This window comes from Minwuia sp. (assembly GCF_048263705.1).
Lineage (GTDB): Bacteria > Pseudomonadota > Alphaproteobacteria > Minwuiales > Minwuiaceae > Minwuia.
In genome coordinates this window covers 1-57,671 of record NZ_JBLXDV010000019.1, presented here as the reverse complement: position 1 = coordinate 57,671, position 57,671 = coordinate 1, and the positions used below count along the sequence as shown (strand labels likewise).

44 protein-coding genes and 1 tRNA gene (1 of these 45 running past the window's edge) are annotated in these 57,671 nt (G+C 63.1%); 25 read left to right on the top strand and 20 right to left on the bottom strand.

What is annotated here, in order from left to right; genetic code table 11:
- Nucleotides 1-2,026 carry the 3' portion of an AMP-binding protein gene (locus ACN0X7_RS19455; protein ID WP_417520139.1) on the top strand. The gene continues 557 nt to the left of window position 1, outside the view, so the window shows 2,026 of its 2,583 coding nt (coding positions 558-2,583); its start codon lies beyond the left edge, outside the window; the stop codon is at nucleotides 2,024-2,026.
- Nucleotides 2,027-2,029: 3 nt separating this feature from the next.
- Here the strand turns inward: ACN0X7_RS19455 and gshB are convergent, their stop codons facing one another.
- The 5 genes from gshB to rsmI form a co-directional block, all read right to left on the bottom strand.
- Nucleotides 2,030-2,971 (bottom strand): glutathione synthase, encoded by a 942-nt coding sequence (gene gshB / locus ACN0X7_RS19450; protein WP_417520138.1) that lies wholly within the window; start codon nucleotides 2,969-2,971, stop codon nucleotides 2,030-2,032.
- A gap of 78 nt (nucleotides 2,972-3,049) precedes the next feature.
- Nucleotides 3,050-3,847, bottom strand: a complete 798-nt coding sequence (locus tag ACN0X7_RS19445; protein ID WP_417520137.1) for a SirB1 family protein — start codon at nucleotides 3,845-3,847, stop codon at nucleotides 3,050-3,052.
- 10 nt (nucleotides 3,848-3,857) lie between these two features.
- The gene (locus ACN0X7_RS19440) at nucleotides 3,858-4,469 is read right to left on the bottom strand and encodes a BON domain-containing protein (RefSeq protein WP_417520136.1); all 612 of its coding nucleotides are present in this window, start codon (nucleotides 4,467-4,469) and stop codon (nucleotides 3,858-3,860) included.
- A gap of 70 nt (nucleotides 4,470-4,539) precedes the next feature.
- Entirely contained in the window at nucleotides 4,540-4,914 is a 375-nt protein-coding gene (locus ACN0X7_RS19435) for a YraN family protein (protein WP_417520135.1), read from the bottom strand.
- Complete coding sequence (gene rsmI / locus ACN0X7_RS19430) at nucleotides 4,901-5,719, bottom strand: 16S rRNA (cytidine(1402)-2'-O)-methyltransferase (protein ID WP_417520134.1); 819 nt, start codon at nucleotides 5,717-5,719, stop codon at nucleotides 4,901-4,903. The genes ACN0X7_RS19435 and rsmI overlap by 14 nt, the downstream gene beginning before the upstream one ends.
- Nucleotides 5,720-5,796: 77 nt before the next feature.
- Here rsmI and ACN0X7_RS19425 point away from each other — a divergent pair, with 77 nt between their 5' ends.
- Nucleotides 5,797-7,218, top strand: coding sequence for a penicillin-binding protein activator (locus ACN0X7_RS19425; protein ID WP_417520133.1), 1,422 nt, complete (start codon nucleotides 5,797-5,799; stop codon nucleotides 7,216-7,218).
- Between the two features lie 80 nt (nucleotides 7,219-7,298).
- On the opposite strand, the gene ACN0X7_RS19420 is transcribed toward ACN0X7_RS19425, so the two are convergent.
- From ACN0X7_RS19420 to ACN0X7_RS19410, 3 genes are all read right to left on the bottom strand, one after another.
- The gene (locus tag ACN0X7_RS19420) at nucleotides 7,299-8,108 is read right to left on the bottom strand and encodes an isocitrate lyase/PEP mutase family protein (protein WP_417520132.1); all 810 of its coding nucleotides are present in this window, start codon (nucleotides 8,106-8,108) and stop codon (nucleotides 7,299-7,301) included.
- A 25-nt stretch (nucleotides 8,109-8,133) separates the two neighbouring features.
- Nucleotides 8,134-9,570 carry a LysM peptidoglycan-binding domain-containing protein gene (locus ACN0X7_RS19415; RefSeq protein WP_417520131.1) on the bottom strand — a complete coding sequence of 479 codons (1,437 nt, stop codon included), beginning with the start codon at nucleotides 9,568-9,570 and terminating at the stop codon, nucleotides 8,134-8,136.
- A gap of 83 nt (nucleotides 9,571-9,653) precedes the next feature.
- Complete coding sequence (locus ACN0X7_RS19410) at nucleotides 9,654-10,043, bottom strand: hypothetical protein (protein ID WP_417520130.1); 390 nt, start codon at nucleotides 10,041-10,043, stop codon at nucleotides 9,654-9,656.
- Here ACN0X7_RS19410 and ACN0X7_RS19405 point away from each other — a divergent pair.
- Both ACN0X7_RS19405 and ACN0X7_RS19400 read left to right on the top strand, forming a co-directional pair.
- Nucleotides 10,042-10,626, top strand: coding sequence for a TIGR00730 family Rossman fold protein (locus ACN0X7_RS19405; RefSeq protein ID WP_417520129.1), 585 nt, complete (start codon nucleotides 10,042-10,044; stop codon nucleotides 10,624-10,626). The two genes, ACN0X7_RS19410 and ACN0X7_RS19405, sit on opposite strands and share 2 nt — an antisense overlap.
- Nucleotides 10,627-10,637: 11 nt before the next feature.
- Nucleotides 10,638-11,183, top strand: coding sequence for a phosphonate degradation HD-domain oxygenase (locus ACN0X7_RS19400; protein WP_417520128.1), 546 nt, complete (start codon nucleotides 10,638-10,640; stop codon nucleotides 11,181-11,183).
- 3 nt (nucleotides 11,184-11,186) lie between these two features.
- On the opposite strand, the gene ACN0X7_RS19395 is transcribed toward ACN0X7_RS19400, so the two are convergent.
- A complete protein-coding gene (locus ACN0X7_RS19395) occupies nucleotides 11,187-11,957 on the bottom strand; it encodes an enoyl-CoA hydratase/isomerase family protein (RefSeq protein WP_417520127.1) in 771 nt (256 codons plus the stop codon).
- A 127-nt stretch (nucleotides 11,958-12,084) separates the two neighbouring features.
- Between ACN0X7_RS19395 and ACN0X7_RS19390 the strand changes: the two genes are divergently transcribed.
- Together ACN0X7_RS19390 and ACN0X7_RS19385 are read left to right on the top strand one after the other, a co-directional pair.
- A complete protein-coding gene (locus tag ACN0X7_RS19390) occupies nucleotides 12,085-13,062 on the top strand; it encodes a L,D-transpeptidase family protein (protein WP_417520126.1) in 978 nt (325 codons plus the stop codon).
- Nucleotides 13,059-13,886: an extensin family protein gene (locus tag ACN0X7_RS19385; protein WP_417520125.1), complete on the top strand. Its 828-nt coding sequence runs from the start codon at nucleotides 13,059-13,061 to the stop codon at nucleotides 13,884-13,886. The genes ACN0X7_RS19390 and ACN0X7_RS19385 overlap by 4 nt, the downstream gene beginning before the upstream one ends.
- On the opposite strand, the gene ACN0X7_RS19380 is transcribed toward ACN0X7_RS19385, so the two are convergent.
- The gene (locus ACN0X7_RS19380) at nucleotides 13,875-14,822 is read right to left on the bottom strand and encodes a helix-turn-helix domain-containing protein (protein WP_417520124.1); all 948 of its coding nucleotides are present in this window, start codon (nucleotides 14,820-14,822) and stop codon (nucleotides 13,875-13,877) included. The two genes, ACN0X7_RS19385 and ACN0X7_RS19380, sit on opposite strands and share 12 nt — an antisense overlap.
- 268 nt (nucleotides 14,823-15,090) lie before the next feature.
- Here ACN0X7_RS19380 and ACN0X7_RS19375 point away from each other — a divergent pair, with 268 nt between their 5' ends.
- The 3 genes from ACN0X7_RS19375 to ACN0X7_RS19365 all read left to right on the top strand — a co-directional run bounded on the left by ACN0X7_RS19375 (nucleotide 15,091) and on the right by ACN0X7_RS19365 (nucleotide 19,694).
- Nucleotides 15,091-16,740: a hydantoinase B/oxoprolinase family protein gene (locus tag ACN0X7_RS19375; RefSeq protein WP_417520123.1), complete on the top strand. Its 1,650-nt coding sequence runs from the start codon at nucleotides 15,091-15,093 to the stop codon at nucleotides 16,738-16,740.
- Entirely contained in the window at nucleotides 16,737-18,776 is a 2,040-nt protein-coding gene (locus ACN0X7_RS19370) for a hydantoinase/oxoprolinase family protein (RefSeq protein WP_417520122.1), read from the top strand. Before ACN0X7_RS19375 ends, ACN0X7_RS19370 begins: the two co-directional genes overlap by 4 nt.
- Nucleotides 18,777-19,019: 243 nt before the next feature.
- Nucleotides 19,020-19,694, top strand: coding sequence for a DUF6134 family protein (locus ACN0X7_RS19365; RefSeq protein WP_417520121.1), 675 nt, complete (start codon nucleotides 19,020-19,022; stop codon nucleotides 19,692-19,694).
- An 8-nt stretch (nucleotides 19,695-19,702) separates the two neighbouring features.
- On the opposite strand, the gene bmt is transcribed toward ACN0X7_RS19365, so the two are convergent.
- Nucleotides 19,703-20,704 (bottom strand): betaine--homocysteine S-methyltransferase, encoded by a 1,002-nt coding sequence (bmt, locus tag ACN0X7_RS19360; RefSeq protein ID WP_417520120.1) that lies wholly within the window; start codon nucleotides 20,702-20,704, stop codon nucleotides 19,703-19,705.
- An 89-nt stretch (nucleotides 20,705-20,793) separates the two neighbouring features.
- Here bmt and ACN0X7_RS19355 point away from each other — a divergent pair, with 89 nt between their 5' ends.
- A complete protein-coding gene (locus ACN0X7_RS19355) occupies nucleotides 20,794-21,984 on the top strand; it encodes an acyl-CoA dehydrogenase family protein (protein WP_417520119.1) in 1,191 nt (396 codons plus the stop codon).
- A 13-nt stretch (nucleotides 21,985-21,997) separates the two neighbouring features.
- The gene (locus ACN0X7_RS19350; RefSeq protein WP_417520118.1) at nucleotides 21,998-23,155 is read left to right on the top strand and encodes a CaiB/BaiF CoA transferase family protein; all 1,158 of its coding nucleotides are present in this window, start codon (nucleotides 21,998-22,000) and stop codon (nucleotides 23,153-23,155) included.
- Nucleotides 23,156-23,610: 455 nt separating this feature from the next.
- Here ACN0X7_RS19350 and ACN0X7_RS19345 read toward each other — a convergent pair whose 3' ends face one another.
- The gene (locus ACN0X7_RS19345; protein WP_417520117.1) at nucleotides 23,611-25,809 is read right to left on the bottom strand and encodes an NADP-dependent isocitrate dehydrogenase; all 2,199 of its coding nucleotides are present in this window, start codon (nucleotides 25,807-25,809) and stop codon (nucleotides 23,611-23,613) included.
- A 307-nt stretch (nucleotides 25,810-26,116) separates the two neighbouring features.
- On the opposite strand from ACN0X7_RS19345, the gene ACN0X7_RS19340 reads away from it, so the two are divergent.
- On the top strand, nucleotides 26,117-26,299 hold the full coding sequence (locus ACN0X7_RS19340; RefSeq protein ID WP_417520116.1) for a hypothetical protein: 183 nt from the start codon (nucleotides 26,117-26,119) through the stop codon (nucleotides 26,297-26,299).
- 90 nt (nucleotides 26,300-26,389) lie between these two features.
- Entirely contained in the window at nucleotides 26,390-27,607 is a 1,218-nt protein-coding gene (locus ACN0X7_RS19335; protein ID WP_417520115.1) for an iron-containing alcohol dehydrogenase, read from the top strand.
- A gap of 283 nt (nucleotides 27,608-27,890) precedes the next feature.
- On the opposite strand, the gene ACN0X7_RS19330 is transcribed toward ACN0X7_RS19335, so the two are convergent.
- Together ACN0X7_RS19330 and ACN0X7_RS19325 are read right to left on the bottom strand one after the other, a co-directional pair.
- Nucleotides 27,891-27,966 (bottom strand) — tRNA-Lys (locus tag ACN0X7_RS19330).
- A 55-nt stretch (nucleotides 27,967-28,021) separates the two neighbouring features.
- A complete protein-coding gene (locus ACN0X7_RS19325; RefSeq protein ID WP_417520114.1) occupies nucleotides 28,022-28,813 on the bottom strand; it encodes a hypothetical protein in 792 nt (263 codons plus the stop codon).
- A 103-nt stretch (nucleotides 28,814-28,916) separates the two neighbouring features.
- Between ACN0X7_RS19325 and ACN0X7_RS19320 the strand changes: the two genes are divergently transcribed.
- From ACN0X7_RS19320 to ACN0X7_RS19300, 5 genes are read left to right on the top strand one after another with little or no spacing between them, the layout of a single operon-like run.
- Nucleotides 28,917-29,297 (top strand): VOC family protein, encoded by a 381-nt coding sequence (locus ACN0X7_RS19320; RefSeq protein ID WP_417520113.1) that lies wholly within the window; start codon nucleotides 28,917-28,919, stop codon nucleotides 29,295-29,297.
- Entirely contained in the window at nucleotides 29,294-29,689 is a 396-nt protein-coding gene (locus ACN0X7_RS19315; RefSeq protein ID WP_417520112.1) for an MAPEG family protein, read from the top strand. Before ACN0X7_RS19320 ends, ACN0X7_RS19315 begins: the two co-directional genes overlap by 4 nt.
- Before the next feature lie 35 nt (nucleotides 29,690-29,724).
- Nucleotides 29,725-30,711 (top strand): DMT family transporter, encoded by a 987-nt coding sequence (locus ACN0X7_RS19310; protein WP_417520111.1) that lies wholly within the window; start codon nucleotides 29,725-29,727, stop codon nucleotides 30,709-30,711.
- Entirely contained in the window at nucleotides 30,708-31,307 is a 600-nt protein-coding gene (locus ACN0X7_RS19305) for a glutathione S-transferase family protein (protein WP_417520110.1), read from the top strand. The genes ACN0X7_RS19310 and ACN0X7_RS19305 overlap by 4 nt, the downstream gene beginning before the upstream one ends.
- A gap of 5 nt (nucleotides 31,308-31,312) precedes the next feature.
- The gene (locus ACN0X7_RS19300) at nucleotides 31,313-32,089 is read left to right on the top strand and encodes an SDR family NAD(P)-dependent oxidoreductase (RefSeq protein ID WP_417520109.1); all 777 of its coding nucleotides are present in this window, start codon (nucleotides 31,313-31,315) and stop codon (nucleotides 32,087-32,089) included.
- Between the two features lie 30 nt (nucleotides 32,090-32,119).
- Here ACN0X7_RS19300 and ACN0X7_RS19295 read toward each other — a convergent pair whose 3' ends face one another.
- Nucleotides 32,120-32,491 carry a TfoX/Sxy family protein gene (locus ACN0X7_RS19295; protein WP_417520108.1) on the bottom strand — a complete coding sequence of 124 codons (372 nt, stop codon included), beginning with the start codon at nucleotides 32,489-32,491 and terminating at the stop codon, nucleotides 32,120-32,122.
- A gap of 185 nt (nucleotides 32,492-32,676) precedes the next feature.
- Between ACN0X7_RS19295 and ACN0X7_RS19290 the strand changes: the two genes are divergently transcribed.
- On the top strand, nucleotides 32,677-34,335 hold the full coding sequence (locus tag ACN0X7_RS19290) for an AMP-binding protein (RefSeq protein ID WP_417520107.1): 1,659 nt from the start codon (nucleotides 32,677-32,679) through the stop codon (nucleotides 34,333-34,335).
- A gap of 59 nt (nucleotides 34,336-34,394) precedes the next feature.
- Nucleotides 34,395-35,174 carry an enoyl-CoA hydratase/isomerase family protein gene (locus tag ACN0X7_RS19285; RefSeq protein ID WP_417520106.1) on the top strand — a complete coding sequence of 260 codons (780 nt, stop codon included), beginning with the start codon at nucleotides 34,395-34,397 and terminating at the stop codon, nucleotides 35,172-35,174.
- Between the two features lie 40 nt (nucleotides 35,175-35,214).
- Here ACN0X7_RS19285 and ACN0X7_RS19280 read toward each other — a convergent pair whose 3' ends face one another.
- Both ACN0X7_RS19280 and ACN0X7_RS19275 read right to left on the bottom strand, forming a co-directional pair.
- Nucleotides 35,215-36,366 (bottom strand): thiolase, encoded by a 1,152-nt coding sequence (locus ACN0X7_RS19280; RefSeq protein WP_417520105.1) that lies wholly within the window; start codon nucleotides 36,364-36,366, stop codon nucleotides 35,215-35,217.
- A 25-nt stretch (nucleotides 36,367-36,391) separates the two neighbouring features.
- Nucleotides 36,392-36,769, bottom strand: a complete 378-nt coding sequence (locus ACN0X7_RS19275; protein WP_417520104.1) for a Zn-ribbon domain-containing OB-fold protein — start codon at nucleotides 36,767-36,769, stop codon at nucleotides 36,392-36,394.
- 249 nt (nucleotides 36,770-37,018) lie between these two features.
- Between ACN0X7_RS19275 and ACN0X7_RS19270 the strand changes: the two genes are divergently transcribed.
- The 3 genes from ACN0X7_RS19270 (at nucleotide 37,019) to ACN0X7_RS19260 (ending at nucleotide 41,982) form a co-directional block, all read left to right on the top strand.
- Nucleotides 37,019-38,710 carry a flavin-containing monooxygenase gene (locus tag ACN0X7_RS19270; protein WP_417520103.1) on the top strand — a complete coding sequence of 564 codons (1,692 nt, stop codon included), beginning with the start codon at nucleotides 37,019-37,021 and terminating at the stop codon, nucleotides 38,708-38,710.
- 457 nt (nucleotides 38,711-39,167) lie between these two features.
- The gene (locus tag ACN0X7_RS19265) at nucleotides 39,168-40,487 is read left to right on the top strand and encodes a caspase family protein (RefSeq protein ID WP_417520102.1); all 1,320 of its coding nucleotides are present in this window, start codon (nucleotides 39,168-39,170) and stop codon (nucleotides 40,485-40,487) included.
- Nucleotides 40,488-40,587: 100 nt separating this feature from the next.
- Complete coding sequence (locus ACN0X7_RS19260) at nucleotides 40,588-41,982, top strand: caspase family protein (RefSeq protein ID WP_417520101.1); 1,395 nt, start codon at nucleotides 40,588-40,590, stop codon at nucleotides 41,980-41,982.
- Between the two features lie 137 nt (nucleotides 41,983-42,119).
- Here ACN0X7_RS19260 and ACN0X7_RS19255 read toward each other — a convergent pair whose 3' ends face one another.
- Nucleotides 42,120-44,210 (bottom strand): CHASE2 domain-containing protein, encoded by a 2,091-nt coding sequence (locus tag ACN0X7_RS19255; protein WP_417520100.1) that lies wholly within the window; start codon nucleotides 44,208-44,210, stop codon nucleotides 42,120-42,122.
- A 13-nt stretch (nucleotides 44,211-44,223) separates the two neighbouring features.
- Nucleotides 44,224-44,850: a hypothetical protein gene (locus ACN0X7_RS19250; protein WP_417520099.1), complete on the bottom strand. Its 627-nt coding sequence runs from the start codon at nucleotides 44,848-44,850 to the stop codon at nucleotides 44,224-44,226.
- 623 nt (nucleotides 44,851-45,473) lie between these two features.
- On the opposite strand from ACN0X7_RS19250, the gene ACN0X7_RS19245 reads away from it, so the two are divergent.
- Both ACN0X7_RS19245 and ACN0X7_RS19240 read left to right on the top strand, forming a co-directional pair.
- Nucleotides 45,474-45,839: a hypothetical protein gene (locus tag ACN0X7_RS19245; protein ID WP_417520098.1), complete on the top strand. Its 366-nt coding sequence runs from the start codon at nucleotides 45,474-45,476 to the stop codon at nucleotides 45,837-45,839.
- Nucleotides 45,840-45,854: 15 nt separating this feature from the next.
- Nucleotides 45,855-46,106, top strand: coding sequence for a hypothetical protein (locus ACN0X7_RS19240; RefSeq protein WP_417520097.1), 252 nt, complete (start codon nucleotides 45,855-45,857; stop codon nucleotides 46,104-46,106).
- A 176-nt stretch (nucleotides 46,107-46,282) separates the two neighbouring features.
- Here the strand turns inward: ACN0X7_RS19240 and ACN0X7_RS19235 are convergent.
- The coding region (locus ACN0X7_RS19235) for an Ig-like domain-containing protein (RefSeq protein ID WP_417520096.1) at nucleotides 46,283-57,671 on the bottom strand (11,389 nt) is incomplete at its 5' end.

The window sequence follows — 57,671 nt, the reverse complement described above, 5'->3', positions numbered from 1 at the left end:
CCACCGCGCCCTGCTCTGGCAAATCGAGACCTATGGCAACGCGATTGAAGCCGGTACCCGCGACACCATCATTTCCTGGCTGCCGCTCTATCACGACATGGGTTTGATCTCCTGCCTGTTCCTGCCGCTGATCCGGCGGTGCAGGCTGGTCGCCATGTCCCCGTTCGACTGGGTGCGCCGTCCGGGGATGTGGCCCGAGGCCGTGACCCGGCACCGCGGCACCCTAAGCTGGCTGCCCAACTTCGCCTATCTCTTCATGGCGAGGAATGTCCCCGAAGGTGCCTTCGATCTGTCCAGCCTGCGCGGCGTCGTGAACTGTTCGGAACCGGTCACGCAACAGGCGCATGAGGCCTTCATCGATCGCTTCGCGGCTCAGGGACTGACGACCGACGCGCTCGCCGCTTCCTATGCCATGGCCGAAACCGTCTTCGCCGTCACTTCCGGGGGGTTCGATGACCCACTCAGGACCATCGAGCACGACGGCCGCGTGATCGTCTCATCCGGCAGGATCCTGCCCGACACCGATGTCCGCATCCTTGCCGAAGATGGCCGCGATCTTCCCGATGGCGAGACCGGCGAGATCGAGATTGCCGCCCCCTGCCTGTTCAGCGGCTACGACAACAACCGGGATGCCACGCAGGCCGCGCTGAACGACAACCGCTATCGCAGCGGCGATCTGGGGTTTCTGCAGGACGGCCACCTGTTCGTCACGGGCCGCAAGCGGGACCTGATCATCATCGGCGGCAAGAACATCTATCCGCACGACATCGAGGCGCTGACGGAGACCATCTCCGGCGTGCTTCCGGGTCGCTCGGTGGCGCTGGGGAAACGGGACGAAGGCAGCGGCACGGAACAACTGATCGTGCTCGCCGAGAGCGATGCACCCGCGGCCGGGCACGCGGCGCTGATCGATGCCATCCGATCCGCCATTGCCGGGGCAACCGAAGTCAATCCCAACGACATCCGTATCGTCCCCCCGCGATGGCTGCGCAAATCGACGTCGGGCAAGATCGCGCGCGCGGCCAATCTGGAACGTTATCTGGAGGAACTGAGCTCGGCAGCGTCACCTGACCTCGCGCCGGCCATTGGCCCGTCAGGCCTCAGGGAACGGGTCCGGCGGCTGGTCATCGATCAGGTGCTGGACGGGCAGCGTGTAGACGACGATACGTCGCTGATCCGCGCCGGGCGGATCGACAGCTTTTCCATCGTCAATCTGATCCTGACGATCGAACGGGCGTTCGGACTGAGCCTGCCCGAATCCATCGTCAGCCGGACGGACTGTCTGGATACGATCCAGGCCATCGCCGAAACCGTCGAACGGCTGCAGGCCGGGATCACGGACGAGGATGCGGACACCGACTTCGATCTGGCCGACGTTCCCATGGTCTCGGATACGCCGGTTGCCCTGCCAACGGGGCGTGCGGGCTTCTGGACGTGGTACTATCGGCTCACGTTTCGCAGACATGGCATCCGCTACGGCAAGGGCCTGCGCGTGCTGGGGCCGATCCTGCTGCGGCTGGACGGCAACGCACGCAACATGCGCTTCGGCGACGGCGTCACCATCATGCCGGGCGCAGACCTGAAGATCCGCGAGAACGGCAAGCTGACGGTCGGAGACGGCTGCGCCATCGATACGATGGCCCGTCTGGTGGCCGCCAATGATGCCGAGATCAGGCTCGGCGACCGCTCGCAGATCGCCTTCGCGTCCATCATCAATGCGGGCGAGAATGTCACCATCGGGCGGGACACGGCGACCGCCGGGCACTGCACCATCATCGCCTCGGAGCATCTCTACACCGGTCCGGAACCGATCATGAGCCAGGGCTACCGGCACGAACCCGTGCTGATCGGCGCGGACGTCTGGCTGGCGTCCAATGTGCTGGTGACACCCGGATCGAAGATCGGCAACGGGGCGGTCATCTCCGCCCGCTCGACGGTTGCGGGCACCATCCGGCCCTACGCGCTGGCCGCAGGCGCGCCGGCCCGCATCATTGGCTCCCGCCTGAAAGGCGGACCGCAAGACTGAGCGTTACGCGCGTTTCGCTTCGATGGCGTCCCAGATCAGACCGGAGAGGTTCGATCCGTCATAGCGGTCGATCTCCTGGATACCTGTCGGGCTGGTCACATTGATCTCGGTCATCAGACCGCCGATGACATCAATCCCGACGAAGATCATCCCGCGCGTCTTCAGTTCAGGGCCGATGCGTTTGCAGATCTCGATCTCGCGGTCCGTGAGCACGGACTGCAGAGGCCTGCCGCCGACATGCATGTTCGACCGCGCCTCCCCCTCGGCGGGCACGCGATTGATGGCACCGACCGGCTCGCCGTCGACCAGGATGATACGCTTGTCGCCCTCACGAACGGCGGGCAGGAATTTCTGCGCGATGACGGGTTCGCGAAACATCAGGCTGAAGGTCTCCAGCAGCGAGCTCAGGTTCTCATCGCCCGGCTTGATGTGGAACACGCCTGCGCCGCCGTTGCCGTAGAGCGGCTTGACGATGATGTCCTTGTGCTCGGCATAGAAGTCCCGGATCATCCGCTCGTCCCGGGTGATCAGGGTTTCCGGCATCAGGTCGGCGAACAGGGTGACAAAGATCTTCTCGGGCGCATTGCGGACCTCGGCGGGATCGTTGACCACCAGCGTCTGCGGGTGAATGCGCTCCAGCAGCCATGTGGTCGTCAGATAGGCCATGTCATAGGGCGGATCCTGTCGCAGCAGCACCACATCCATCATCGACAGGTCGACGATCCGGTCCTCGCCCAGCGTGAAATGATTGCCCTGTTCGCGACGCACCTCGACGGACCGGACACGCGCCCGCACCTCGCCGCCCGTCCAGGCCAGTTCACTCGGCAGGTAGAAATACAGTTCGTGTCCGCGCTTCGCCGCTTCCAGCATCAGGGCAAAGGTCGAATCGGCATTGATGTCGATGGCGTGGATCGGGTCCATCTGGACCGCGACTTTGAGGCTCATGCACGGAAACTCCTGTTAGTGCGACAGGCACCCTGACGCTGGGTGCGATGATAGGGCGGCTGTCACGCCGGTCAAAGATCAGTTCAGACGCCGGCCAAGAGCCAGGCGGGCTTCGGCCATTGTCTGAAGGGCGGTTTCGTCCGGCGCATGGTCCGCCCCCTCCTCCAGCAGCGCAATCGCGCGGCGCATGTTCCCCTGCCCCGCCATGATGCCCGACCATTCCAGCCAGATGCTGCTCGTCGCCGGTGCGAACAGGCTCATGCGGCGCAGGATCTCCAGCGCCCGGTCCGTATCGCCGGCCTGCAGCGCCCGTATCTTTATGTTGTTCTGCAACCGCACGATCACATGACGGACGGCCGTGCTGGCCATGTAGCTGGGGTGCAGCCGGGCCTCGCCGCCCGCCATGTGGGCCAGCATCGCCTTCATGTCAGACGGCTGCACGACCTGACCGCCGCCGAACGGGTCGATGATCTCATGTCCGTCCCCGTTGCGCAGCCGCAGCAGAAAATGCCCCGGGAAATTGATCCCCGTGATGTCCCAGCCCAGCGTCCGCCCCGCGTGAATATACAGCAGCCCCAGCGCGACGGGCAGGCCGCGCCGGCGCTCGATCACCGCGGCGATGTCGGCGTTCCGCATGTCGTCATAGGTTTCCGAATCGCCCAGATAGCCGAGTTCGCCGGCAAGCCGACGCGACAGTTCGCCAGCCAGTGGCGTCTGTTCGGAAATGCCCTCCGCCAGACTTTCCAGATGTGTGCGTTCAGCCGTGAAGTCCCGACCGGGGTGATCCGCCGCCGACAATGCGATCAGCGTCTCGGCAATATCCAGATCGTCGTCGTCCTGAAACGACTGACGCTCCAGAACAGCCTGCCAGTCCATCGCCAGGGCCTTAGCTATTGCGGCGCGGGTCGTCTTTCAGGCGAACATAGCTTTCCACCTTCTTGACCCCGTCGATCGAACGGGCGTGATCGATCACGCGATCCAGTTCTTCCTGGGACTGGGCGATGCCGATCAGATAGACGACCTGACTGACGGTCTCGATGGAATAGTTGATGCCCAGGATGTCGGCGTCGCCGACCATCTTGGCGCGCAACTCGTTGGAGATGCGGACATCCGACGCGTACGATCCCAGCCCGCCTTCCGACGTGACCTGAATGGCGTTTGCCACTTCCTTCACGCCATTCGTCTTCCAGGCCAGTTCCTCGGCGCGCAGCCGGGCCTCGGGTTTCTCGACCTTGCCGGTCAGCAGGACCCGGCCCTCGACCACTTCCAGGTCGACATCGCGGAACAGGCGCAGACTGTCGTCGAACAGCTTCGCGCTGATCTTGGTCGCGATGGTCGTGTCATCGATGGCATCTCCGATGGACCGCTCCTGCGCGACACCGATGCCCGCCGCAGCACCGCCGCCGATCAGCGCACCGGCACATCCCGATACCCCGCCCAGCGCCAGCAATGCGGCGGCAATCGTCAAGGCACGTATCTGTCTGGCTTCAATGTTCATGGAACCTGTTCCCGATCTGAGCGAATCACTGAGCGGATTCTACCCTGATATGGTCTGCCTGTAAGGCTTTCTAGGCGCGCCAGGCATCACGCACGTGAGAGGGCATCCGGCCCGCGGCCATCAGGATCAGATCGATACGATAGCTTTCCACATCGGTTCCGTAGCGTCCTGAAGCCGCGAGGAACGTGGCGGCGCGTGCGATCCGCTCCTGCTGTCGGCGGGTAACGGCAAGGCCCGGCGGCACCGCGCCCGCCCTGCGTTTCACCTCGACGAATATCACAGTCTTGCCACGGCGCATGACGAGGTCGACCTCCCCCATCGGCGTCTGCACGTTGCGCGCCAGCAGGCGATAGCCTTTCATCCGGAGGAACATGCCGGCCAGCCATTCGGTGCGCCGGCCCGCTTTCTGGGCCTGCTGACGGGATCGCGTGTCAGGCCCGGTCATCGCCTTCTTTCAGTCGCATCGCACGACGATAGATTTCCCGTCGGTTGAGACCGCTTTCTCCCGCGACCAGATCCACGGCGGCACGCGGTGACTGTTCGGACATCAGCGCGAGCAGTTGCCTGTCGATGTCATCCCAGTCCGTTTCAGCCTCGGCACCCCAGCCGACCAGAACGACGATCTCCCCTCTCGGATCATCCTCCGCCGCGTAGCGCTCCACCAGTTCGGAAAGCGTGCCATGGCGGGTCTCCTCGTACATCTTGGTCAGTTCGCGCGCGACGACGGCGGGCCGGTCTCCCAGCACTGCCTTCAGATCACGCAGCAGCGCCTTCAACCTGCGCGGCGACTCATAGAAGACCAGCGTCGCGCGGACTTTCGCGACCTCGTCGATGAACGTCTTTCGCGCGGCGCTCCTGGGGGGCGCAAACCCCAGAAAGAGGAAACGGTCCGTCGGCAGTCCCGAGATCGAAAGTGCCGCCGTCACGGCCGAGGGACCGGGAACGACGAAAACGGGACTGCCCTGCTCCCGGGCGGCATCCACAAGCTTGTAACCGGGATCGGAGATCAGGGGCGTCCCCGCGTCACTGGTCAGTGCGATCACCTGTCCCTCGGCCAGCCGCGCCAGAATCGCGGGACGTACTTTCGCCGCATTGTGATCGGAATAATTCTCCACCTTCGGATTTGCGCCGATGTGTCGGAGCAGCTTTCCCGCCACTCTCCGGTCCTCGGCCAGCAGAAGATCGGCGTGGGAAATGACATGGCGTGCACGGTCGGAAACATCACCGAGATTGCCGATCGGGGTCGCCACGACGTAAAGTCCCGGTTGCGGTCGGAAACCTTCCGCCTGTTTGTCGCGTTCAGGTTGATCTTTGTTTGGGTGTTTCAATGAATCGTTTTGCATTTGGGCTGAGCCGCTTCCTTTTGCTGCCACTGCTTGTCGCACCGCTTCTGATCGCAGGCTGCGAGAACACGGCAGGCAACAAGCCTACCACCGACACCGCTGCGGCGGCAAAGCCGACCCCCCGTCAGCAACAGCCAAAACCCGAACCCCTGCCGCCGGGCCTCCAGACGGGCGGGCTCGATGACATCGAGACCAACAGGGCGAAGGATTCGCTCGATTCCCTCTATGCCCTGAACCGGCCCGAAGGCGAACAGGCCCCCCTGCGTGTGGCCGTTCTGCTGCCGCTCTCGGGCATTGCGGCGGGCGCGGGCGACATCATGCTCAAGGCGGCGCAGCTTGCCGTCTTCGATTCCGGCGAGAAGCGGCTGATGCTGATGCCGCATGACACGAAATCGACGCCCGAAGGGGCCATCGCTGCCGCCGAGGCAGCGGACGCCGACGGCGCGCAACTGGTTCTTGGCCCGTTGTTCGGCGATCACGTACAGCCGGTGGCCCAGGTGATGGCACCAAAGAACATACCGGTGCTCGCATTCTCCAACGATCAGTCGGCAGCCGGCAATGGTGCGGCCATTCTGGGCCTGACCCCGGAGTCCGAGTTGCGTCGGATGCTCAGTTACGCCGGTCAGCGCGGGCTTCGGCGGATCGCGGCTTTTCTGCCCGATTCCGACTACGGCTATCTGGTCGCCGAGAAGATCCGGTCTCTGGCCCCGCAGCTCGGTCTGGAGGCTGCGCGGATCAATCACTATCCCGCAGGCGCCCAGGCGAGCGATGACGCCCTGCTTCAGGCGGCGCGAAGCTTTGCCAGCTATGACGCGCGACGTTCGGCGCTGGCGCGCGAGCGCTCGAAACTGCAGTCGCGGGGCGACAGCATCTCGCGACGCGCGCTCGCCCGGCTTTCCGGTTCGGACACCTTCGGCGCACCGCCCTATGACGCCGTTCTGCTGGCCGAACCCCGCAACCGGCTGCCGACGATCGCCCCCCTGCTCGCCTTCTATGACGTGGACCCGAAAAGAGTTCAGTTCCTCGGCATGAGCAGCTGGTACGGCGACGGATTGGGACGGGAACCGTCCCTGGTCGGATCCTGGTTCACCGGCCCGGACCCGGAGCAGTACGAAGCCCTGATGAAGCGCTATTCCGAAAAGTACAACATGTACCCGGGGCGTCTGGCGGCCCTTGCCTATGACGCCGTCGCGGTGGCGGCCGATCTCGTCGGGAGCGTCGGACCCGAGGGCCGGATCACGTCCGACCAGATCCTGCTGTCCAGCGGATATGCCGCCTACTACGGACCGTTTCGCGTGAACCGTGAGGGCACCACGGATCGCCTGCTTTCGATCATCCAGATCGACCCGGACGGACTGACCGTGATCGATCGCGCACCGGCGACGTTCGACACCCTCACCAATTGAGGGGCCGGGACAGCCAGCAGGTACGGTTCGGGGCGCGCGCCCTCACGGGCGTCTCCTGACCGCACGGTTTGACCGGGCGCTCAGCGCCCCTTCATCATCTTGTTGATGTCCATGAAGCCGGGTTTTCCGGCGGCAAAGCCGAAGCTGCCCTGATCGAGCACTTCCTCGGCAGCATTCACAAGACCGCGCCAGGCGTTGATGGCAAAGGCCGAGCCCAGGCTGATCCGGGCTGCGCCTGCGTCCGCCAGTTCCGGCGCGGTCAGGCCCGGCGAGGCCAGGATGTTGACGGGCCTGTCCACGGACCGGATGACGGTCCGGACCGTCTCGATATCACGCAGACCGGGCGCATACAGCACATCCGCACCGGCGTCCGCGAAGGCGTTCAGGCGACGGATCGTGTCATCCAGATCGCGCTTGCCATACAGGAAGTTCTCGGCACGTGCGGTCATCACGATGCCACCCGCATCCCTGCCCGCTTCGACGGCGGCGCGCACGCGCTCCACAGAGAGATCGAACTCGAAGATCGGATCGCTGTGATCGCCAGTCGCATCCTCGATGGAGAAACCCGCAAGTCCGGCGGCAACGGACTGGCGTGCGGTCTCCGCACAGTCGTCGGGCGTCGGTCCAAACCCGTTCTCGGTATCGCCGTTGACGGGCAGATCCGTCGCCTCGGCAATCTGCCTGGCGTGGGCGATGGCTTCATCGCGCGTGATGCCGCCTTCCGCATCCCGGCGACCGAGGGTGAAGGCAAAGCCCGCGCTTGTCGTCGCCAGCGCCCGGAACCCCATCTGCTCCAGAATCCGCGTGGAGCCGAGGTCCCATGGATTGGGCATGACGAGCGGCTGGCCCTTGATGTGCAGCTTCAGAAACGCATTGGATATCGCTGTCATCGAAAGCCCTACTCTGTTTTCCGGATCATTCCTCGAGCGGCGGCAACCGGAAGACCTGTCCCGGATAGATCAGGTCCGGATCGCGGATGCGGTCGGAATTCGCCTGATAGATCACCGTATAGTTCACACCCGCGCCATAGGTTCGACGCGCGATGCGCCAGAGGGAATTGCCCGGCTGGACGATGAACTGGGCATTGGCGAGCTTCACGACTTCCGGCTCGGCCCGCGAAAACGGCAGTTCGACACGGGCCAGCACCTTGCCGGAACCGTCGACCTGATCCACGCGCAGGGTATGGAGGCCCGGTGCGATCTCGGCGTCGGGAATGACGTTCCAGCGCCCGTCAGCATCGACCCTGGCACGCCCCATCAGTACGTCATCGACATATACCCTGACCTCGCCGTCCAGTTCACTGGTGCCTGACAGCGTGATCCTGCCGTTCTCGGTGTAGTCCACCTTGCCGACATTCAGGCCCTCCGGCGACGCATCGTCGCCGGCAGCGGCGGGTGCCTGAAGCACCTTGGTGGCTTCACCCGACCTGGGCGTCAGCAGGGCGATCGCGGTCTGGTCGTTCGACGGCTCGGCGCAGTCGGGCACGATCAGGACTACATCATTCTCGGCCTGTCCCACACGCCCGTCCTTTTCGGCCTGAAGCGAGAGGGTCACCGGACCGGGCGTCAGGGCATCCAGATGCAGATGGGACCATTCGCCCGCGCCATCCGCCTGGATGGTTGCAAGCACATCGCCGTTGGCGGTCAGGGTCACCGTCGACAGGGGTGTCGCGCGGCCTGCGATGACCGCCGTGCAGTCGCGGTTCGATATGCGAACGACGTCAAAACTGGGTGCATTCAGGGGCGGCAGCGCCGCGGTCCGGGTTTCGCTCTGCGAACCCGTCGTTCCCGCGGAAACCGACCCGTCGTCCGAAGATGTGCCTGCGCCCGCTTCTGGCTGACCGGCCTGCGTATCCCTGTCCGGAGCCGTCGAGTCCGTTGCAACCGTCTCCGTGACAGCCTTCGTGACCTTCTCGCCTGCTTCACCGACGTCCTTGGTGGACGAATCAGCGGCATCGGAAAGCGCCTTGCCCGCCTCGCGCACCTTCTTGCCCGCCTTGTCGACGGCATCCGTCACAACCTCGGCGGCCTCCCGCGCCGTGTCCTTGACCGCTTCGGCGACGTCCGAGGCCGCCTTGCCCGCCGTCTCTGCGGCTTCGTCGACCGCATCGGCCACGGCCTCACCGACGGCTTCCACCGATTCATCAGCCTTTTCGGTGATGTCGGCCGCCGCATCGGATACCGGATTCCGGTCCGATCCCGACGCCGGTTCCCCGTCCCCGGCAACGGATCCGTCGGATGCCGGCGGAGAACGATCGACGGCGACGGTCTCATCATCGTCCTGCAGGACAAAATAAACCGCGATGGCCAGCAGGATCGCGATACCAATTCCGATGAGCAGATTCCGGTTCAAGACCGCTCCGATCCTAAAACTGTCACAAACGCGGTCTAACTAAGCCACGACCGTCAAGATCGCAACGATTCCCTTGGATTCCGCTAGTCATCATGAGGCACGTCCACTTGCATCTCAACGCCGCCCCAGCCATGGACCTTGTCATGGGCCCGGACAGTAACCACCGTCACCGACTTCGGGATATCCGCATCCACCGAGCGCGTGAACGGCTGTTCATCGACGTGGGGATGCAGCAGGACCCGGCGCGCGAGACTCGCACCGTCAGGCCCGAACAGTTCCCACGCATCGGCGTAGTGGTCCCAGCCTTCGTCGGCGTGCGCCACGGTCACCTTGAAACGGAACATGGTGTCCCCCGATTTCTTCAGCTTGAAGACCTCGACATTCACAACATCAGCCTCGCCAGCCATTGACCCGCCCGCCATGAACGCGGAAGAAAGTAGAGCAACACCAATCAGGGCGGAAAATCTTCTCATGCCGGATATCTCCTCAATCTGCGTCTATTGCGGTTCCAGCAGCAGCGCCGACGAACGCTTTCTCGATGCCGCCGGACGTCTGGGCCGGCTGATCGCCGAAGACGGGCGGAGCGTGGTCTACGGCGGCGGGCGTCTGGGCCTGATGGGCAGGGTTGCCGACGGCGCGCTCCGGGCCGGTGGAAAGGTTGTCGGGATCATCCCGGATCACCTGCACAAAGTCGAGGTCCAACATGACGAGATCACCGAATTGCTGGTGGTTGACAGCATGCATACCCGGAAAGCCGAGATGGTGCGACGTTCCGACGGGTTCTGCGTGCTCCCCGGAGGCATCGGCACACTGGATGAACTGATCGAGATCCTGTCCTGGCGGCAGCTCGGCCTGCATGGCAAGCCGGTCGTGATCGTGGATCAGGAAGGCTATTTCGCGCCGTTCCGGCAACTGATGAAGCACATCATCGATGCCCGTTTCGCTTCCCCCGCGATTGCCGAATATGTATCCTATGTCAGCACCGTAGATGATGTTCTTGAAGCGCTTGATGAGGCTTACCGGTCCGGAATCGAAGTCCGGCTCGACAAGATCTGAAAGGAAACCCGATGTCCGTCACCGACGATCTGATCCTGCTTCTGGCGCAACGCGGAGGTGCCATGTACGGCAATGAGTCGGTCACCCAGCTGGCGCATGCCGTCCAGTGCGCGACGCTGGCCGAGGCTGCGGGCGCATCGCCGGCCACCATCTCTGCCGCCCTGCTGCACGACATCGGCCACCTTGTGCTGGAGGATGACGCCGAGGCAGCGGACGACGGTATCGATCTGCAGCATGAGAAGGCCGGCGCCGATCATCTGGCCCGGTGGTTCGGAGACGATGTGCTGCAGCCGGTAAGGCTGCACGTCGATGCCAAGCGCTACCTTTGCGCCACCCAGCCGGGCTATTTCGCCACCCTGTCACCCGCATCCGTGACGTCTCTGGGTGTCCAGGGCGGTCCGTTCGATGCCCGGGAAGCAGAATATTTCGCCTCGCAACCCTTTGCCATGGAAGCGGTGAAACTGCGGCGCTGGGACGACGCGGCGAAGGATCCCGAGGTCATCACGCCTTCGGTCCAGCACTTCCAGCCCTATCTCGACGCGTCGCTGCGGGCGTGACGGTCAGCCCTTCAGCCGCGCCAGCATGTCGCCTATCCGCTGTTTGACATCCGATATCGCGTATGTGGTCTCGGCTTCGTACGACAGTCCCGCGTCGAGTCCCGCATTCTCTGACCGGGCATAGAGATCCTTGTAGGCCGCAATCGAACCGGAGCTGTTCGCGGCGATGGCCGCGGCCAGATCGGCGACGTGCTCATCCAGAGCGCCCAGCGGTACGGCTTCCAGAACCAGACCGTATTCCGCCGCCTGCCGCCCATCGATGGTGCGTGCCGTAAACGACAGTTCCCTGGCCCGCATCATACCCACGCGCCGCGGCAGGCGCTGGGTCATGCCCCATGTCGGCCGCAGTCCGATCTTCGCATGCGTATCTCCGAACTTCGCCTCTTCGGCGGCGATGATGATATCGCAGGCCAGCATGATCTCGACCGCCCCCGTGAAACAGAACCCGTTCACCTTGGCAATGGTAGCCTGGGGCATGGTTTCCAGCAGATGCTGCACACGGCGCGCAGCTTCGTTCAGCGCATCGCCGACATTGCCTTCGCTGACGTCCTGTCCGGCTGCCTGAAGCGCCTTGAGATCCACCCCCGCAGAGAAGGCACGCCCGGCCCCGGTCAGAACGACGACCGAAACACTCTGGTCCGCGGACAGGGTTTCAAGAACATCGCCGGCCCGGGTGAGCATCTCGATCGTCAGGGCGTTCAGCGCGTCGGGCCGGTTGAACGTGACCGTCGCGATCCCGCGGTCGGTCTGGCGCAATATCAGATCGTCATTCATTCAGGACTCTCCCCCATTTTGATCTGTCCCCGTTGCTCGCTCGCCCGCGGCGTGCAGCGCCTGCTTGGGAACCCCCTGCTTTGCTGATAGCATCCCGTGAGTTGAGCGATTTATCGAGTAGTTTGCAATGTTCAGAAGTTTTTTTGGTCTCACCGCAGGTCTCGGCCTGATCCTGATGATCTCCAGTCCCGCCAGCTCGGATGATGAAATACCGACGCCCGCCGAGATCGAGGCGGCCACCTATGTGTCCGGCCCGTTGCCGGAAGGCCGGACCGCGCTGACGATCAAGGTCCAGACGCTTCTGGATCGGGCGCACGTGTCGCCGGGGGTGATCGACGGGTTCAGCGGGGGCATGACCGACAGCGCCATACGGGCGTTCGAGACCAGGGAAGGACTGACGGCGGACGGGGTTCTTGACCTGGACGTCTGGACGGCCCTGACCTGGGCCACCCGGAAACCGATCACCGCCCGTTATCGGATCGAACAGGCCGATCTCCCCGATAATGACACCCTGCCCGACGACTACGCCAGACTCGCCACCTACGAAAAGCTCGGTTATCAGCGGGTTACCGAGCGGCTGGCCGAACGCTTTCACATGGACGAGGATTTTCTGCGCGTCCTGAACCCGCAGGCCCGCTTCGAACCCGGTGAAACCATCGTGGTCATCAACACCGGGGATCCGCTGGAGGGCCAGGTTGACACGATCACCGTGGAAAAGGCATCCGGCAGGCTGGTGGCGCGGGATGCCGACGGGCGTATCCTTGCCGATTATCCGGTCGCGGTCGGCTCGGACCAGACCCCTTCGCCCGAAGGCGAGATGGAGGTCCGCGCCATCGCCTACGATCCGAACTACACCTATGATCCGGCGGTGAATTTCAAGCAGGGTCAGAACGAGGAGACACTGATCCTGCCGCCCGGACCGAACGGGCCCGTCGGCACGATCTGGATCGACCTGACAAAGCCGACATACGGCATCCATGGAACACCCGAACCGGCCAAGCTTTTCGTCAAGCAAAGCCACGGATGCGTGCGGATGACCAACTGGGACGCGCGCGAACTGGCCGATATGGTCGGTCAGGGTGTCCGGGTGACCTTCGCACCATGACGCGTGGGCTGGCTGCCGTATGCCTGTTCCTGTTTTCCATGTCGGTTTCGCCAGCGGACGCGGCCCGGACCGTGCCCCCGCCGCCACCGCCCAGACCTGCCGCCGTGCCATTGCCGCCGGAACGGCCCACGGCCGAGACGGTGACGCCCGACTCGGAATCCGCTGAGAAGGAAACCGGGAAAGCCGGGACCGAGACGAAGGTGGAGACCAACGCCCCGCCGGCAATCACAAAGCCGACCCGACCGCAGCTGCTGACGGAGTCCGACGAGGATTTCGCGGCCTGTCAGGCGGTTCTCGACCAGTTGGGTGTGACCTACACCGTGCTGGACAAACCGGTAACCAGCACGGACCCCGAATGCGGCATCGCGCGCCCGGTTTCAGTGCAGGAAATCCAGCCCGGCGTCACGCTTCAGCCCGACAGCCGGCTCCGGTGCGCCACGGCCCTGGCGCTTGCCGAATGGGTCAGGGACTTCGTCGTGCCGGCGACGGAGAGGCTGGAAAACCGGGGCAGGCTGACCGCCATCGACCATGGCTCGACCTATGTCTGCCGCCGCCGGAACAATGCGAAGACGGGCAAGCTGTCCGAACATTCTTTCGGCAACGCGGTCGATATCATGGGATTTCGTTTTTCGGCGGGTTCCTCCATCCGCATCAGGCCGCGTCAGCGTACCGGCAAGATCGAGGAGTCGTTCCAGCGGGCCGTCCGTGCCGCGTCCTGTCTGAACTTCACCACCGTCATCGGACCGGGCACCGACGCATCGCACGCCGACCATCTGCATCTGGACATCAAGAAGCGCTCGGGTGGCTGGCGGTTATGTCAGTGAGCCGCCGATCACTCTGGCATTCTCGCGCCGGAATTCGCTCGGCGATGCGCCGGTGATGGATCGGAATGCGCGGCTGAAATGAGCCGGGTCGGAGAAACCGACCGAGAATGCGATCGAGGCCACCGACAACCCGGACCGGGTCGGATCGATCAGCCGCCGTTGAGCCGTCGCGATGCGGCGCGCCCGGATCACGCCCGACAGGGTTTCCCCGCGTTCGGCAAACATCTTCTGGATATAGCGTTCCGACAGTCCGAGTTCGCGCGCTAGCATGCCAGGGCCCAGGGTTTCGTCATCCAGCCGATCCTCGATCGTCCGCATGATCCGGCGCAGATGCGCAAGCCGCACCGAGCTTTCGCTGCTTTTCATGGCATCGACCGGCGCGGTCAGGGCCAGCGCCAGCAGGTCCAGCAGATGCGGTGTCATCGCCGCCGCCGAATCCAGGTCCAGCTGGTTGCTCTGGCGCATGATCGAATGCACGAAATCGATGAAGACGTGAACCAGCGGCGCATTGCCGTCGCAGGTCTGCGCCACCAGATCGTCGATCAGGGGAACGCGTTCGCGCATCAGCGGACCGTCGATCCGCAGGGTCGCGAGCAGGTTCGGCGTCCCCTGTTCGTACTGATAGGTATCCGCCGTCGCGACCACCGCGAAATCCCCCGGCGCGATCACCGCCTTCCTGCCGAACTGCTTGAGCGCCAGAGACTGCTTCATCGGCATCGGTATGTAGTAGTAGTCGCCACCTGAGCGGCTGAGATGCTGCCGCCGCCGGAACACGTTCATCGGATCGCTTTCGATCGTGCCGAAGCGGACGCCCGGAATGTCAAGGATGCTCAGCTTGCCGATCGAGAACTCGACCGTCGGGTCGATCAGGTCGAGGGGATAAAAATTGTCGTACAGGACCTCGGTCCAGGCACCCAGCCGGGCATGCCGCGGCAACGTTCCGACATCAAAACGCTTCAGTTGAATTGCGCCGTCACTATCGCAACCGACTAATGAAATATCGTTCATGTTTGGATACTGATGTGTGCTTTCCGCCTTGTCCACAGCTTCGTGCACCCTGCCCCGGCGAATCGGCGGTGCGTGTCAAGCCGAAACCGATGGCGCTTCAGTCCTCAGATTTGTGCCGATCCTCAAAAGCCGCCGGAATTGACTTCAAACCGGAGAGCACGGACCCTCTGCCGGTGCGGCAACAAGGAGATATCTATTGGATCCCGTCACGCTCGAAATCGTTCATGGCAAGTTGCTGGCAACCGTCGATGAGATGGGCACCGTGCTGGCGCGCACCAGCATGAGCCCGGTCATCTACGAGGTCCTCGATTTCGCCTGCGGCATCTGCGATCCGAAGGGCGACCTGATCGCCCAGGCGAACGGACTGACACTGTTTACCGGCACGTTCGCCGCCCAGGTTCGCTTCATCATCGAAAAGCACGGTGACCGGATGCGGCCCGGCGACGCCTTCATCACCAACGATCCGTTTCACGGCGGCACACATTGCTGCGACATGGCCGTCATCAAGCCGCTGTTTGCGGGTGATCAGCTGATGGGGTTCGCGATCTCGGTCGCCCACTGGCTGGATGTCGGGGGTGCCGTCGCCGGCAGCCTGCCCGCGGACGCGACCGAGGTGTTTCAGGAGGGGCTGCGCCTGCCCGGCATTCATCTCTGCCGCGAGGACGTGCTGCTCGATGACGTCCGCGATATCATTGCCGCCAACTCCCGCCTGCCGAAAATGGCGCTTGGCGACCTGAACGCGGAACTGGCCGCCGTCAACATCGCGGCGGCCCGGATCGGGGAACTGTGCGAACGATACGGCGCAGAGGGCCTGAAACAGGCCTTCGACACGATTCTGGATACGGGCGAGAAGGAGGCACGCGCCGCCCTGCGCGCCCTGCCCGACGGCACCTATGAAGCACAGGACTGGATCGACGGTGACGGGCGCTCGGACGAACGCATCCCGGTGCAGGTGAAGGTCACCATCAGCGGGGACGCGATCACCGCCGACTTCACGGGCTCCGCCGCCGCCCGGCCCGGCCCGATCAACTGCACCGCCGGCGCCCTGCAGTCGGCCGTGAAATCGGTCTTCAAGGCCCTGGTCGGCCCGCACGCGCCATCGAACGAAGGCTGGTTCCGCCCGGTGCGCATCGACGTGCCCGACGGTACCGTTTTCAGCGCGGTCAGCCCCTCGCCCATCGGCTGGTACTACGAGGGGGCGGCGCAGGCATCGGAGCTTGTCTGGAAGGCGCTCGCCCCCCTGGCACCGGAGAAGTTCAGCGCCGGCAGCTACATGAGTCTCTGTGCGACCTATATCTGCGGCGAGGATCGCAGCGGCGCGCCCTACGTTCACATCGAACCCCAGCACGGGGGCTGGGGCGCAACACCGGAACGCGACGGTGCCAGCGGGCTGATCGCCATCACCGACGGCGACACCTACAATCTGTCGGTCGAGCTTCTGGAGGCGAAATATCCGCTGCGGTTGAGGCGCTATGGCTTCAACACCGATGAAGGACCGGGCGCGGGCCGGTTCCGGGGTGGCTACGGACTGGTCAGGGAATATGAGGTGCTGGGCGACAACGCCTTCACCTACGCCAGCATGGGCCGGTCCGTCGAGCGGCCCTGGGGCGAGGACGGCGGCGGCGAAGGCAGCCGCAACTACATGGAGATCACCCGGAACGGCGCCACGGAACGGGTAGCGCGGATCCCGCACGCGGATCTGTCCAGGGGCGATCGTGTCTCGATCGTTACCGGCGGTGGCGGCGGCTGGGGCGATCCCGGACTGCGCAGTCCCGATGCCGTGGCCGCCGACGTGGCGGACGGCCTGCTGACCGAGGCCGAAGCGAAAGCGGTGTATGGCTCATGATCCGCCTGGCAACGGATGTCGGCGGCACCTTCACGGATCTGGTGGCCTGGAACGAGGCAACCGATGAACTGTCCGTCGCCAAGGATCTGACGACGCCGGCCGACCAGTCCGACGGCGTCATGTCGGTCGTCGGTCTGGGCGCGCTGGATCACGCGGCGGTTGCCGAGTTCGTGCATGGCGGGACGACGGTCATCAATGCGATCACCGAACGCAAGGGCGTCCGGACCGCACTGATTACCACCAAGGGCTTCCGCGATGTGCTGGCCATCGGGCGCGGCAACCGTCCGGATCTCTACAATCTGCAATTTCAGGTGCCCGAACCGTTCGTGCCCCGCAAATGGCGCTTCGAAGCCGTCGAGCGCATGGACGCGGATGGCGAGGTCGTGCTGGCGCTCGACCCGCTGAGCATCGAGCACATCGCCGAAACCTGCCGGAAGGACGGTATCGAAGCCATCGCGGTCTGCTTCCTGCACAGCTATCGCAATCCCGCGCATGAGCGGGAATGCGGGGAGATCCTCGCCGATCTGGTGCCGGACATATCGGTCACCCTGTCGTCGGAGTTCACGCGCGAATGGCGGGAGTTCGAGCGCACCAGCACGGCGGTGCTGAACGCCTATGTCCAGCCCATCATCCAGCGTTACTTCGACCGCCTTTCGGTCCGGCTGAAGGACGCCGGGATAACCGCACCGCTGCAGGCCATGCAGTCGAACGGCGGCACGACCAGTTTCGCCAGCGCCCGTGCGCATCCGCTCACGCTGGTCGAGTCCGGTCCGGCCGCAGGCGTCAATGGAGCCGTCGTAGTCGGACGTGCCGCGAACATGCCGGACATGATCGCCTTCGACGTCGGCGGGACGACGGCGAAATGTTCCCTGATACGGGGCGGCATGGCGACCGTGAACACCGACTACTGGATCGAGAAGACGCCGTTGCATCCGGGTTATCCGGTCAAGGCCCCGGTCATCGATATCGTCGAGGTCGGCGCGGGCGGCGGTTCGATCGCGCGCATCGATGCGGCAGGCCGTCTGAAAGTCGGCCCGCAGTCGGCGGGCGCGGATCCCGGCCCGGCCTGCTATGGCGTGGGCGGCACCGAACCGACGGTCACCGACGCCATGCTGCTGACCGGCATCCTGGACGTGTCGCGGTTTTCCGATGGCCGGATCGCGCTGTCGAAGGACAAGGCGAGCAAGGCATTCAAGCCGATTGCGGATGCCCTGTCGCTGGACATCGTCCCGGCGGCGGCGGCCGTCATTCGACTGGCCGAAGCCAACATGATCAACGCCCTCAAACTGATCTCGGTACAGCGCGGCCACGATCCCCGCGACTTCGCCATGCTGGCATACGGCGGCGGCGGTGCCATGCACGCCGCTTCGCTGGCACGTGAACTGGGGATGAAGAAAGTCGTCATCCCGCGTTATCCGGGGCTGTTTTCGGCCTGGGGCATGCTGGCCACCTCGCCGCGCCACGATCAGGTGCGTACCGAGCCGCTGGACGCCGACGCGATCAGCGCCGACGACCTGCACGGGATCTTCCGTGCCATGACGCAGGAGGCCCGTTCCTATTTCGACGGAACCGCCGACGGGGAACTGTCCTTCACCGCCCGTCTGGAGATGCGCTATCACGGGCAGGAACACACCGTCGCCGTCAGTGTCGATCCCGTTGCGATCCAGCTTGAGCAACTGATCGAGGCCTTCCATGAAGCCCACAAGCGTGCCTACACGTTCCGGCTTGAGGACACGCGCGTGGAGATCATCCATTTTCATCTCGCGAGCGAGCAGAAGCGCCGTGTCCCGGATATCCGGCCCGTCGGTACGCAGGGCCGCTCGCTGAAGGCATCGACGCTCGATCGGCGGGATATCCATTTCGGCGAGGACGGTATCCACGAAGCCGTCATCCTGGATCGCGCCGGACTGCCGGTCGGGGAGCAGATTGCCGGACCCGCCATCATTGTCGAGCCGACTTCGACGACCAAGGTACTGCCCGACCAGTCGCTTCACATGGACGAACTGGGCCTGATCCACATCATCGACGAACGCTGAACACCACGCGCCACCCGGCCGCGATCCGGCTCAGGGGCGAACATCCCGTCCTGTTCCGGTTGCTGACTGAAACGGCCAGGCGCAAAGTGGGACCCCCCGATCATTCAGGGTCAATTCATGCGGAAGGACCAAGACACGGATCAGAACTGCCGCTTACGCCACCCGGAGGATCGGATGCAGGATCGGCCTTCCGGCGGCGCTTGACGGGCTTGAACATTGTGCGGAGACGGACACATTGATGCGATGACCAGTGAAAACGCGCTTACCAGACGATCCCTTCTCGGCGGCGCAGGTGCGGCTGCGGCGCTGTCCCTTCTGCCAAGCCATGCGCGCAGCCAGCAGAACGGCTGGTACTATGATTTCAACATCCACGCCCTGGGCAGCCGTGCCGGACACCACCGTGTCGCCTTCGCGCGCGATGGCGACCTGCTGAACGTGGACATCGACATCCGGCTGAAGATCAAGGTCCCCCTGTTCGGCACCTTCGGATACACCCAGCAGGTACAGGAGGTCTGGCGCGGCGATCAGCTTGTCCGGCTGCGGGCGGAGACCGATGACGGCAAGAAGCACGACATCGTCACCGCCGAACTGACCCCGAACGGGAAGCTGGCCACCAACAGCACACGGCTGGGGCTGAAGATGCTGCCCGGTCACCTCTGGCCGGCGTCATCCATCTGGAAGGCCTCATCGGCAAACCATCAGGGCTTTCTCGATCTCACGCGCGGCAACGTTCGCCCGACCGAGATCAGCTATATCGGCAAGGAAACCATTCAGGTGCTGGGACGAAGCCGGTCGGCGCAGCGCTATGCCGTGAAGTCACGGCGCGTGCTGGAGGTGCTGTACGGTCTGGACGGCGAATGGCTGGGCCTCGAATGGTCCGAATTCGGCTTCTCCGCGCACTATGAGCGCGTGGCGTAGGACGGAGTTCAGTCCCGGCGGCGGCGGCGCGCGCGATCCGGTCGCGACCCCTCGCTGCCCGCGGTCGAGGGCGGTGCCATCAACGGACCGAGCGCGGTAACGATATCCTCAAGCTCCGGCTTCTCGCCACGCGTCCAGCCATCCAGCGACCGGCGCATCGCCCTGACATGTTCGGGCGACGTACCGCAGCAGCCGCCGATGATGCGGACGCCACAATCGGCGGCCAGCCGGACGTAGGCGGCCATCAGTTCGGGCGTACCGGTGTATTCGACCTTGTCGCCCCGCACCTGCGGGATACCGCAGTTGGCCTTGGCGACCACGACGTGATCGTCGGTCGGCATGTTGGAGACCGCCAGCAGCAGGTCCGACGCCCCCACCCCGCAGTTCGCACCGAAGGCGATCGCTCGTTCGGCCAGCCCGTCCTGCACGCTCGCGAGCCCTTCGGGCGGCAGTCCCATCATGGTGCGCCCCGCCGTGTCGAAGCTGGCGGTATAGACATAGGGCAGCCCGGCTGCGATGGCGGCCTCGGCGGCGGCGCGCATCTCGTCCCCCGCCGACATGGTTTCGATCCAGGCCACATCCGCGCCACCGGCTTTCAGGCCGCGTGCCTGTTCCATGAACGCCGCGACGCAATCCTCGTAGGTCATCGCCCCCAGCGGCGCGAGCAGTTCACCCGTCGGTCCCATCGATCCGGCCACGACGATCCTGCGGTCCGCGTCGGTCACCACCTCGCAGGCCAGTTCGGCACCCAGACGATTCAGTTCTTCCGCCTGATCCTGCAGATCATGCAGCTTCAGCCGGTAGCGCGTGCCGCCGAACGTGTTGGTCAGGATGATATCGCTGCCGGCGTCCACGAAGGTCCTGTAGTGGGCCTTCACCTTCTCCGGCTCCGCCGCGTTCCAGTCCTCCGGCGCGTGACCGGCGGGCAGCCCCATCTCGAACATGTTGGTGCCCGTGGCCCCGTCGGCCAGCAGAACGCCCTTCTCTTCCAGCAACTCGGTCAGCAGCATGACATTTCCCAAAACCAGATATGCGATCAGCCCTCTATCATGGCAGTCTGTATGCTGCCATCCATGAAACGACGGGGAGGGTCGCACGCATGGAATCCACGGAAGCCATCATACGCAGCCGGTCGGGTGCGGAATTCACGCGCTCGGACGAGGAGCAGTTGCTCGACAGCATCCGCATCTGGCTGAGGCGCGATGTCGAGGACAAGGTGCTGGAGCTGGAGCACGCGGACACATATCCGCACGAGATGGTCGAACAGATGAAGGCGCTCGGCCTGTTCGGTGCGACCATCCCGCAGGCGTATGGTGGTCTGGGATTGCCTGCGCAGACCTATGCAAAGATCGTCGCCACCATCTCCGAGGTCTGGATGTCGCTGACCGGCATCTTCAACTCGCACCTGATGATGGCGGCGGCGGTCGAACGTTTCGGCACCGACGAGCAGAAGCAGCGCCTGCTGCCCCGCTTCGCGACCGGTGAACTGCGCGGCGGACTGGCCCTGACCGAACCGCATTGCGGCACCGATCTGCAGGCCATCCGCACCAAGGCCGTTCGCGATGGCGACGATTATGTCATCAATGGCGGCAAGACCTGGATCTCGAACGGGATTGAGGGCGGTGCTGTCGCCCTGCTGGTAAAGACCGACACCGAGATCGAACCGCGTCATCAGGGGATGAGCCTGTTCATTGCCGAAAAGGGCCCCGGTTTCACCACCGGACGGAAGCTGAAGAAGCTGGGGTACAAGGGTATCGATTCGGCGGAACTGATCTTCGAGGACTATCGCGTGCCGGCGGCCAACCTGATCGGTGGCGTCGAGGGCAAGGGTTTCCACCAGACCGTCGGCGGTCTGGAACTCGGCCGGATCAACATCGCCGCGCGTGGCGTCGGGATCGCGACGGCGGCCCTGAACAAGGCCGTCGAATACGCCCAGATCCGCGAAACCATGGGCAAACCCATCGGCCAGCATCAGGCGATCCAGCTGAAGATCGGCGAGATGGCGACGAAGCGGCGCGCGGCGGAACTGCTGATGCTCGACGCTGCGGAAGCCTACGACCGCGGCGAACGCTGCGACATGGAAGCGGGCATGGCCAAGCTGTTCGCCTCCGAGACCGCGCTGGAGAACGCCACCGAATGCATGCGCATCCACGGTGCCTATGGCTATTCCGCCGAATTCCCTGTCGAACGCTATTTCCGGGATGCGCCGCTGATGTGCATCGGCGAAGGCACCAACGAAATGCAGCGCATCATCATCGCGCGGCAGATGATGGCCAAGAACCCGGCCTGAAGGAGAAAGTCCCATGAAACTCGAAGGTATCCGCGTCCTGGACCTGTCGCTGTTCCTGCCCGGCCCGCTGCTGACGCAGATGATGGCCGATCACGGGGCGGAGGTGATCAAGCTGGAACCGATGAACGGTGAACCGAACCGGGAGATCGGCGAGAAGCGCGACGGCATGACCGTCTATTTCGCCAACACCCATCGCGGCAAGAAATCGATCCAGCTCAATCTGAAGACCGATGAGGGCAAGGAAGCGCTGATGCGTCTGGTCGAGACCTGCGATGTGATGGTCGAGGCCTTCCGTCCCGGCGTCGTGAAACGGCTCGGCTGCGACTATGAGACCGTCGCAGCGCGCAATCCCAAGATCGTTTACATCTCCATCAGCGCGTTCGGGCAGACCGGCCCCTATGTGAAGAAGCCCGCGCATGACCTCGCGACCGAAGCCATCGGCGGTGCGCTGTCGCTGAACGAGGGCCAGGATGGCAAGCCGGCCATTCCCGGCATCGCAAATGCAGACATGCTGTCGTCCATGATGGGGCTTTCCGGCGTGCTGATGGCCCTGCTGCGCCGCCAGACGACGGGCAAGGGCGACTACATCGATCTCGCCATGATGGATTCGCTGTTCGCCGCCATGCCCAATCTGATGGGGACGACCTTTGCCGAAAAGCGCCCGCCCCAGCCGAAGCAGGAACGCACGGGCGGCGGCTATGCGATGTATGCGATCTACGAGACCAAGGACGACAAGTTCGTCGTGCTGGGCGCATCGGAAATGCACTTCGCCGAGAACGTCATGAACAAGTTCGGCCGACCAGACCTGATCGAGGCCTGCCAGCCCCCGCCCGGCCCGACGCAGGACCCGGCGCGTGCCTTCCTCCGCGAGACCTTCAGGACGAAGACCCAGGCCGAATGGGTGGACTGGTTCGCCGACGTCGACTGCGCCTTTGCGCCGGTCAACAATCTGCGCGAGGCCTGCGACGATCCGCAGGTCCGCCACCGCGGCATGATCTTCGAGGACGATCGCGGCTGGGAGCATATCGGCGTGCCCATCCAGTTCGCCGACGAACCCGGCAAGCCGCACCTGGACTTCGCCACACTTGGCGAACACACCGAAGCGATGCTGCGCGGCCTCGGCTATTCCGACGATGACATCGGCAAGATGAAGAAGACCGGCGTCTTCTAGGCGATCAGAATAAGTTGCTTGGATATGTTTGGCGGCCTTGAAGAAGCTCCTGCATCCTTGCGGATGTCCATTCGGGCGTTCCGGGATCAGTCGATGTCACGCAGCACCAGCTTCCCGGATACTGTCCGGATGGAAAACCAATAGAAACCTCACATCTAGCCGGAGACAAATTCGACTGAAATTTGATTCAGACCCGCGGTGACTTCGTGGCTCATTCTTGATCGAATTATCCTACCTGACTTTCCGGCCAGATTTTGACGCTTCAGATCCTCGACGATCGCAGCGGGCTCACGATGTCGACAATCCAACGAGAAGAAAGCAGCATACAATGTTGGACAATTGAACTTTCCCGAGTTGGACAGTTCTGCCCCTGTTCTCGGCGAAGATCCACTCAACCAGTTCATCGGCCCAACAACGGACCGCGCGCCACAAGAGGGCGCGCGGTCCAGGATGGATCAGTCGGGATTCCCGATGATGGCATTCAACGTCTCGGAGGGACGCATGACGGCAACGGTCTTTGCCGGATCGGTGTGATAGTAGCCTCCCAGGTCAGCTTCGGCCCCCTGCACAGTGGCAAGCTCGGAAACAATCTTCGCTTCAGCCGCCGCGAGAGCCTCGGCGATCGGCGCGAAGTGGGCCGCCAGCTCGGCATCCTGGTCCTGAGCGGCTAGAGCTTCCGCCCAGTACCGGGCAAACCAGTAATGGCTGTCGCGGTTGTCGGGCTCGCCAACCTTGCGCGAGGGCGACCGGTCATGGTCGAGGATGCCCTGCGTCGCCTTTTCGGCCGCAATACCGAGGACCCGGGCCTTCTCGTTGCCTCTGGCGTCGGCGAGGAAGATCAGGCTTTCGCCAAGCGCGCAGAACTCACCGAGGCTGTCCCAGCGCAGGTGGTTCTCTTCCATGAGCTGCTGAACATGTTTCGGGGCCGAACCACCCGCCCCGGTTTCAAACAGTCCGCCACCGTTCATCAACTTCACGATCGACAGCATCTTGGCGGACGTCGCCAGTTCGAGGATCGGGAAAAGGTCCGTCAGGTAGTCGCGCAACACGTTGCCCGTTACCGCGATGGAATTCCTGCCCCCGGTGATCGTTTCAAGCGAGGCGCGCGTGGCTTCCCGCGGGGCCATGATTCGGAACTTGTCCGCCACGCCCTGCGCTTCCAGGATCGGCTTCACGTAGGCGATCAGTTCGGCGTCATGCGGGCGCGCCGCATCCAGCCAGAAGATCGCTTCGCAGCCCTCGGCCTTCTGACGGGAGATGGCGAGATTGACCCAATCCTCGATCGGTGCCTGCCGTGTCGAGGAGGAGCGCCAGATATCGCCCGCCTCCACAGTGTGCTGGTGCAGGACGGTGCCGTCATCGAGGATCATCTTGACCGTGCCGGCTTCGGGGATCTCGAACGTCGTCGGATGGGAGCCGTATTCCTCGGCCTTCTGCGCCATCAGGCCGATGTTCTGGACCGTGCCGGCGGTCGCCGGGTTCAGCTTGCCGTTCTCCTTGAAGAACCGGATCGTCTCGTCATAGACCGGCGCGTATGAATTGTCGGGAATGACGCAGTTGGCGTCATGCTCGTTGCCATCAGGGCCCCAGCCCTTGCCGCCCGCGCGAATGAGGGCGGGCATCGAGGCGTCGATGATCACGTCGGACGAGACGTGAAGGTTGGTGATGCCCTTGTCGGAATCGACCATGTACATCGGCGGGCGCGCCGCCATGCAGGCATCGATGTCGGCCATGATCTCCGCATTGCCCTTGACCCGCGCCAGCAGGTCGCCAAGGCCGGAATTGGGGTTCACGCCCAGCGCGGCCATCGCGTCGCCGTGCTTGTCGAAGACGGGCTGCAGGAAAGCCTTCACCGCGTGGCCGAAGATGATCGGGTCGGAGACCTTCATCATCGTCGCCTTCATGTGCAGCGAGAACAGGATGCCCTGGTCCTTCGTCCTGTCGATCTCGGCGGCAAGGAAGTCCTTCAGGGCCGCAACGCTCATGAAGGTCGCATCGACGACCGTACCGGCAGGATATTCCAGGCCGTCCTTCAGAACCGTCTCGCCCGAGGCGGTCTCCAGCACGATCTTCGCAGCCGTCGCGCTCTTCAACGTTGCAGAGCTCTCGTTCGAGAAGAAGTCATTCCCGGACATGGACGATACGTCGGTCTTGCTGTCGGCGGTCCAGTCACCCATGCGGTGCGGATTGGCCTGCGCAAAGCTCTTCACGGCTTTCGCGGCCCGGCGGTCGGAATTGCCTTCACGCAGCACCGGATTGACCGCCGATCCCTTGATCGCGTCATACTTCGCCCGCGCGGCCTTTTCATCGTCGGTCTTGGGGTTCTCCGGATAGTCAGGTACCGCAAAGCCCTGGCCCTGAAGCTCCCTGATGGCCTCGACCAGCTGCGGCACCGATGCCGAGATGTTCGGCAGCTTGATCACATTCGCCTCGGCCGTCTTCACCAGATTGCCCAGCTCCGCCAGATCATCTGACTGACGCTGATCTTCGCTCAGGTGGTCGGGAAAGGCCGCCAGAATACGTCCGGCGAGGCTGATGTCCTTCGTTCCAACGCTGACACCCGCGGCTGCGGCGAATTTCTGGATGATCGGCAACAGTGAGGCGGAGGCCAGTTCCGGTGCTTCGTCAACCTTGGTGTAGATGATATCGGGCATGAGATGTTCCAGTTTGCTGCGACTGACGGTCTGATATCTGAAACGGTACAGAAGGTCTACGTTTCACAGTCGAACGCAGTGCGGCAACTTCCCTGAAGCTGGACAGCTCGCCCGCGCCTCCGTTGCCGGTCAGCGTGTCAGTGCGTACTGAACGACCAGCGGGGCAAATCTGCTCCGACAATGCCGACACCACCTCTCACCCGCCACATCGGTCATCGCCCTGGCAGCGGCCTGATGCCAAGTCCAGGCCGAGAACGGTCGTCGTTTTCAGCACCGCACCTGATCATCTTGCGCCGCCGATGCCAGCTTGGGCGAAGCCATCATCATCAAGGTGCGCGCCAAGGGCGACGTATCTCGTGCTGACGGAAAATCCGGGTTGAGCGCGAAGAGAACGCGCGCGGCAACGGTCTGGCAGGCCGATAGCGCGCTCCGGCAGAAGGATCGACGGAAAATTGTCAACCCGCAGCCGAACGGGTACCATTGCAATTGAAACTGGCGGTCATCCCGAAAGTGCCGGCTCTGGTGCTGTCGGCGTCCGAGAAATTTTGCTCGGAGGGCCGCCACAGGGGAGATGCAAGCAATGTTTGAGCTACCGAAGCGCGATCTTAACGGCGCATTCACCTCGTTGCCGTTGGACGACATCCACTTCGGCGCCGGCAGTCTGGAAAAGCTGGGTCCTACGCTGGAGATGCACGGCATCAAGCGCGCGCTGATCATCACCGGCAACACGCTGGCGAACAAGACGGACCTGCTCGACAAGGTGAAGGCAGCGACGGACGGGCGCACCGCCGCAGTATTCAGCGAGACAATCCAGCATGTGCCCCGGCAGATGGTCTTGCGCGCCACGGAGATGGCCCGGGAACACGATGTCGACGGCCTCATCTGCTTCGGCGGCGGCAGCCCGAACGATACCGCAAAGGCGGTGATGATCGCGCTGGCCCAGGGTATCACTTCGACCGAGGGATTCGACGAGGCGCGGATCAAGTTCCAATACCCTGACCAGATTGAGATTCCGCCCGTCACGGGCGACTGCGTCCCCCTCATCGCCATTCCGACCACGCTGTCGGCGGGCGAGTTCACCAATTTCGTTGGCGTCACCGACGAAGTCCGCAAGGTGAAGGACCTTTACGTCGACAAGAAAATCACGGCGAAGGCTGTAATCCTTGATCCCACGCTCACCCTGGAGACGCCCGACTGGTTGTGGCTGTCCACCGGCATGCGCGCGGTCGACCACTGCGTGGAGGCGATCTATTCCGGGCTGGCGCAACCGTTCACCGACGCGCTGGCGATTCGCGCGCTTGATATGCTGTTCACCTACCTGCCGCAGTGCAAGGACGACCCGAAGGACCTGGTGGCGCGGGTACAGTGCCAGGTGGCGTCCTGGCTCTCCGTGTACGGCCTGGGCAGCGTCTCGCTGGGGCTCAGCCACGGCATCGGCCATCAGCTCGGCGCGCGCTGCGACGTGCCGCATGGGATCACCTCGTGCGTGATGCTGCACCACACGATGAGGTTCAACCATTCGCACACGATGGAGCAGCAGGCCTGGATGGCCGGCGCCATGGGTGTGGAGACCTCCAACATGAGTGCAGAAGTGGCGGCCCGAGCGGCGCAGAAAGCGATGACCGGTTTCGTACAGGACCTGGATCTGCCGACGCGGTTGCGCGATGTCGAGGGCGTAAGCGAGGCGGATTTCGAGGCGATTGCCAAGGACGCACTGGAGGACCTGATCGTGGCGACCAATCCGCGTCCGGTCACCTCCGTCGACGACGTGATCGGGTTGCTTAGAACCGCTTGGTGATGGGTTCGTGCGCCTCAGCGTGGTTTGACCGTGGGTGACTCGAACATCTTGAGTTCACCATCACCTCAATCACACGCAGAAGCTTCAGTATTTGCTCGTCCGAATGACGCTTTCAAGCAATACCCACCCCCCTCATTTCAAACCAGAACTGTCGTTAAGTTCCGGCGGGAGAGGATGCCTCATTGCTGAACGCTGGCAGCACATATCTGGCACATATGATGATATTGTCTACATCTGCCGAAAGGCGTTGAGAAAAAAGTTGTTTATTTTCAAAGGGTTTAAGTGGTGGGCGCACAAGGACTCGAACCTTGGACCCGCTGATTAAGAGTCAGCTGCTCTACCAACTGAGCTATGCGCCCACACGCGCCTCATTCAGGGCAGCGCCCTGATCAACGGAGCGCGCGTTCTAGCGGATCACCGCCGTACTGGCAATAGCCATTCCGGTATTGGCCGGGGCTTTGATCTGGCACCCCGTCCCGCATCGAAATCCGCCACCAGCGGCGCGTGATCCGACAGGCCGGTACTGCAGAAACCCTCGAAGTCGCCGACGCCGAAACCACGGAACCTGTGGTGCCACGCGTCGGGATAGAAGAGGTAATCGATGTGATAGGTCGGCCCGTCGATCCTGCGGTCGCGCCAATAATGTGTCGGAACGGTCTCCGACCCGTGGGATTCGCGCCGCGCCGTGTGATAGGCGCTGGACAGGCCCAGCCTGTGGATACGTCCCAGGTTCTCGGCGAAATTGATCGCATGGCCTGGCCGGTCCCAGAAATGATGATTGTTGAAGTCGCCCGCGATGATCGTCGGCGTGCCCGCGATCAGGTGACCGTAGCGGTCCATGGCACGGTTGAAGGGGCCGGGTTCAGGTCTGGTGCGGAACCCCGCCGAGATGTTCTGCGCCCAGACGCCGATCACATTGAAGCGCAGCCCGGCACCCCGCACTTCGACCGGCAGGATGTGCGGCAGGGCCGGATCGTGCAGCGGGTTCAGCCGCAGCCTGAAGGGCGGAAACGCGATGACGGCAAGTCCCTTGAAGGGACGGCCGCCGGTCCAGATATAGCGCGAGGGCGGGATGTTCACCCCCCGCGCCTTCAGGCGTTCACGGGTGTCGCATTCGCCGATGATCGCGATGTCGGGCTGCAGAGCCGACAGGACATCCCACTTGCGATGCAGCGCCATCGCGCAATTCCACGCCACGATGCGCATCGGCCCAGCCTCCCCACTGTGAGAACAAAACAAAAATATTGCATTGACAGCCGAACCGCAATCGGACTTAATTTAACCAACAGGTAAAACAAGGGAGAGACACATGAGCACGCAGGGCACCTTTGTCTGGAACGAGTTGGCGACATCCGATCTGGAAGGCGCGAAGAAGTTCTACACCGAGGTCATCGGCTGGACGGTGGATGCCATGCCAATGGCCGACGGCGGCACCTATCACATCTTCAAGGATGGCGAGGAGATGCGGGGCGGCATGATGTCGACAGCCGAGATCCCCGGCGATCCGCCGCCGCCGCACTGGATGGGCTACATCGGTGTCGATGATGTGGACGCGACCTGCGAGAAGGCGAAGGCGGGTGGCGGACAGATTCTGAACGGTCCTTTCGACATTCCGAACGTGGGTCGCATGGCCGTCATCATGGACCCGCAGGGTGCTGTCGTCTCGGTCATGAAGGGGACGGACGAATGAACGAAACGATGATGCTTCAGGCGACAGCACTCTGGGGCGGTCTGCTCGGCCTGCTGATGCTCGTGCTGGCCATCGTGGTGGTCATCGGTCGCAATCAGTCGAAGGTGCTGTTGAATGACGGCGGCAACGACGAGCTTTCCCGCAAGATCCGTGTGTTCGGCAACTTCACGGAATATGTGCCGATGATCGTGGTGCTGATGGGCATCGCCGAACTGACGGGGGCACCGACGCTGGCGATCCACATCATCGGCGGCGGGGTGTTCATCGGGCGGCTGCTGCACTGGCAAGGGCTGAGCGGTGTCGCGCTGAAGCCCGGCCGGATCATCGGCGCCAGCCTGACCTGGCTCGCGCTGGTGGGTGCCGCGGGCTACTGCATCATGGCGGCGGTCTGACCCGCAGGATTAACGTTTGATCCCGTCCCTGCCCTTTGCGAACGTGGGCATTCGGGGAGGGACGGATCATCGACAGGCGGACGCAGCTTTTCGGCATCGGACTGGCGCTGCTGGCCGGGATTTTTCTCGGCAGCGCCGTGGCGGTTGCACGTTTCGCCTATGACGGCGGCGCGAGCGGTATCGTCGTGGCGGGTGTCAGAACCGTCCTGATGACATTCGGCATCGCGCTGGTCATGACGCTGGCGGGGCGCAGCCTTGCCCTGCCCCGTGAGCTGCTTCCCGTCGCGCTGTTCAACGGCGCGCTGATGTCCATGATGACCTACGGCAACATCGGCGCGGTCGAGTTCATCTCGGTCGGCCTGACGGCGCTGCTGTTCTTCACCTTCCCCATCATCATCGCGGTGATCGTCACCGTTTTCCGGATCGAACCCGCCAGCCCCGCCAAGCTTTTTGCCATCCTGCTCGCCTTCTTCGGCCTGGTGCTGATGCTGGGCAGTTCGGCGGGCGATGCGGACTGGCGTGGCGTGGCGCTGGCGCTGGCAGCCGCGGTCTGCACGGCGGTCAACGGCGTGCTGGTGGCGCGTCATTTCGGCAGGATCAACGCCTTCGTCATCACCTTTCATTTCAGCTGGACCGCGCTGATCGTGCTGGTCCTGATCGGGCTCCTGTTCGCCGAGGTCCGCTTTCCGACCACGGACGGAGGGTGGGCGGGCGTTGCCGGTGTGGCGGTGCTGCAGGCTTCGGCCATGCCGATGTATCTCTACGCCCTGTCGCGGATCGGGGCGCTTAAGGCCGGCATGTTCACGAACGTGCAGCCGGTCACCTCGATATTCGAGGCCTGGGTGCTGTTCGACGAGGTGCTGAGCCTGCTTCAGGCGCTGGGCGGTGCCATCGTCCTGGGGTCCATCGGCCTGATGCAGTGGGCCGACATTCGCCGCAAGAGGCAGTCGTTGACGACGGCTGTGGCGGCAGATCAAATGCCGGCGGCAACCGCTGCCAAATTCGGGGAGAAAGACATATGAGCAAGCTGAAAATTCACGGCCCAACGGCGTCGCGTGCGGTCCGCACGCAATGGATGGCCGAGGAACTGGGCATCGACTACGAACAGAACGCCTTCAACTTCCGCGACGGCAGCACGCGCAAGCCGGACTATCTGGCCATCAACCGGGCCGGTCATGTCCCGGCGATCGAGGACGGCGATTTCTCGATGGGCGAGAGCTGCGCCATCAACATCTACCTCGCCAAGAAGCACGGCAAGCTGATGCCGTCATCGCTGGAGGACGAAGCCCGGGTGCTGGAGTGGAGCTTCTGGGTCATGACCGACGTCGAGAGCGCGCTGCTGAACTATCTGTTTCATGGCGCGATGCTGCCGGAGGACAAGCGCGATGCGGCCGTCGCGAAGAAGGCGGTCGAGGATCTGCAGTGGCCCATGACAGTCCTGAACGACCATCTGGCCGGCAATGACTGGCTTGTGGGCAGCGACTTCTCGGTGGCGGACCTGAACGTCGCGGGGGTCTTCATGTGGGCCAGGATGGCCAGGCTCGACATGTCGGCATTTCCCAACCTGACCGACTGGCTGGGCCGCTGCCTGTCCCGCCCGACCGTACCGAAGCGGTGAGCGGCATGAAGCATCTGTTTGACCTCACCGGAAAGACCGCCGTCGTCACCGGCGGCTCCAAGGGCATCGGCAAGGCGATCTGCCTTGCGCTCGCCGCGCACGGCGCGAACGTCATCGTCGCCAGCCGCAAGATCGACGGTTGTCAGGCTGTGGTCGATGAAATCAGGGCCGAAGGCGGCGAGGCGACGGCCCTGTCGTGCAACATCACGCACCGCGAGGATCTGGAGAAGCTGGTCCGTCAGTCGCGCGAGGCCTATGGCCGGATCGACATCATGATCGCCAACGCGGCGGTCAATCCGTTCATGGGATCGAACCTCGACATCCCGGACGATGCCTTCCAGAAAATCATGACCTGCAACGTGCAGTCGAACCTCTGGCTGGCGCAGATGGTCATCCCCGAGATGCAGGAAAGGCAGGATGGCGCCTTCATCATCGTCTCCTCCATCGGCGGCCTGAAGGGCGACCGTTCGCTGGGTGCCTATGCGATCTCGAAGGCGGCGGACTTCCAGCTTGCGCGCAATCTGGCCGTCGAGTTCGGCAAGGACAACATCCGCGTCAACTGCATCGCGCCGGGCCTGGTGAAGACCGACTTTGCCAAGGCGCTCTGGACCGATCCGGAAAGATCGGCCAAGCGCCTGAAGGGCACGCCGCTGAACCGTCTGGGCGAACCGGAGGATCTGGCCGGCATTGCGGTCTATCTGGCCGCGCCCGCCGGGGCCTGGACGACCGGTCAGGTCTTCGTCGTCGATGGCGGCGTGATGGCCGGTGCCAGCGCAGGCTGACGCCAGCAGATCAGGCTTTCGGCGTCGTCGTCACAGGTCGGTGCGCTTCCGCTGCGACGGCGGTTTGGCGGCATCCGCCTTCAGGGCGACGTCGAAGGCCTTCATGGCCCACGCATTCATCTCGTCCGGATCGTCGTACAGATCGTCCGGCATCTGCCAGTACCCCATGATCGTCTGCCGGCCGTTCTTCGTCTCATAGACGAACGGCCCCATGCCGCGGTCTTCAAATTCCAGGCGGTTGCTGTCATCGACCTTGAAATAGACCACCTCATCGGCGATCAGCGCGAACATCAGGCCGGACTTGAACAGCCCCGCCCCGCCGAACATCCGGCGGGCGCTCACGCCGCCCATCGGTTCCAGCAATTCAAGCAGATGATCCTGGAATTCGGTGCTGACGGCCATGCGTCTCTCCTGCCCTGCGTGATCTCGCATCCTGCGGACGGCGGCTCCGATGGTAAAGCATTGCGTCGGGGCACATGCCTGCCATACCCGCATCGCGTTGACTGCGACCGACCGGATGTGGCTGTTAGGCTAAAGGACCCCACGTAACGGGGAACAGGACAACCGAACAAGCGAGCGAGACAGGCATGCCGTCAAGGATCAGCGTCGAACATTGCGAACCATCTCCGGAAACCACGGACAAACGGATTCCGCGCCGCGATCAGGTGGTGGTGAGGGATCTGATCGAACGCTGGAACGCCGAGCAGCCGGACAAGGTCTTCGCCGTGCTGGATGACGGCAGCACGTGGACCTACGCCGAACTGCGCGAGAAGGTGTTGCAGACGGCACTGGGTCTGCAGCAGCAGGGCGTGAAACAGGGCGATCACGTCATTGTCTGGATGCCGAATTCGCCCGCCAACGTGCGCATCTTCCTGGCCCTGAACTACCTGGGCGCCGTCTATGTCGGGATCAACACCAGCTATCGCGGCAGCCTGCTGGCGCATGTCGTCAGGATCTCGGACGCGCGGCTGATCGTGGCCCACGCCGAGCTTGCCCCGCGTCTGGAAGAGGTCGACAAGGCAAACTTGGAAAGGCTGATCGCGGTCGCGGGGACCCGCGCCATCGACGGTCTGGACTGCGTGACCTACGACGACGTGCTGCTGCCGGACGAAGGCACGATTGCCGCGCCCGCGCGGACCATCGAACCCTGGGACCCGCACCAGATCATCTTCACTTCGGGCACGACCGGCCCCTCCAAGGCCGTGCTGTGTTCCTACCTGCACCTCTATTCGAATGCCGGGCCGGAATCATGGCCCTGCATCACGGGCGAGGACCGCTTTCTGGTCAACCTGCCGCTGTTTCACATCGGCGGGTCCGGGATCACCTACAACATGCTGGTGCGCGGTGCTTCGATCGTGCTGGTCGAACGTTTCGATACGGCGTCCTTCTGGGAGGTCATCCGCAAGACCGAAACGACGGCGACCTTCCTGCTTGGCGTCATGGCCCAGTTCATCGAGAAGCTGCCCAAACAGGCCGACGATGCGGACAATCCGCTGAAGACCATGTTCATGGTCCCGCTGGCCGGCGACATCAAGGCGTTCGCCGCGCGGTTCGGTGTCGAGGTCTACACGATCTTCAACATGACCGAGGTTTCAACGCCGATCTTCTCGGAACCGAACCCGGAGATCCGCGGCACCTGCGGCAAGGTACGCGAAGGCGTCGAGGTCCGACTGGTCGATGACAATGACTGCGAGGTGCCCGTGGGCGAGATCGGCGAGATGATGGTCCGCACCGACCGTCCCTGGGCGATGAATTCGGGCTATTACAACAATCCGGAAGCCACGGCCCGGGCCTGGCGCAACGGCTGGTTCCACACCGGCGACGCCTTCAGGATGGATGCGGAAGGCAATTTCTATTTTGTCGACCGCATGAAGGACGCGATTCGGCGACGGGGCGAGAACATCTCGTCGTTCGAGGTCGAGGCCGATGTGACCGCGCATCCCGCCGTGCGCGAGGTCGCGGCCATCGCCGTGCCCAATGAAATGAGCGAGGACGAGGTCATGGTCGTCGTCGCGCCTGTCGAGGGCCACACCATCGATCCGGTCGAACTGATCGAGTTCCTGAAGCCGCGCATGGCGCACTTCATGGTCCCGCGCTACATCCGCATCGTCGATGAACTGCCGAAGACGCCGACCGCCAAGGTGCAGAAGGCCGAACTGCGCAACGAGGGTGTCACCGATGACACCTGGGACCGCGAAGCCGCAGGCATCAAGCTGAAGGGCGACAGACTGTCCAAGGCATCGTAAGAAAAACCCGAAAGCAAACTGACAGCCCGACAACTGCATCTCTGGGGAGGAGACACGACATGTCATCATATGGCAGCTACAAGGACCTTGGCGTCACACTGGAAAACAACGTCGCCGTTGTCGAGATCCAGCGTCCGCCGCACAACTTCTTCGATTTCGCGCTGATCCAGTCCATCGCATCCAGCTTCGAGGATCTGGGCAAGGACGCGGACTGCCGGGCCATCGTCCTGTGCGCACAGGGCAAGTCCTTCTGCGCCGGTGCCGATTTCAGCGGCAATGACGACGCCGAGGGTGTCGGGCGCGCGGGCGACCTCTATCGCGAGGCGGTACGCCTGTTCCGCACGCCGAAACCCGTCGTCGGTGCCATTCAGGGTGCCGCCATCGGGGGTGGCCTGGGGCTGGCCGTGATGCCGGACTTCCGCGTTGCATCGCCCGAAGCCCGCTTCGCGGCGAACTTCACCCGGCTCGGTTTCCATCCCGGTTTCGGACTGACCGTCACGCTGCCGCAGCTGATCGGCCATTCAAAGGCCGCGATGATGTTCTACACCTCGCGCCGCATCAAGGGCGAGGAAGCGTACGAAATGGGTCTGGTCGATGTGCTGGCACCGGCCGATCAGTTGCGCGAGGCCGCCATGTCCCTGGCTGCCGAGATTGCCGAGAATTCGCCGCTGGGTGTCGTCGAGACCCGCGCGACGCTGCGCGGTGACCTGGCCGAGAGAGTCCGCAAGGCAACCGACCACGAACTGGAAATCCAGGAACGGCTGAAGGAAACCGAGGACTTCGCCGAAGGCGTGAAGGCGACCGCAGAACGCCGCGTGCCCAACTTCAAGGGCCGTTGAATGGTCAGGGGACACCCGGACGGTGTCCCCTGCCCCGGCTCTACAGCGTCTCTTCGGTTCCCAGGATGGCCGTGACCTGACTGGACAGGAAGCCGCCGCTGCCATGTGACAGCGCCAGCCTTGCGCCCGCCACCTGCCGGCCATCGGCCTGTCCTGCCAGTTGGCGCACCGCTTCGACGATGGTGAATAGGCCGTACATGCCGGGATGGACGCACGACAGTCCCCCGCCGTTGGTGTTCACCGGCATCTCGCCGCCGGGTGCCGTACGTCCGCCCTCGAAATAGCGGCCACCCTCGCCCTTCGGGCAGAAGCCGAGATCTTCCATGAACAGGATCGGGTTGATCGTGAAGGCGTCATACAGTTCGACGACATCGATATCCTCTGGTCCATATCCGGCCTGCGCAAAAGCACGTGCGCCGGATTCGGAGGCTGCTGTCACGGTCAGGTCCGGCATCTGCGAGATGTTGTAGTGGAACGTCGCCGCCGCGGCGCCGAGCACGTGCACCGGTGTGGATGCATGATCCTTCGCGCGATCTGCCCGGGTCACCACGATCGCCGCGCCGCCATCGGTAACCAGGCAGCAGTCGCGAACGCCCAGTGGCGATGAGACACGCCGCGCCTGCAGAACGTCGTCAATGCTCAGATAGCCCTGCATGTACGCTTCGGGGTTGAGATTCGCCCACTGGCGCGCGGACACGGCGACCTCGGCCAGTTGCTCGGGCGTGGTGCCATAGTCGTGCATGTGTCGCGCGGCGGCCAGCGCGTAGGCACTGACCGGCAGGCGCGGCCGGTAGGGTCCCTCATAGGGATCGGCGCCCGCCGGTGTCACCAGCTTGCCGACCCCCGAAAGCTGATTGCTGCCGTAGGCGATCAGCGCCGTGTCGCAGAGGCCCGCATCCAGGGCGAGACAGGCCGACGCCAGATGCGTCAGGAACGCCGAGCCGCCCGTGCGGTTGTTTTCGGTGATCTTCGGCTGAATGCCCAGATACTCGGCGAAGGTGAGACCCGACAGAAAATTGTCCGGCAGACAGATGTAGAGCGCGTCCACATCGTCCGGGGTCAGGTTGGCGTCGCGCAGGGCCGAAACGCTCGCGTTGACGGCAATGTCCATGCTGCTCAGGCCCGGCGCCTTGCCGATGCCGTATGTCGCCGATCCGACGATGGCGGTCCTGCCTCTCGGAAATCCGTTCATGTGGGTGCCCTTTCAGATTGCGTCATCATGCGGGTTCGAAGACCAGCAGCGGCGTGTCGTTTTCGCGGATCACGCGCGCTTTCACGGGCATACCGATGCGCACGTCCGCAGAGGCGATCCCGTCGACACGGCTCATCATCCGCGGCCCCTCCTTCAGGTCGATCAGCGCAACGTTGTAGGGTTCCTTCGGCGGCTTCTGGCCGATCGTGGTCGTGGAATAGACGGTCCCCTCGCCCGATGCCTCGACCCATTCCAGATCCGTCGCGCCGGTGCCGGGTTCGGCGACCCGCGGATAGAACATGAACCTGCCGCTCGCGCGCCCGCGCAACAGCATGAACCTGCCCTGCTCCAGAAACGCCCGATACTCCTCCTCGGGCCTGATCGTCCCTGCGTCGTCCGTCATCGGAACCCCTCCCCCTCACGTTGTTGAGCGCTCCGAAGGTGACGCCATCGCCTGCACAAGGCAACGGTCGAAAACGGCTGACAGAAGCGGATCGCACGCACAAATTTACCTAACCTATTGATTGAAATATCAATACTCAGCCGTATCAAAATATCCCATCAAGTGTGCTATCATTGTGGCCAGGGAGAGAGACCTGCGTGGCGCACAGCCGCCCGCGGACAATCGGAAAAGACATCACAGGAGATCACCATGTCCACAGCCAGTGCAGCTCAGGGCGCACCTGACTATGAAGTCATCATCATCGGCGCGGGTGTGTGCGGTATCTATCAGATCAAGCGGATGGTCGACCTGGGCGTGAACGCGACCGTTCTCGAGATGGGCGGCGACCTCGGCGGCACCTGGTACAACAACCGGTACCCGGGCGCCCGCTTCGATTCGGAAAGCTACACCTACGGCTATTCGTTCTCGAAGGAAGTGCTGGACGAATGGCACTGGAAGGAACGCTTCTCCAGCCAGCCGGAGAACCTGAAATACCTGAATTTCGTGGCCGAGAAGTTCGATCTGCGCAAGCACATGCAGTTCAACGTCAAGGTCGAAGCCGCGCATTTCGATGAAGGCCACAACATCTGGAACCTGGAACTGAGCGACGGCCGCACGCTGAGCTGCCGCCATGTGATCATGGGTCTGGGTCTGCTGTCCCAGCCGACCCTGCCCAACGTCGAGGGCCGCGACGATTTCAAGGGCGACTCCTTCCACACCTATTACTGGCCGCACGAGGGCTATGACCTGAAGGGCAAGAAGGTCGGGATCATCGGCACCGGCGCGACCGCGATCCAGATCATCCCCGAGGTCGCCAAGGAAGCCGCCGAACTGACCGTTTTCCAGCGCCGGCCCAACTGGGCGGCACCGCTCAACAACAGCCTCATCTCCGAAGAAGAGATGGCCGATATCCGCATCCGCTACGACGAGATCTTCGAGGCCTGCTCCAAATCGCCCGGCGGTTTCGAACATCACCCCGACCGCCGCGGCTTCTGGGACGTGTCCCGCGAGGAACGACTGGAAATGTGGGACAGGCTGTACGACGAACCCGGGTTCGGAATCTGGCTGAAGAACTTCCGTGAGATCTTTACCGACGAGAAGGCCAACAAGGAGATCTCGGACTATATCGCCAGCCGCATCCGCCAACGCGTGAACGACCCGGAAGTCGCAGAGAAACTGATCCCGAAGGATCACGGCTTCGGTGTGCAGCGCGTGCCGCTGGAGACCAAGTATTTCGAGGCCTACAACCGCGACAACGTCCATCTGGTCGACATCACCGAAACGCCGCTTGAGCGGATCACGGAGAAGGGCATCCGGACCAGCGAGGGCGAGTTCGAATTCGACGTGATCATCTACGGCACCGGCTTCGATGCGATGACGGGCGCGTTCGACCACATCGACATTCGCGGCGTCGGCGGCCAGAACCTGAAGGAGAAGTGGGATCAGGGCGTGTCGACGTACCTTGGCGTCATGATCCACGGCTTTCCCAACCTGTACATGCCCGCCGGCCCGCAGAGCGGCTCCGCCTCGACCAACTATCCGCGCGGGATCGAGACCGGCGTGAACTGGTGCACCGATCTGCTGGAGCACGTCTGGGAACACGGCTACCAGCGCGTGGAGGCCACCGCCGAGGCCGAGAAGGAATGGACCGAGCACGTCGTCAGCATGTATTCGTCGATGCTGATGCGGAAGGCGAAGTCCTGGTTCACCGGCTACAATTCGAATGTGAAGGGGCACGAGCACGGCAACCCGCGATTCCTCGTCTACAACGGCGGCTCGCCCAAGTACGTGCAGCGTATCAATCAGGTCGCGGCCAGCGGCTACGACGGTATCGACTTCACCCCCGGCGCGCCGCAGGGCGGCCGCATGACAGCCGAGCAGATGGGCGACGCCGCCGACTGACCGGTCCGATCGTGGCCGAACGCCACCGGACAAAGAAAAAGGGCCGCGTCATACGACGTGGCCCTTTTTTGGTTGCGGGGACGCGCAACCACCTTTTCCGAACTCGGCGGTAGCGCCTTGGCAGTTGCGGGGGCAGTATCAATCCAAGGCTCTACGCTGTCGATGCCAGTTTGAGTCAAGCCTTTGGAATGGTATCGACAATCAACCGAGCGTGCGGGATGTGCAGATTCTTGTGCGAAGCTATCTGCTTTGACCCGCAATAGAAGCCGTGCATCCACACCGGCGAATTACCTGTAAAATGGACTGAAGTGAACATCCAGGTTGATCCGGTGGTTGATGGCCTGTTGGCGACGTGATCGCGGCCACCCGGATCGTCAAATTGATCTGACAAGCCAGAAACGCCGCTGCTAGCATGCAACCTCAGATCCCGTTTGACCTGATCTTTCGAGGAGGGCGCTTGTCCGACCACACCATAGCGAACATTGGCTGCAATGGCCGTGGCGAGGACCGGGATCAATTCCAGCATCTTGTTGCCGCGATGGTTTTCTTGCTTGCCCTGTTTGTGACCGGCGCAGTGGTCGCCGAGACACGCGTGGCGCTTGTGGTCGGCAATGCTGACTATGGCGCGATGGGGCGCCTGAAAAACCCGGTCAACGATGCGCAACTGGTGGCCGAAACACTGCGCGAAGTCGACTTCCGTGTGATTGAACTGATCAACGCTGACCAACAGACGATGAAGCGCGGCGTGCGCGATTTCGGTCGTTGGCTGAGGCGGGCTGGACCCGAAGGTGTAGCGCTCTTCTATTTTGCCGGCCACGGCGTTCAGGTTGCCGGCCGCAACTATCTGCTGCCGGTGGAGGCGAAGATCCTGGCCGAGGGTGATGTCGACATCGAATCTGTCGCGGCCGACAGCATTCTCGATCAGATGGAGCACGCCAACACCGGCGTGAACATCGTCATCCTGGATGCCTGCCGTAACAACCCCTTCCAGCAGGGATTTCGCTCAGCGGGTCGCGGACTGGCACGGATGGAGGCCCCGACCGGCAGCTACATCGCCTACTCGACGGCACCGGGTCAGCTGGCGATGGACGGGGATGGTCCCAACAGCCCGTTCACACTTTCTCTGGCCAACGCCATGAAACAGCCCGGCCTGAGTATCGAACGGGTCTTCAAGAAGGTTCGGCAGGAAGTTGCCCGCATCAGCGAGGAACGACAGATTCCATGGTCCTCCTCATCGCTGATCGGCGATTTTTCCTTCCGCGGTGTATCGGCCGCGACCAGCACGCCACATCACCAGCCGCCGGCAGCGACCCAGGACTCCCGGAAAACTGCCAGCAACGACTTGCCCGTCCCACGCGGAAGGCCCCTTCCAGCTGCGCCACCTGCCAACAAGAAGGGCAGCCTGCCGCATATTTCGCAGGTGCCTCCAACGCGGCCTACAGCGATGGACGGGCTGTGGATGCTTGCAGCGAACAATATCCCCTACCAGATCGAGGCCGGCCGTATTTATGCCATGGCCGAGTACATGCACCTCCTCGTGTTTCCGGTCGAAGCACATGACGTTGTGGTCACGGATGTGGCGCAGACCGGGCCAGGCGAGCTTGCCGGACAGGACCTTGCTCTGCTCGGCTCCTGGACAGGGCGGCTTCAACCGGACGGGACGATGGCCATTCTGGTGCATGGCGCGTTAGGACCATTCAACAGCAAGCTGACACCGATCAAACTGTCCGATCCTCAATGGTTCGCGCAGGAGGTGGCATCGCTTTCCGGCCGGTAGGTGTATTGTCAGACAGAACCAAAAGCTGACTTTGCATTTTTGTGTTTCTGAATGAGATACTGGCACTCGTCCGGCTGACCACATTGGAGCATTGTGCTTGTTGAGTATCCTTTTCAACTTAGGCCGGATGGCCCTCGTCGGCTTGCTCTTCGCAGCTGCGCCCATCGCGCTGCAAAGCCTGCCGGCAAATGCCCAGGAGCGGATCGCACTTGTGATCGGAAACGCTGACTATGGCGCAATGGGCAAGTTGAAAAACCCTGTGAACGACTCACGCCTGATGGCGGCCACGCTGCGCGAACTCGGATTTCGGGTGATTGAATTGATCGACGCCGATCAGCAGAAGATGAAGCGTGGGATACGCGACTTCGGACGCTGGCTGCGCCGGGCCGGGCCGGACGGTGTGGCCCTGTTCTACTATGCCGGCCACGGCGTGCAGGTTTCCGGTCGCAACTACCTTCTGCCCGTAGAGGCGCAAATACTGGCGGAAGGCGACGTCGACATCGAATCTGTCGCAGCCGACAGCATCCTCGAGCAGATGGAGCACGCCAACACCGGCGTGAATATCGTCATTCTGGATGCCTGCCGGAACAACCCGTTCCAGCAGGGGTTCCGCTCGGCGAACCGGGGACTGGCGAGGATGCAGGCACCGACAGGCACCTATATTGCCTACGCGACCGCGCCGGGCCAACTCGCTATGGATGGCGACGGGCCCAACAGCCCATTCACCCGCAATCTGGCGGAGGTCATACGCGAGCCGGGGATCAGCATCGAGACTGTCTTCAAGCGCGTCCGCCAGAGGGTCGCAGCCTTTTCGGAAGAGCGTCAGATTCCCTGGTCCTCTTCCTCGCTGATCGGTGACTTTGTCTTCAATCGAGAGGGCCGTTCCGCGCAGTTTCCATCGCCGCAGCCTGCGGAGCCGCAGGGCACCGGTTCCCGAGCGGAAATTCTTTACTGGGAGAGCATAAGGGATTCCGACGATCCCGTTCTCTTCCAGGACTACCGGCGGCGCTTCCCGAACGGCGTCTTCACGGCAATCGCCGAGGCCCGGCTGAGGGCCCTGACTGTGGAAACGAGCCCCGCCCGGGAACAGCAGATAGCCGTGACCCGCCCGCTGCCTTCCGCACCAGTGGCCGGGATCGCCGCTCCGGCCCGTCCCGTCGACTGTGGCAGCCTCTTGGAGAGAGCATCATCAGGCCCCGCCCCGCCCTATTGCCTGGAGATCCGCCGCGGCGGCGCATTCGAAGTTTCGGAGGAGTGTGGCGCAATCTCGACCCGCGGACTGAGCGACAATCGTGGCCGGGAGCGCAGTGCCCGCCTCGACGCCGGCGATATTGTCGCGATAACCGAGACCCAGATCATCCATTACTACGGCGAGGAGACGCGCTGTTACTGGATTTCGGCCCACGAATCCGATGACCTTTCCGGCCTGGACGACTGGGTCATCGTCATTCCGGAATCAGATTTGCGCTTGATCCGCCTGCACGAGGCCGAGTGACGCGCACAGCACTTGCCGAGTTTTGGCTCCTGGAATTCAGCGGACTATTGGCGCCAGTGGCAGGGCTACAGAGTGCGGCCGGAGGCCTTCCGAGTGCGACATCGGCATGACACCGGAGCTTCAACTGATGCTCAGGATCATTTTTTGTCCAGCACTGTAACACCCGCCCAGCGCTCGGGCGGGTCGGCGAACAACGCGCGGGCGTGCTCCAACCGATGAGCAGCCACCGGATCGGTCGATGCGAGAGCGGAGAAGCCTTCCGCTGATTCTGCAAATCGTCCGGCCGAAAAGGCTTGCCGCGCGGCCTCGAAGGCAGCCAGGTGAGTTTCGGACAGTCCTGTGGTCGGCCCGAAGATGTCGGTCGGCTCGCTGCGGCCGACCACCTGAACGCGGTCGATCAGACGCAGATCCTTCGCGCCGCTGGCCTGCGCCGTCGCCCCACTCAGCAACACCGTGGAACCGTATCGCTTGTTCAGGCTCTCGAGCCGGGCAGCAAGGTTCACCGCGTCGCCCATGACCGTGTAATCGTAGCGCTGCACCGAGCCGATGTTGCCTACCAGCGCCGGTCCCGTGTTCAGCCCGAGTCGCGTCGGCGGCCATGGGCGGCCAGATCGGACCCGGTCATCGGCGAACTCGGCGAGGCGAGCCTGACAAGCGCGTGCGGCGTCGACGGCGTGGCGGGCGTGATCGGGATCGTCCAGCGGTGCGCCGAAGACGCCGACGACGGCATCGCCGATGTATTTGTCGATCATGCCCCTGTGGCCGATGATTGTCTCCGTGACAATGGAGAGGTAGTCGTTCAGCGTCGCGACGAGGTCTTCAGGACTCATGCCTTCCGACATCTTTGTGAAACTTGCGAGGTCGGAGAACCAGACGGTGACTTCCCGGGTCTCGCCACCAAGTTCCGGTGCGCGTCCGGATGCGACCAGTTCCTCGACAACTTCCGGGCTGAGATAGCGCGCGAAGGAACGCCTGAGATGACGTTTGTCACGATCGGTGATGGCGAATCGATAGCCATAGCTGACGCCGCCGGCCATCAGCAGGGCCACCTCCGCCGACAACCAGGGTGTGACCAGGCCGGCTGAAAAGGCCCAGAGCGCTCCGAAAGCTGTGAGCAGAACAAGGCATGTCACCCCCGCTGCGGCGGCCAGTGCCGACGCGTTCAACACCAGAAGGCCGCCAGCAAAGCCCAGGATGAAGACAAGCAGAACCGTGCCCCGGGGAGGAAGCGCAGCAAGTGCCGTGCCGTTCATCATGTCGTTGACGGCGCGGGCGTGGATCATGACACCTGGAACTGTCTGACGAGCTATCGCGTCGCCATATACCGACGCCATGACAGGGTGCACGCACCGCCCGGCGAAGTGATCGCCATCGCGGCGGCCTAGGTAGCGGGCGGCCGTAGTCTTGCGGTCCTCCAGATCCAGTACAGAACCGATAATCACCACGCGGCCAGCGAAGGCTTCTCTCAGATATCCGGTTCGGCCGGTTCGGGCGCAAGCCAGGATGTCAGCCAGGCTGTAGAGCGGCACAGCTCCCGGATCGGCGCGGAAGTTCAGAATGAGGCCGCCTCCGGAGGCCATTGTCGCTTCGCGACCCCCCAAGATCAGCCTGTTTCCTTCAACCTTTGGCGCAGCCTGCATTGCGCGACCGGCAAGTTCGACGGCAAAGGCGGTGGTCTGGTTGTTCTGGTCACCAAAAAGCACGGGCGCGCGCCGGATTACGCCATCCGCATCTGTCAGAAGGTTGACCAGGCGGATGTTCGTTTCACCGCGCGCCAGCATCCGATGCACAGGATGGGGTCCGATACGCTCGCCCTGATGGCGTGCCGCACCAAGAACGATACGACCCTCTGCCGCACCGCGTGCCAATGTGGCGAGATAGGGACGGTCATTGCCGGGAAGAAGACTTTCGAGGCTGGTTGGCAGGATTACATCCTGACCGACCACCACGGCGCCGGCGTCCAGCACCGCGCCGATTGCCTCCCCCAGAAGAGCCGTCCAGGCCACCTTGGGCAGGCCCTCGAATGGTGGCCGACGATATGTTTCCTCGTCGATAGCGACAACCACGGCAGAAACGGGACTGGCCATTTTCGGTTCAAGACCCAGGGCGTGCCGTGCAGGAAAAAGGAAGTCCGCCGAAAGGCCACCAAGCCAGGATGCGGCCGGCGTCGCAAGGACAAGTAGCGTGGCAACGCCGCTGATGGCGGCAGCCGCAAGGATACCCTTCATCGGCTTCACGCGGTCAGAAGCGGACAAGGCGCGTCAAGGCGGGACCTCCGACCGCCTGTGCATCGAAGTCAATCTCGATGGTGCGGGTACGGCCACGGGCGCTGATCTCGTATATACCGCCTGCAGCGAGAAGGATCCCGCGCCGGGCGAAATCTACTGCACGGCCGGGCGAACCCAGCCGTATCGGATTGTCTGGCATGTCAGTTCGCTGGATGACAACAGCCTCAGGCGGCAAGTCGAAGATCAAGAGTGGCGCGAGATCATTGAGCAACGCAGGCGTCATGGCGCGCGGGTCTCGCCAGGCACTCGCGCCGCTTTCCTGCCGTTCTGACGCCGAAAGTTTCACGTGCTCGCCGCAAGACAGCGTCGTGCGCTCCACGGCCCCGCCCTGAACCGCGCTTTGTCGTTCGCCGATGGTGACCTGTCCCGCAGTAATGCGCTCGTGAATGCACGAGACTGGATAGCCGAGCACCAGCATGTGCCCACCGGTGAGATCGATCTGCTCACCTTCCCTGAGAAATTGGAAAGGCTCCAGACCCAGACCGGGGTCCGAACTTTCCACCAGCGCCTCAAAGGCTTGAGTAGCGGTCACGGGCAAGGCGAAAGCGAGCGCCGCGCCGGCAACTTTCCATTTGTGCATGTCCGCCTCTCTAAAATGATTTCCACCCTTTGGTCATCGATCTTGTCAGACAAAGCCGGATGCGGCGAGTCAGTGGCCTGGATCACCGCGCGGCGGCATCCGGTTTGATCCGAACTGTCCTGACAGATCACCGTCCACCCGAGGGTGTGTTGCGTCCCCATCAATCACAGCAGAGCGTCCGGCTGCGCCCATCGTTTCAATCGCGAAATGCGGAGATATCGGCGACATCGAGACGGCGGAAATTTCTCCGACCGCACGGAACCAGAAGCCAAACGGGCCAACCTCGATGAGGGGACGGCCCGTTCGGTATCAATGGTTGCGGGCGCGCGCAAGCATCTTCATCCGACACGGTATCGGGGACCTATGGTTGCGTGGGCCGGTCACCAGCGTTGATTAAAAATGGTTTCAGGATGGGTACCCAAGGTATCTCGGCCTCCCCTTCGCAGACAACTTCGATGTCCAGGCTTCATAAATCCATACTGAACGGCTTCAGTCTGCAGCTTGATTGAATCGGCAATCTACCGACAAACAAGGAACTGATACAGGTCCGGTTTGAAAGCAAGTTGCAGATCCGGGGCGACAAGGCCCCTAATCCAGCCTGGTCCAACGAGCGCCTATACCCCGTGGTTCTGGGGATCGTCATCGGGCGGCGTGTCATCCGTGTCCACAACCGTGAAATCCAATCCGGCATCGTCGAAACCGCCCTGGTCTGCGCCATCGCCTTCAGCGCCTGTCTGATCCCCAACCTCGTCCAGAAGCACGTCCGTGGGCGGCAGACCGCCCGCATCGTGGTCCAGGGTGCCCGGATCAATGCCAGCCGCCTCCAGATAGCCATCGAGCGGCGATGCGCCGGCGTCATCACTCGCTCCGGCAACGGAACCGTCGTCGTCCGGCGGCGGCGCGGCTGCGAACTGAACATTCCGACCGGCATTCTGCGGGTTGCCGGCGTATTTTCCGTAGCGCTCTGGCTGGCATCCCTCTTGCCGTGAGCACTTGTCGCGCCCGTGCTGTCGCAGCTCCTGCTTGTCGGCGCCATACTGGCATTCGTCCTGACCGCACTGACCGGGGATGATATCTGGGCTCCGAAGTTCACGCGCTGGGACGAGACTGCCGTTCTGCTTGCCCTGGCGATGCTGTCCGGGATGCTGGTGGATCATGAAGCGGCAAGAACCGCTGCCGAGAACTTGTCAGTCGAGTTGGTCGGAACGGGTGATGATGTGTTGCGATCACCCCAAGTCAGCATGGATCCGGCCTGAGGCATTGCCACGCGACAGCGGGAAGTCCCGGATATCAGGCAACAATGTGGGGCCAGACATCGGCTCGGACCCTGGCGCAATAGAGGGATGCCGCACCGGCGTCCCGGCTGAATCTGTTTCTGTCGCACCAGCCTTTTCCACCTGAACTGCTGCGGATACAGCCAGGCTAGGCTAGGTCAGAACTGGAAGTCGTCGCCTTCCAGGTTGTTGAAGTCGACACCCAGCAGCGTGATCGTGTCGCCCGTCCCGTATTCGATCAGCGCATTGCCCGACCCGTCATCGCCGATGGTCAGATCACTGATACCGGTGATCGTGGCGTCAGATGAGAAGTCGAGCACGTCGTCGGTCGACGCACCCGCCTGGAAGCCGCTGATCTGATCGTCGCCGTCGCCGGTCCCGAACACGAAGCGGTCATTGCCGGCGCCACCATCCATCGCATCGTTGCCCCCGCCGCCATCAAGCGTGTCCGCACCATTGCCGCCGAACAGATCGTCCTGACCGCTGCGGCCTTCCAGCAGGTCGCCCCGGTCGCCACCGTCAAGCGTATCCGCGCCATCGCCGCCGAACAGCTCGTCCCGGCCGTCACCGCCATCCAGCGAATCGAAGCCGGTCGCACCGATCAGCGTGTCATCACCGTCACCGCCAAACAGCGTATCGCCGCCTGCCCCGCCATCCATGCTGTCGTTGCCGGCAGCACCGGTGAGCCGATTTCCGGAACTGTCACCGGTCAACGTGTCATCGAATGCCGAGCCGGTTATGGCCTCGATATTCAACAGCACGTCACCGATGGCCTGACCGGCCGATCCCAGACCCGTCGACAGATCGACCTCCACGCCGCTGGCTGATCCGAGATAGGTTGCCGTGTCGAAGCCATCGCCGCCATCCAGCGTGTCTTCGCCGCTGAAACCCTGAACCAGATCATCGCCTGTGCCACCCTGGATGAGGTTCGCCGTGCCGTCGCCGAACAGGCTGTCGCCGAAGTCCGATCCGGTCAGGTTCTCAATACTGATCAGAACATCGCCCGCAGCGTGACCACCGTTCGTGACCCCGTTGTCCAGGCGGACACCAACCGCGGCATTGGATTCGCTGTAGTCGGCGACGTCGACACCGTTGCCGCCATCCAGCGTGTCGCTGCCCAGGCCGGACCTGAAAATGTCATCATCGGCATCGCCCGCCAAGCTGTCGTTGCCGTCGCCGCCGTCCAGCAGGTCATTGGCGTTCCCGCCAAAGATGGTGTCACCGAAGGCCCCGCCGAACAGCTGGTCCTGACCGTCCCGACCTTCCAGAGAGTCGGCACCATCGCCGCCGAACAGCGTGTCGCTGTTGTCGCCGCCGAACAGCTGGTCGTTGCCGTCATCGCCAGAAATAAGGTCGTTGCCGGCTGCGCCGATCAGCGAATCTGCATCATCCCCGCCGTTCAGGACATCATCACCGTCACCACCGTCCAGGATATCATTACCTCCACCGCCGCTCAGCGTATCCCCGGCGCCGCCACCGTTCAGGATGTCGCTGCCGGCGTCGCCGTTCAGTACGTCCTGACCGTCGTCGCCGTTGAGCAGGTCTGCGCCATCGCCGCCAAACAGCGTGTCGCCGCTGACGCCGCCGAACAGGCTGTCATTGCCCGCATCGCCGTGGATCAGGTCATTGTCGGCCTCGCCCTTCAGCGAGTCGTTACCCAGCCCGCCGAACAGCGTGTCATTGGCTGTGCCGCCTTCCAGCGTGTCATTGCCACCGTCGCCGTTCAGTTCGTCCTGTCCATCCTGGCCTTCAAGCTGGTCATCGTCCGCACCGCCGAACAGAAGGTCTCCGTTGTCTCCCCCACGCAGGACATCGTTGTCCGAGCCGCCGAACAGGGTGTCGTTTCCGGCCAGCCCGCTCAACGTGTCGTTGCCGCCCAGTCCGGCAAGTTCGTTGTCGTCGAAGCCTCCGATCAGCACATCCTTGAAAACTGTGCCGATCACATTCTCGATCCCGGTCAGGGTATCGGGGCCAAACGCATCCGGGTGCCGGGCTTCGCCCAATACGAGGTTCACCTCAAACGGATCGAAGCTGGCATCGACGATGTTCTGATAGCTGACGGTATCATTGCCACTTCCACCATCATAAACAGTACGATCACTCTCGAGACCGGCGATAAGAAGGTCATCACCGTTGTCGCCGTGCAGGCGCGTGCCGACATTCGAGAATTCCGCGTCGAGGGTGTCGTTGCCCGCTCCCCCGAACAGGAGGTCATCGCCAAACGCGTTCGAGTCATCTGCTCCTGCTCTGAGCAGATCAGCGCCCGCGCCGCCGAACAGTGTGTCGTCACCCCCTTCACCGTCCAGCGTATCGGCTCCATCTCCTCCGAACAGGCTGTCCTGACCGAAGAAGCCAGACAATTCATCATCGCCTTCGTTACCGCGCAGCGTGTCGTTGCCGTCGCCGCCATCCAGCGTGTCGTTGCCCAGATCGCCTTCCAGAGAGTCGGCACCGTTTCGGCCTTCAAGCAGATCATCGTCCTGGCCACCGTTCAGGGTGTCGGAACCGTTGCCGCCAAAGAGCGAGTCGTTTCCTTCATTGCCATTCAGAACATCGTCATTGTCGGCCCCGATCAGTGAATCATTACCGAAGCCGCCACTGATCGTATCCAGGCCATCACCGCCATCGACAGTATCGTCTCCACCACCCGCGGAAATTCCGTCCCCGCCCGCGCCGCCCGATATGTCGTTGGCCGAGCCATTGCCCGAGAGCGTGTCATTGAAGCCCGAGCCGATCAGGCCTTCAATATCCGTCAGCACGTCGCCGATGGCCTGCCCCGCCGAACCGCTTCCGGCAACGAGATCAACACTGACCGCCGACCCGGAATCTGCGTAGGAGGCAAGATCGAAACCATCGCCGCCTTGCAGCGTATCTTCGCCGCTGCGGCCCTGAAGCGTGTCGTCGCCGTTGCCGCCGGTCAGGACGTTGCTGTCGGCATCGCCTTCCAGTACATCGCCAAATGCCGTACCGATCAGGATCTCGATGTTGTTGAGGACATCACCTTCGGCGAGTCCGCCAGCGCCCGTCCCAGAGCCAAGATCAACCTGAACCGCGGCGCCCGAGGTGCTGTAGTCGACCAGGTCGGTACCGTTGCCACCGTTCAGCGTATCTGCACCTTGGCCACCCAGCAGCGTATCGTCACCAAGGGCGCCACGGAGCGAGTCATTGCCACCATTGCCCACGAGGAGGTTGGCGTCATCGTCGCCGGTCAGGGTGTCGTCATGTAATGAGCCGAAGAGATTCTCGACACCATTCAGACTGTCGCCGTCCGCATGGCCGCCGGAGCCGATGCCAGCGGACAGATCGACCGACACGGCTGCGTTTGATGCGGCATAGTTCGCGGCATCGCTGCCATTTCCGCCGATCAGGCTGTCCGCACCGGGGCCGCCCGCAAGCAGGTCATCACCATCTCCGCCATCCAGTATGTTGGCCCCACCCGAACCCGAGAGCGTGTCGGCGAAACCGGACCCGATGAGGTTCTCGAAACCGCTCAGAATGTCGTTTTCCGCGTGACCGCCAGACGCAACGTTGGTGCCGATATTGACGTTCACCGCTGCATCAGAACCGGCATAGGCAACAGTATCGTCACCTGCACCGCCGGACAGCGTGTCGGCACCGTCACCGCCCTCCAGCAAGTCGTCATCAAGACCACCAGTCAGAGAGTCATCGCCCGCTCCGCCGGACAGGATGTCGTCCCCACCGTTGCCGAACAATGCGTTGTCGCCCGCAGTGCCGATGAGCGTGTCATTGGAAGCCGAGCCGGCCAGATTCTCGATGCTGATCAGCACGTCGCCCGCGGCATCACCGACGGCGCCTGTTCCAGCCTCAAGGTCGACATCAACTGCGCTGGCGGACCCGCTGTAGTCAGCCAGATCGCTGCCCAGGCCGCCGGCCAGGGTGTCCGCGCCCGCGCCGCCCGAAAGCGTGTCCGCGCCATTGCCGCCGGCGAGACTGTCATCACCCGCACCACCGGAAAGCTGGTCGTCGTTGCCGCCGCCGAACAGGCTGTCGTTGTCCTCGCCGCCGTCCAGCGTATCGTTCCCGACCGCGCCCAGCAGGCGGTCCTCGCCGGCACCGCCTTCCAGAAGGTCCGCACCGCCGCCGCCATCGAGGGTATCGTTGTCCTGGTTGCCCAGGATTGTGTCGTTGCCAGCCCGGCCGGACAGGCTGTCATTGCCCTTGCCGCCATCGATCGCGTCGGCAAGTTCGGACCCCAGGATGACATCGTCGCTGTCATCGGTCGCAAACTCGAACTGCTCGACATTCCTGAACCGATCCGAGTCGCTGGCGTCAGTCGTGATGACCACGTCGAAGCCTTCGCCGCCGTCGATCGTGTCCTCCACACTGTTGCGGATCGTGTCGTCGCCGGGTCCGGCATCGATCACATCAGCACCCGGACCACCATCGATAAAATCATTGCCGGTACCGGCGAAAACCGTGTCGTCGCCGCCGCCGGCCTCAATCGTGTCGTTGCCGGCGCCATTGATCAGCAGATCCGGCGAGGCGCCGCCGACAACCGAATCGTCGGTGCCCGGCGTCACTGTCACAGCAACTTCCGCAGCATCGGTGCCGCCATTTCCATCCGTGACGGCGTAGCTGATCGTGTCCGCCCCAGTGAAACCGGCGTCGGGGGTGTAGGTCAGCGCACCGTTTGCGCCGATCACGACCGAACCATTCAGCGCACTGGCCGAAATGACAGTCAGATTGTCACCATCAGCATCGCTGTCATTCGCCAGCACATCAATGACGACAAAGGCGTCTTCTTCTAGCGTCGCCGTGTCGTCATTGGCCGTCACCGGATCGTTGTTGCCGCTGATCTGGATCGTGATCGTGCCGATATCCGAGACCGCGCCGTCCGGATCGGTCGCTGTGTAGGTGACGAACACGTCGCGCACTTCGCCCAGGCTGACGTCCTGGAACTGACCGTTCAGGCGGAAGTCAAACTCGCCGAAGTCAAAGTTCGTGGTAGTACCCGTAGGGGCGGAAATCACATTCAGCGTCAGGTCGAATTCGCTGTGATTGCGGTCCGGATCGTCGAGATCCAGCGTCTCGAACAGACCGAAACTGTCCTCGGCAATCGAGAAGGCCTGATCCACGATCACCGGCGCGTCGTTGACGCCCGATACGGTCACGATGGCGAAGCCGTCGCCCTGGATCTCGTCGAAGTTGAGCGTCCGCATGATGAAGGCGTCGCCCTGACCAGTGATATCCACCCGCGACAGCGGCACATCCCCGAAGGCCGCCGAGATGTGGCCGCCCAGCTCGGTGAAGTTCGCCGTGACCGTCTGCGTGCCAAGCGACACGCCGTCGGCATCGAAGCCCTCGACCAGCACCTGCACACCGTTGATCCCGGTGGTGTTGTTTACGGTGCCGACCTGGAACAGCACGTTGGCCGCCAGATGGTCGAAGTCCAGACGCATGGTCTCGCCCGCATCCAGACGCGCCGTGAACGGCCCCCCCTGGATGCCCAGGCCGTTGAAGTTCAGCGACTGCACGTTCGCCGAGCCGGTGACGGTCACGCCGTCCAGATCGAGCGACGCAACCGTGCTTGACCCGATACCCGAGAGGTCCAGCGTCTTGCGGGTTACAACCGCGTCGCCGGCCTGATCGCCGTTCGCGTCCTCAACCACGAAGGTGATGATGTCGGCAATCGTGTCGCCCGGTGCGAGACCGTCAAAGCTCAGTGTCCGCCCAAAGCTCAGACCCGCGGTGTCGCCACCGGACGGATCCAGCGTGATGCCGTCGCCAATGTTGCCCGTGAAGCTGACCGTCGCACCGGAAGCCGCCTCTGCCGACACGATGCGCAGGTCGTTGCCGCTATCGTTTGCCAGCACATCCAGCAGAACTGGCACATTCTCCGTGCCCGTGAAACCGAGGTCGTTGGTCAACTGAGGCCCGACCTCATTCACCATCACGTTGACAGTTGCAGTATCTGTGGAACCGTTTCCATCGGTGACAACGTAGGTGAAGCTATCGGAGCCGAAGAAGTCGGCGTTCGGGGTATAGCGGATCTCGCCGCCCTCGATCCCGACCGTGCCGTTGGCGGCAGTCCCGACCGACTGGACTGTCGGCGTATCGAGTGCGTCGATGTCGGTGTCATTCGCAGTAACGTCGATCAGAACAGAGCTGTTCTCATCGACGGTGGCAGCGTCGTCGTGTGCCGTCACCGGATCGTTGTTGCCACTGATCTGGATCGTGATCGTGCCGATGTCAGAAACCGCCCCGTCCGGGTCGGTTGCCGTGTAGGTGACTTCCACGTCGCGCACCTCGCCCAGGCTCACATCCTGGAACTGGCCGTTCAGGCGGAAGTCTAGCTCGCCGAAGTCCATATTGACCGTGGCGCCCGCCGGGGCCGAGATCAGGTTCAGTGTCAGGTCGAACTCGCTGTGATTCCGGTCCGGATCGTCGAGGTCCAGCGTCTCGAAAAGGCCGAAGCTGTCCTCGGCGATCGAGAAGGTCTGGTCAACGATCACCGGCGCATCGTTCACGCCCGAGACTTCGATGATGGCGAAGCCGTCGCCCTGAATCTCATCGAACGACAGCGAACGCATGATGAAGGCGTCGCCCTGGCCCGTGATTTCCACACGTGACAACGGCGCATTGCCGAAGGCCGCCGAGATCTCGCCGCCCAGTTCCGTGAATGCTGCCGTCACCGTCTGCGTGCCCAGAGACACGCCGTCGACGTCGAAGCCCTCGACCAGAACCTGTACGCCATCAATGCCGGTCGTGTTGTTCACGGTGCCGACCTGGAAGATCAAGTTCGCAGCCAGATGATCGAAATCCAGGCTGAGCGTCTCACCCGGATCCAGGCGCGCCGTGAACGGGCCGCCCACGATACCGACGCCGTTGAAGTTCAGCGCCTGCACATTGGCCGAACCTGTCAGGATCACGCCGTCCAGATCCAGCGACGGCGTGTTCTGGTTGCCGATGTTGTTGAACGCCAGGACCTTGCGGATCACTACCGCATCGCCGGCCTGATTGCCCGCCGCATCCTCGACCACGAAGGTGATGATGTCGGCAATCCTGTCGCCCGGAGCCAGCCCGTCATAGCTAATGGTCCGCCCGAAGCCAATGTCAGCGACATTGCCGCCAGACGGATCCAGCGTGATGCCATCGCCGATGTTGCCGGTAAAGCTCACCGCCGCACCCGACGACGCCTGTGCCGACACGATCCGCAGATCATTGCCGCTGTCGTTCGCCAGCACATCCAGCAGTACCGGCACGTTCTCCGTGCCCGTAAAGCCGAGGTCGTTGGTCAATTGCGGGCCAGGGGCCGTGAAGGTCGAAAAAGCCACTCCGCCATCTGCGAAGGCGAGCGCTTCGATGCCTGAAACCGTGGTGGTGCCGTCGCGTCCGATCACGCTGTCGGCAATATCGAAAGTGCCATCGCCATTGTCCGTCGCCGTGTATTCCGCCGCATTGCCGCTGAGGATCAGAGTGTCAACGCCATCGCCGCCATCGACTGTATCATCGCCGGCACCACCGGTGATGGTGTCGGCACCCGAACCGCCGACAATCCTGTTCGCGCCGCCATCACCGCTCAAACTGTCGGAGTGGCTGGAGCCGACGAGGTTCTCAAATCCACTGAAGGAGTCGCCCGAAGCATGGCCGCCGGATGCAGCGCCGGAAGCCAAATCAACGGTAACTGCTGAACCGGATCCGGCATAGGAAAGATCATCGGTGCCGCCACCGCCTGAGAGGAAATCTCCACCCGCGCCACCTTCAACGGTGTCGTCGCCATCGCCACCGCTGGCGACGTCCAGGCCACCACCACCGAACAACAGATCGGCGCCATTGCCGCCGGTGATGTCATCGCCATCCACTCCGCCAATCAGCGTGTCGTCCTGATTTCCGCCGGACATGTTCGCGCCGGCCGCGCCGGCCGTCAGCAGATCGTTGCCTGCGCCCCCGAACAGATCCGTAGAACTGCCGTCACCGCCGGTCAGGACATCATCACCGCCATCACCTGAGAGATTTCCACCACCTGATCCAGCTGTCAGCGTGTCATTCCCGCCGCCGCCGGACATGAACACCGTTTCGACTGCCACCAGAGAATCGTTGCCTGCTCCACCATTCAGGGCGTCAAGACTCGAGCCCGCAGATGATATCAAGGTGTCGTCGCCAGCACCGCCATTCAGGATGTTCAGCCCGGTCCCGCCGATCAGCAAATCCGCGCCTTCTCCACCGGAGATGAAGTCGCCGCCATCGCCGCCGTCGATCACATCATCAAGACCACCGCCGACAATCGTGTCGTCACCTGCCCCGCCGAAGAAGGTCTCGCCCACGATGAAGCCGGCCTCGTTGGCATCTGCAACGCTGCCCGCCAGGGTGACATTGTCGGCGCCGTCACCGGCGTTGCTCACATTTCCATCCTCGGCGTCCGCCGCGACGACATTGTTCAGGTCAACCGTATCGTTGCCCGCCGTGAAAACCAGCTTGGTGATCCCGGTGACCTCAAGCGTTGCCTGCGCCGCGACATCGGTAGTGACGTCGAAATTGGCGGAACTCACTGTCAGCCCGTCATCGGTGAAGTGGCTGACGTTATCCAGCCGGATCGAGACACAACGTTCGCCATCCGCCGTTTCCAGCGCGTGCGCGGTCCAAGTGATCGTGCTGTTGGAGAACGCACCGCTGAAGCTGGCCCCACTGACCGTACCGCCATAGTTCCCGAAGGCGATCTCCGACGCATCGCGAGCCGTCTCCACACCATCCAGGAACGACCGCACGATGACACTGCCAACGAACCCATTGTTCGGATTGACGTGAACGTAGGCACCGTTGGTCGGTTCCTGCGCTGCGGGCAGGAACGGACCGCTTGAGCGAACGAAAGTGAACGTATTGCCCGTATCGAAATCAACGACATAGGTGACGCCGCCATTCGGGACATTGGGCGATCCGATGCTGTCGGTGAAGTCGACACTGTCGTCCGATAAAGCGTAGTCGACCGTGATCGTCTCGCTCTCGCCGTCGCCGAGATCGCTGAACTGGCCCGGGTCGATATCCAGTTGGCCGGTCTCGCTGTCCACCGTGAAGGCGACATTGCGCGCGGCGTTGGAGGACGTGACCACCACGTTCTCGACATCCAAATCGTCGCCATCGGCGTCCGAAGCGTTCGCCAGCAGGTCGATGGTGACCGGCGCATCGTCTTCCGTGACGCTGCCCGCATCGACCGTGCCGGAAACTTCGTGGCGGTCCTCACGGCCCTCGACCAGGATCGTGACGTTCTGGACGGCAGTACCGCCATTGCCGTCATCGATCTCGATGCTGTACCCCAGAACCAGCTGTTCGTTGAAGTCGAGGGGATCGAACAGGGCGTTGTCGGCGCTGAAGCTCCAGTCCGCCGCCGAGCCGTTGATCACCGCCGAGAAGAGGCCCTCGGCCTGCGCCGCGCTGATGCCGCCCAGATCGCCGGTCGCACCGGTGAAGCTGGCGGTCGCGGTGTGGGTGTCGCCCGTATCGACATCCAGGAAGGCGACCGAGCCGCTCTCGGTCAGCGGATCTGCGGAGTCCTCGACAACCGTGCCAGTCGCATCGGTGCCGCCCACCAGAATGATCGGCGCGTCATTGACCGGGTCGATCGTCACCGAGACCGTTGCGGTGTCGGTGACGCCCTTGCCGTCATCAATGGTGTAGGTGAACGCGTCCGCGCCGTTGAAGTCTGCATCCGGGGTGTAGCGAATCTGGTTGCCCTCGATCACCGCAGTGCCATTGGCCGGGGTGCTGACCGAGGTGATGATCAACGGTTCGCCATTGTCGTCCGTGTCGTTGGCCAGCACGTCGATCAGGATCGTGCCATCCTCATCAACCGAAGCTGCATCGTCCGTGGCCTCCGGCGCAACGTTCGGCTCGACCACCAGGATGTCAAAGGTCTGGACATCGGTGAGCGGTCCACCCGCGCCCGTGTTGCCAAGATCATTGGCGGTGACAGTGACGGTTTCGGTGCCAATGAAACCGGCATCCGGCGTAAATGTCATGTTCGACAGCGAGCCCGAGACCTGGGCCAGGGTGCCGGTGATGATGACCGTGTTCGACTGGTCGCCGACGATCGACGCGCCCGTACCCGAGGATACGTCGATGGTGCCGTTCACGGCCTCGACCGTCACCTGGATCTGGCCGGTGCCCTCGTCCAGATCGGCATCCGCGACAGCGCCGCCGAAGAAGCGGACTTCCGTGCCGACTTCGGTCTGGATCGCCTGATCGACCGGCGCACCGCCAGCCACAAACTGCGGGCTGCCGAAGATGGTGCCGTCCAGATCGCGGCCCGACAGATCCTGCACCTGGCCCGGCTCTGCGAAGGTGGGATCAAAGGTCAGGTAGAGTTCGAGATTCGGCTCGGCCGAGGAATCCACGACCTGATCGAAGTTGTCGGCAATCTGGGTGGCGTCCCGTGCCTCGGACCAGACACGGACTTCCGAGACATCGCCGTTGAAGCCCTGGCTGAAGCCGTCGTTGAAGCGGCCAATATTGAGTTCTTCCGTGCCCTGACGCGGCGTCCCGGATGTTGCGAGGCTACCCACCAGAGCGCCATCGACATAGAGGCTGAGCGTGTTCGCCGCATCGTCGAAGACGCCTGCGATGTGGTGCGGCTGACCGTCGGCGACGAAACCGGCCTGCACGAACTGCTGGCCCAGGGTCGCATCGTCGAAGCGGATGTGTGCCTCACCATTTCTGACGACCAGGCTGTAGGTCTGGCCGCCGCCAACTGGCTTGGTCACAACGCGATTGAACTGGCCATCGGCATCCGACGTGGTGACCCATGCCTCGACCGTCCAGCTGTCGGGGCTGAGCGCCGGATCATGGGCGACCTGCACGAAGTTCGACGTGTTGCCATCGAAGCGCATCGCGCCGCCCGTCGGGGTGGTGATCACCGGTGCGTCATTCACGGCGTTCACCGTGACCGTGACCTCGCCCGTGTCCTGACCGCCCCGGCCGTCATCTACGGTGTAGGTGATCGTGTCGGTGCCGTTGAAGTCCTGATTGCCTGTATAGGTGATCGTGCCGTCGGCCTCGACCACCACAGTGCCATTGTCGGCGGAGGCAGCGATGGCATTCAGATCATCGCTGTCGAAGTCGATGTCATTCGCAGCCACGTTGATGTTGACGGCCACGTCCTCATCGGTGACCGCGACATCGTCCACAGCCTCCGGCGCATTGTTGGTGCCGTCGGTGTTGAAGACACCATCGCCGAAGGTCGCCGTCTCGACATCTTCCAGCGTGGTCGTGCCGTCCCGGCCCGCGACAGTGTCGATGATGGTAACCGTGCCGTCGCCATTGAAGATGACGTCATATTCGTCGGAATCGCCGGAAAAGGTGACATTGTCGTCACCCGCGCCGCCATTGATGGAATCATCGCCTGTGCCGCCGGTGAACTCGTCGTCACCGTCTCCACCGAGCAGCGTGTCGTTGCCCGCGCCACCGTTCAGCGTGTCGTTGCCGCCTGCGCCGTTGATCGCATCATCGCCGTCGCCGCCATCGACTGAATCGTCGCCTTCGCCTGCATCGATAACGTCGTTGCCCGCACCGGCCGCGATCGTGTCATTGCCGTCA

Excerpts from the sequence above, each read along its gene's own strand:
- ACN0X7_RS19325 (WP_417520114.1), bottom strand. The coding sequence starts at position 28,813 with ATGCGCATCGTGGCGTGGAATTGCGCGATGGCGCTGCATCGCAAGTGG.
- ACN0X7_RS19420 (WP_417520132.1), bottom strand. The coding sequence starts at position 8,108 with ATGACAGCGATATCCAATGCGTTTCTGAAGCTGCACATCAAGGGCCAG.
- ACN0X7_RS19405 (WP_417520129.1), top strand. The coding sequence starts at position 10,042 with ATGCCGGATATCTCCTCAATCTGCGTCTATTGCGGTTCCAGCAGCAGC.
- ACN0X7_RS19320 (WP_417520113.1), top strand. The coding sequence starts at position 28,917 with ATGAGCACGCAGGGCACCTTTGTCTGGAACGAGTTGGCGACATCCGAT.
- ACN0X7_RS19255 (WP_417520100.1), bottom strand. The coding sequence starts at position 44,210 with ATGAAGGGTATCCTTGCGGCTGCCGCCATCAGCGGCGTTGCCACGCTA.
- ACN0X7_RS19280 (WP_417520105.1), bottom strand. The coding sequence starts at position 36,366 with ATGAACGGATTTCCGAGAGGCAGGACCGCCATCGTCGGATCGGCGACA.
- ACN0X7_RS19370 (WP_417520122.1), top strand. The coding sequence starts at position 16,737 with ATGATCCGCCTGGCAACGGATGTCGGCGGCACCTTCACGGATCTGGTG.
- ACN0X7_RS19425 (WP_417520133.1), top strand. The coding sequence starts at position 5,797 with ATGAATCGTTTTGCATTTGGGCTGAGCCGCTTCCTTTTGCTGCCACTG.
- ACN0X7_RS19390 (WP_417520126.1), top strand. The coding sequence starts at position 12,085 with ATGTTCAGAAGTTTTTTTGGTCTCACCGCAGGTCTCGGCCTGATCCTG.
- ACN0X7_RS19385 (WP_417520125.1), top strand. The coding sequence starts at position 13,059 with ATGACGCGTGGGCTGGCTGCCGTATGCCTGTTCCTGTTTTCCATGTCG.
- ACN0X7_RS19445 (WP_417520137.1), bottom strand. The coding sequence starts at position 3,847 with ATGGACTGGCAGGCTGTTCTGGAGCGTCAGTCGTTTCAGGACGACGAC.
- ACN0X7_RS19410 (WP_417520130.1), bottom strand. The coding sequence starts at position 10,043 with ATGAGAAGATTTTCCGCCCTGATTGGTGTTGCTCTACTTTCTTCCGCG.
- ACN0X7_RS19345 (WP_417520117.1), bottom strand. The coding sequence starts at position 25,809 with ATGCCCGATATCATCTACACCAAGGTTGACGAAGCACCGGAACTGGCC.
- ACN0X7_RS19250 (WP_417520099.1), bottom strand. The coding sequence starts at position 44,850 with ATGCACAAATGGAAAGTTGCCGGCGCGGCGCTCGCTTTCGCCTTGCCC.
- ACN0X7_RS19400 (WP_417520128.1), top strand. The coding sequence starts at position 10,638 with ATGTCCGTCACCGACGATCTGATCCTGCTTCTGGCGCAACGCGGAGGT.
- ACN0X7_RS19305 (WP_417520110.1), top strand. The coding sequence starts at position 30,708 with ATGAGCAAGCTGAAAATTCACGGCCCAACGGCGTCGCGTGCGGTCCGC.
- ACN0X7_RS19365 (WP_417520121.1), top strand. The coding sequence starts at position 19,020 with ATGACCAGTGAAAACGCGCTTACCAGACGATCCCTTCTCGGCGGCGCA.
- ACN0X7_RS19285 (WP_417520106.1), top strand. The coding sequence starts at position 34,395 with ATGTCATCATATGGCAGCTACAAGGACCTTGGCGTCACACTGGAAAAC.
- ACN0X7_RS19355 (WP_417520119.1), top strand. The coding sequence starts at position 20,794 with ATGGAATCCACGGAAGCCATCATACGCAGCCGGTCGGGTGCGGAATTC.
- ACN0X7_RS19295 (WP_417520108.1), bottom strand. The coding sequence starts at position 32,491 with ATGGCCGTCAGCACCGAATTCCAGGATCATCTGCTTGAATTGCTGGAA.
- ACN0X7_RS19435 (WP_417520135.1), bottom strand. The coding sequence starts at position 4,914 with ATGACCGGGCCTGACACGCGATCCCGTCAGCAGGCCCAGAAAGCGGGC.
- ACN0X7_RS19395 (WP_417520127.1), bottom strand. The coding sequence starts at position 11,957 with ATGAATGACGATCTGATATTGCGCCAGACCGACCGCGGGATCGCGACG.
- ACN0X7_RS19270 (WP_417520103.1), top strand. The coding sequence starts at position 37,019 with ATGTCCACAGCCAGTGCAGCTCAGGGCGCACCTGACTATGAAGTCATC.
- ACN0X7_RS19300 (WP_417520109.1), top strand. The coding sequence starts at position 31,313 with ATGAAGCATCTGTTTGACCTCACCGGAAAGACCGCCGTCGTCACCGGC.
- bmt (WP_417520120.1), bottom strand. The coding sequence starts at position 20,704 with ATGCTGCTGACCGAGTTGCTGGAAGAGAAGGGCGTTCTGCTGGCCGAC.
- ACN0X7_RS19350 (WP_417520118.1), top strand. The coding sequence starts at position 21,998 with ATGAAACTCGAAGGTATCCGCGTCCTGGACCTGTCGCTGTTCCTGCCC.
- ACN0X7_RS19440 (WP_417520136.1), bottom strand. The coding sequence starts at position 4,469 with ATGAACATTGAAGCCAGACAGATACGTGCCTTGACGATTGCCGCCGCA.
- ACN0X7_RS19275 (WP_417520104.1), bottom strand. The coding sequence starts at position 36,769 with ATGACGGACGACGCAGGGACGATCAGGCCCGAGGAGGAGTATCGGGCG.
- ACN0X7_RS19335 (WP_417520115.1), top strand. The coding sequence starts at position 26,390 with ATGTTTGAGCTACCGAAGCGCGATCTTAACGGCGCATTCACCTCGTTG.
- gshB (WP_417520138.1), bottom strand. The coding sequence starts at position 2,971 with ATGAGCCTCAAAGTCGCGGTCCAGATGGACCCGATCCACGCCATCGAC.
- ACN0X7_RS19290 (WP_417520107.1), top strand. The coding sequence starts at position 32,677 with ATGCCGTCAAGGATCAGCGTCGAACATTGCGAACCATCTCCGGAAACC.
- ACN0X7_RS19315 (WP_417520112.1), top strand. The coding sequence starts at position 29,294 with ATGAACGAAACGATGATGCTTCAGGCGACAGCACTCTGGGGCGGTCTG.